This is a genomic window from Thiothrix fructosivorans (assembly GCF_017349355.1).
Taxonomy (GTDB): Bacteria; Pseudomonadota; Gammaproteobacteria; order Thiotrichales; family Thiotrichaceae; genus Thiothrix; species Thiothrix fructosivorans.
On sequence record NZ_JAFMPM010000008.1, the window covers coordinates 864,458 to 922,128 of the forward strand.

Annotated in this window: 52 protein-coding genes (2 of these 52 running past the window's edge); 34 read left to right on the forward strand and 18 right to left on the reverse strand. The window is 51.0% G+C overall.

Translation table 11 applies throughout. From position 1 onward, the window contains the following. Window positions 1-210 carry the 5' portion of a hypothetical protein gene (locus J1836_RS18480; protein ID WP_207252573.1) on the reverse strand. It extends 108 nt beyond the left edge of the window, so only the first 210 of its 318 coding nucleotides appear in the window; its start codon is at window positions 208-210; the stop codon falls past the left edge of the window. Between the two features lie 362 nt (window positions 211-572). On the opposite strand from J1836_RS18480, the gene mqo reads away from it, so the two are divergent. The 3 genes from mqo (at window position 573) to rraA (ending at window position 4,198) form a co-directional block, all read left to right on the forward strand. Beyond that, complete coding sequence (gene mqo, locus J1836_RS18485) at window positions 573-2,075, forward strand: malate dehydrogenase (quinone) (RefSeq protein ID WP_207252574.1); 1,503 nt, start codon at window positions 573-575, stop codon at window positions 2,073-2,075. A 223-nt stretch (window positions 2,076-2,298) separates the two neighbouring features. Further along, window positions 2,299-3,609 carry an isocitrate lyase gene (gene aceA / locus J1836_RS18490; RefSeq protein ID WP_207252575.1) on the forward strand — a complete coding sequence of 437 codons (1,311 nt, stop codon included), beginning with the start codon at window positions 2,299-2,301 and terminating at the stop codon, window positions 3,607-3,609. A 97-nt stretch (window positions 3,610-3,706) separates the two neighbouring features. Continuing rightward, entirely contained in the window at window positions 3,707-4,198 is a 492-nt protein-coding gene (gene rraA, locus J1836_RS18495; protein ID WP_207252576.1) for a ribonuclease E activity regulator RraA, read from the forward strand. 10 nt (window positions 4,199-4,208) lie between these two features. On the opposite strand, the gene J1836_RS18500 is transcribed toward rraA, so the two are convergent. From J1836_RS18500 to J1836_RS18510, 3 genes are all read right to left on the reverse strand, one after another. Continuing rightward, the gene (locus tag J1836_RS18500) at window positions 4,209-5,801 is read right to left on the reverse strand and encodes a TRAP transporter large permease (protein ID WP_207252577.1); all 1,593 of its coding nucleotides are present in this window, start codon (window positions 5,799-5,801) and stop codon (window positions 4,209-4,211) included. Further along, window positions 5,798-6,334 (reverse strand): TRAP transporter small permease subunit, encoded by a 537-nt coding sequence (locus tag J1836_RS18505; protein WP_207252578.1) that lies wholly within the window; start codon window positions 6,332-6,334, stop codon window positions 5,798-5,800. The genes J1836_RS18500 and J1836_RS18505 overlap by 4 nt, the downstream gene beginning before the upstream one ends. A gap of 111 nt (window positions 6,335-6,445) precedes the next feature. After that, window positions 6,446-7,558 (reverse strand): TRAP transporter substrate-binding protein, encoded by a 1,113-nt coding sequence (locus tag J1836_RS18510; protein ID WP_207252579.1) that lies wholly within the window; start codon window positions 7,556-7,558, stop codon window positions 6,446-6,448. 90 nt (window positions 7,559-7,648) lie between these two features. On the opposite strand from J1836_RS18510, the gene J1836_RS18515 reads away from it, so the two are divergent. The 5 genes from J1836_RS18515 (at window position 7,649) to J1836_RS18535 (ending at window position 11,144) form a co-directional block, all read left to right on the forward strand. Next, complete coding sequence (locus J1836_RS18515; protein ID WP_202716357.1) at window positions 7,649-8,869, forward strand: argininosuccinate synthase; 1,221 nt, start codon at window positions 7,649-7,651, stop codon at window positions 8,867-8,869. 5 nt (window positions 8,870-8,874) lie between these two features. Next, window positions 8,875-9,078 carry a SlyX family protein gene (locus J1836_RS18520; RefSeq protein WP_207252580.1) on the forward strand — a complete coding sequence of 68 codons (204 nt, stop codon included), beginning with the start codon at window positions 8,875-8,877 and terminating at the stop codon, window positions 9,076-9,078. Beyond that, on the forward strand, window positions 9,078-9,773 hold the full coding sequence (locus J1836_RS18525; protein WP_207252581.1) for a class I SAM-dependent methyltransferase: 696 nt from the start codon (window positions 9,078-9,080) through the stop codon (window positions 9,771-9,773). The genes J1836_RS18520 and J1836_RS18525 overlap by 1 nt, the downstream gene beginning before the upstream one ends. Window positions 9,774-9,859: 86 nt before the next feature. After that, complete coding sequence (locus J1836_RS18530; RefSeq protein WP_207252582.1) at window positions 9,860-10,249, forward strand: DUF423 domain-containing protein; 390 nt, start codon at window positions 9,860-9,862, stop codon at window positions 10,247-10,249. A 142-nt stretch (window positions 10,250-10,391) separates the two neighbouring features. Then, window positions 10,392-11,144, forward strand: a complete 753-nt coding sequence (locus J1836_RS18535) for a metallophosphoesterase (protein WP_207252583.1) — start codon at window positions 10,392-10,394, stop codon at window positions 11,142-11,144. Window positions 11,145-11,190: 46 nt separating this feature from the next. Here J1836_RS18535 and J1836_RS18540 read toward each other — a convergent pair whose 3' ends face one another. Further along, entirely contained in the window at window positions 11,191-11,697 is a 507-nt protein-coding gene (locus tag J1836_RS18540) for a Fe-S cluster assembly transcription factor (RefSeq protein WP_207252584.1), read from the reverse strand. A gap of 198 nt (window positions 11,698-11,895) precedes the next feature. Beyond that, window positions 11,896-12,345, reverse strand: a complete 450-nt coding sequence (locus J1836_RS18545) for a DUF1249 domain-containing protein (RefSeq protein WP_207252585.1) — start codon at window positions 12,343-12,345, stop codon at window positions 11,896-11,898. Between the two features lie 62 nt (window positions 12,346-12,407). Here J1836_RS18545 and J1836_RS18550 point away from each other — a divergent pair, with 62 nt between their 5' ends. The 6 genes from J1836_RS18550 to J1836_RS18575 all read left to right on the forward strand — a co-directional run bounded on the left by J1836_RS18550 (window position 12,408) and on the right by J1836_RS18575 (window position 20,624). Further along, window positions 12,408-14,045, forward strand: a complete 1,638-nt coding sequence (locus tag J1836_RS18550; protein WP_207252586.1) for an alpha-D-glucose phosphate-specific phosphoglucomutase — start codon at window positions 12,408-12,410, stop codon at window positions 14,043-14,045. A 94-nt stretch (window positions 14,046-14,139) separates the two neighbouring features. Next, on the forward strand, window positions 14,140-15,930 hold the full coding sequence (locus J1836_RS18555) for an Ig-like domain-containing protein (RefSeq protein ID WP_207252587.1): 1,791 nt from the start codon (window positions 14,140-14,142) through the stop codon (window positions 15,928-15,930). Window positions 15,931-15,993: 63 nt separating this feature from the next. Continuing rightward, a complete protein-coding gene (locus J1836_RS18560) occupies window positions 15,994-19,479 on the forward strand; it encodes a tandem-95 repeat protein (RefSeq protein WP_207252588.1) in 3,486 nt (1,161 codons plus the stop codon). A gap of 216 nt (window positions 19,480-19,695) precedes the next feature. Beyond that, window positions 19,696-19,935 (forward strand): BrnT family toxin, encoded by a 240-nt coding sequence (locus J1836_RS18565; protein ID WP_207252589.1) that lies wholly within the window; start codon window positions 19,696-19,698, stop codon window positions 19,933-19,935. Continuing rightward, window positions 19,928-20,203, forward strand: coding sequence for a BrnA antitoxin family protein (locus tag J1836_RS18570; RefSeq protein WP_207252590.1), 276 nt, complete (start codon window positions 19,928-19,930; stop codon window positions 20,201-20,203). Before J1836_RS18565 ends, J1836_RS18570 begins: the two co-directional genes overlap by 8 nt. 67 nt (window positions 20,204-20,270) lie before the next feature. Continuing rightward, on the forward strand, window positions 20,271-20,624 hold the full coding sequence (locus tag J1836_RS18575) for an HVO_A0114 family putative DNA-binding protein (RefSeq protein ID WP_207252591.1): 354 nt from the start codon (window positions 20,271-20,273) through the stop codon (window positions 20,622-20,624). A gap of 38 nt (window positions 20,625-20,662) precedes the next feature. Here the strand turns inward: J1836_RS18575 and mnmH are convergent, their stop codons facing one another. The 6 genes from mnmH to gspD all read right to left on the reverse strand — a co-directional run bounded on the left by mnmH (window position 20,663) and on the right by gspD (window position 28,824). Beyond that, complete coding sequence (mnmH, locus tag J1836_RS18580; protein ID WP_242632918.1) at window positions 20,663-21,793, reverse strand: tRNA 2-selenouridine(34) synthase MnmH; 1,131 nt, start codon at window positions 21,791-21,793, stop codon at window positions 20,663-20,665. A gap of 3 nt (window positions 21,794-21,796) precedes the next feature. Continuing rightward, window positions 21,797-22,837, reverse strand: a complete 1,041-nt coding sequence (gene selD, locus J1836_RS18585) for a selenide, water dikinase SelD (RefSeq protein WP_207252592.1) — start codon at window positions 22,835-22,837, stop codon at window positions 21,797-21,799. A 40-nt stretch (window positions 22,838-22,877) separates the two neighbouring features. After that, window positions 22,878-23,864, reverse strand: coding sequence for a sugar transferase (locus J1836_RS18590; RefSeq protein WP_207252593.1), 987 nt, complete (start codon window positions 23,862-23,864; stop codon window positions 22,878-22,880). Between the two features lie 192 nt (window positions 23,865-24,056). Then, a complete protein-coding gene (gene gspF / locus J1836_RS18595; protein ID WP_207252594.1) occupies window positions 24,057-25,277 on the reverse strand; it encodes a type II secretion system inner membrane protein GspF in 1,221 nt (406 codons plus the stop codon). Window positions 25,278-25,279: 2 nt separating this feature from the next. After that, complete coding sequence (gspE, locus tag J1836_RS18600; RefSeq protein WP_207252595.1) at window positions 25,280-26,803, reverse strand: type II secretion system ATPase GspE; 1,524 nt, start codon at window positions 26,801-26,803, stop codon at window positions 25,280-25,282. Next, window positions 26,800-28,824: a type II secretion system secretin GspD gene (gene gspD, locus J1836_RS18605; RefSeq protein ID WP_207252596.1), complete on the reverse strand. Its 2,025-nt coding sequence runs from the start codon at window positions 28,822-28,824 to the stop codon at window positions 26,800-26,802. Before gspD ends, gspE begins: the two co-directional genes overlap by 4 nt. A gap of 259 nt (window positions 28,825-29,083) precedes the next feature. On the opposite strand from gspD, the gene J1836_RS18610 reads away from it, so the two are divergent. From J1836_RS18610 to J1836_RS18645, 8 genes are read left to right on the forward strand one after another with little or no spacing between them, the layout of a single operon-like run. Beyond that, window positions 29,084-30,322: a DUF1015 domain-containing protein gene (locus J1836_RS18610; protein ID WP_207252597.1), complete on the forward strand. Its 1,239-nt coding sequence runs from the start codon at window positions 29,084-29,086 to the stop codon at window positions 30,320-30,322. Between the two features lie 13 nt (window positions 30,323-30,335). Then, window positions 30,336-31,064: a pimeloyl-ACP methyl ester esterase BioH gene (gene bioH / locus J1836_RS18615; protein ID WP_242632919.1), complete on the forward strand. Its 729-nt coding sequence runs from the start codon at window positions 30,336-30,338 to the stop codon at window positions 31,062-31,064. Then, window positions 31,054-31,926, forward strand: a complete 873-nt coding sequence (gene bioC / locus J1836_RS18620) for a malonyl-ACP O-methyltransferase BioC (protein ID WP_207252598.1) — start codon at window positions 31,054-31,056, stop codon at window positions 31,924-31,926. The genes bioH and bioC overlap by 11 nt, the downstream gene beginning before the upstream one ends. Continuing rightward, the gene (locus tag J1836_RS18625) at window positions 31,923-32,165 is read left to right on the forward strand and encodes a CDGSH iron-sulfur domain-containing protein (protein ID WP_207252599.1); all 243 of its coding nucleotides are present in this window, start codon (window positions 31,923-31,925) and stop codon (window positions 32,163-32,165) included. The genes bioC and J1836_RS18625 overlap by 4 nt, the downstream gene beginning before the upstream one ends. Window positions 32,166-32,222: 57 nt before the next feature. After that, window positions 32,223-32,669, forward strand: coding sequence for a hypothetical protein (locus J1836_RS18630; RefSeq protein ID WP_207252600.1), 447 nt, complete (start codon window positions 32,223-32,225; stop codon window positions 32,667-32,669). After that, complete coding sequence (locus J1836_RS18635) at window positions 32,656-33,507, forward strand: DUF4743 domain-containing protein (protein ID WP_207252601.1); 852 nt, start codon at window positions 32,656-32,658, stop codon at window positions 33,505-33,507. Before J1836_RS18630 ends, J1836_RS18635 begins: the two co-directional genes overlap by 14 nt. A gap of 18 nt (window positions 33,508-33,525) precedes the next feature. Beyond that, window positions 33,526-36,141, forward strand: coding sequence for an aminopeptidase N (gene pepN, locus J1836_RS18640; RefSeq protein WP_207252603.1), 2,616 nt, complete (start codon window positions 33,526-33,528; stop codon window positions 36,139-36,141). A gap of 33 nt (window positions 36,142-36,174) precedes the next feature. Next, window positions 36,175-36,621 (forward strand): hypothetical protein, encoded by a 447-nt coding sequence (locus J1836_RS18645; protein WP_207252605.1) that lies wholly within the window; start codon window positions 36,175-36,177, stop codon window positions 36,619-36,621. A 139-nt stretch (window positions 36,622-36,760) separates the two neighbouring features. Here the strand turns inward: J1836_RS18645 and J1836_RS18650 are convergent, their stop codons facing one another. Continuing rightward, the gene (locus tag J1836_RS18650; RefSeq protein ID WP_207252606.1) at window positions 36,761-37,234 is read right to left on the reverse strand and encodes a hypothetical protein; all 474 of its coding nucleotides are present in this window, start codon (window positions 37,232-37,234) and stop codon (window positions 36,761-36,763) included. A gap of 233 nt (window positions 37,235-37,467) precedes the next feature. Here J1836_RS18650 and pta point away from each other — a divergent pair, with 233 nt between their 5' ends. The 4 genes from pta (at window position 37,468) to J1836_RS18670 (ending at window position 42,795) form a co-directional block, all read left to right on the forward strand. After that, entirely contained in the window at window positions 37,468-39,558 is a 2,091-nt protein-coding gene (gene pta / locus J1836_RS18655; RefSeq protein WP_207252607.1) for a phosphate acetyltransferase, read from the forward strand. Then, complete coding sequence (locus J1836_RS18660; RefSeq protein WP_207252608.1) at window positions 39,555-40,694, forward strand: acetate/propionate family kinase; 1,140 nt, start codon at window positions 39,555-39,557, stop codon at window positions 40,692-40,694. The genes pta and J1836_RS18660 overlap by 4 nt, the downstream gene beginning before the upstream one ends. Further along, window positions 40,651-41,898: an FGGY-family carbohydrate kinase gene (locus J1836_RS18665; protein ID WP_242632920.1), complete on the forward strand. Its 1,248-nt coding sequence runs from the start codon at window positions 40,651-40,653 to the stop codon at window positions 41,896-41,898. Before J1836_RS18660 ends, J1836_RS18665 begins: the two co-directional genes overlap by 44 nt. A gap of 159 nt (window positions 41,899-42,057) precedes the next feature. After that, complete coding sequence (locus J1836_RS18670; protein ID WP_207252610.1) at window positions 42,058-42,795, forward strand: TSUP family transporter; 738 nt, start codon at window positions 42,058-42,060, stop codon at window positions 42,793-42,795. Between the two features lie 2 nt (window positions 42,796-42,797). Here the strand turns inward: J1836_RS18670 and der are convergent, their stop codons facing one another. Next, entirely contained in the window at window positions 42,798-44,216 is a 1,419-nt protein-coding gene (der, locus tag J1836_RS18675) for a ribosome biogenesis GTPase Der (protein ID WP_207252611.1), read from the reverse strand. A 60-nt stretch (window positions 44,217-44,276) separates the two neighbouring features. Between der and J1836_RS18680 the strand changes: the two genes are divergently transcribed. After that, window positions 44,277-44,819 carry an NUDIX hydrolase gene (locus J1836_RS18680; RefSeq protein ID WP_207252612.1) on the forward strand — a complete coding sequence of 181 codons (543 nt, stop codon included), beginning with the start codon at window positions 44,277-44,279 and terminating at the stop codon, window positions 44,817-44,819. On the opposite strand, the gene J1836_RS18685 is transcribed toward J1836_RS18680, so the two are convergent. The 3 genes from J1836_RS18685 to trpE are packed head-to-tail and all read right to left on the reverse strand — an operon-like array spanning window position 44,800 to window position 47,291. Then, window positions 44,800-45,225, reverse strand: a complete 426-nt coding sequence (locus J1836_RS18685) for an RDD family protein (RefSeq protein ID WP_207252613.1) — start codon at window positions 45,223-45,225, stop codon at window positions 44,800-44,802. The two genes, J1836_RS18680 and J1836_RS18685, sit on opposite strands and share 20 nt — an antisense overlap. Then, window positions 45,215-45,799: an anthranilate synthase component II gene (locus J1836_RS18690; RefSeq protein ID WP_207252614.1), complete on the reverse strand. Its 585-nt coding sequence runs from the start codon at window positions 45,797-45,799 to the stop codon at window positions 45,215-45,217. Before J1836_RS18690 ends, J1836_RS18685 begins: the two co-directional genes overlap by 11 nt. 10 nt (window positions 45,800-45,809) lie before the next feature. After that, window positions 45,810-47,291: an anthranilate synthase component I gene (trpE, locus tag J1836_RS18695; RefSeq protein WP_207252616.1), complete on the reverse strand. Its 1,482-nt coding sequence runs from the start codon at window positions 47,289-47,291 to the stop codon at window positions 45,810-45,812. A gap of 188 nt (window positions 47,292-47,479) precedes the next feature. Here trpE and J1836_RS18700 point away from each other — a divergent pair, with 188 nt between their 5' ends. The 4 genes from J1836_RS18700 to pheA all read left to right on the forward strand — a co-directional run bounded on the left by J1836_RS18700 (window position 47,480) and on the right by pheA (window position 52,681). Further along, the gene (locus J1836_RS18700) at window positions 47,480-47,863 is read left to right on the forward strand and encodes a hypothetical protein (RefSeq protein ID WP_207252617.1); all 384 of its coding nucleotides are present in this window, start codon (window positions 47,480-47,482) and stop codon (window positions 47,861-47,863) included. Between the two features lie 71 nt (window positions 47,864-47,934). Continuing rightward, window positions 47,935-50,517: a DNA gyrase subunit A gene (gene gyrA, locus J1836_RS18705; protein WP_207252618.1), complete on the forward strand. Its 2,583-nt coding sequence runs from the start codon at window positions 47,935-47,937 to the stop codon at window positions 50,515-50,517. Window positions 50,518-50,520: 3 nt separating this feature from the next. Then, the gene (serC, locus tag J1836_RS18710; protein WP_207252619.1) at window positions 50,521-51,603 is read left to right on the forward strand and encodes a 3-phosphoserine/phosphohydroxythreonine transaminase; all 1,083 of its coding nucleotides are present in this window, start codon (window positions 50,521-50,523) and stop codon (window positions 51,601-51,603) included. Further along, window positions 51,596-52,681 (forward strand): prephenate dehydratase, encoded by a 1,086-nt coding sequence (gene pheA, locus J1836_RS18715; RefSeq protein ID WP_207252620.1) that lies wholly within the window; start codon window positions 51,596-51,598, stop codon window positions 52,679-52,681. Before serC ends, pheA begins: the two co-directional genes overlap by 8 nt. Before the next feature lie 47 nt (window positions 52,682-52,728). Here the strand turns inward: pheA and J1836_RS18720 are convergent, their stop codons facing one another. After that, entirely contained in the window at window positions 52,729-54,438 is a 1,710-nt protein-coding gene (locus tag J1836_RS18720; protein WP_207253215.1) for a proline--tRNA ligase, read from the reverse strand. Between the two features lie 292 nt (window positions 54,439-54,730). Between J1836_RS18720 and J1836_RS18725 the strand changes: the two genes are divergently transcribed. The 3 genes from J1836_RS18725 to J1836_RS18735 form a co-directional block, all read left to right on the forward strand. After that, a complete protein-coding gene (locus J1836_RS18725; protein ID WP_207252621.1) occupies window positions 54,731-56,002 on the forward strand; it encodes an NAD(P)/FAD-dependent oxidoreductase in 1,272 nt (423 codons plus the stop codon). Between the two features lie 144 nt (window positions 56,003-56,146). After that, window positions 56,147-56,575: a phosphate-starvation-inducible protein PsiE gene (locus J1836_RS18730; protein WP_207252622.1), complete on the forward strand. Its 429-nt coding sequence runs from the start codon at window positions 56,147-56,149 to the stop codon at window positions 56,573-56,575. Between the two features lie 170 nt (window positions 56,576-56,745). Beyond that, window positions 56,746-57,671, forward strand: partial view of a cytochrome ubiquinol oxidase subunit I gene (locus J1836_RS18735; protein ID WP_207252623.1) — the 5' portion only. Its footprint extends 676 nt past the window's final position; 926 of the gene's 1,602 nt are visible here — the first part of the coding sequence; the start codon lies at window positions 56,746-56,748; its stop codon lies off the right edge, out of view.

Genomic DNA, 57,671 nt, shown 5'->3' on the forward strand with positions numbered 1-57,671 from the left:
GACCCCGTGTGGGGTGATAATGTAGGCGGGTACGCCTTTCATGACTTCTTGTTCAGCATCCAGCAGTAGCTGTTCACCGCTATCACCTGCTTCAAATACGGTGAAGTAGGCTTGTTTGTTAATGTTTGCTTGCGTCCGTGCGTAGCGGCAAGCACCCGTGAACGTCTCGTGTGTAGAGTGATAGACGCCATCAAGATATACTTTGAACATGTGGTTTGCTCCCGTTGTGTCATTTCCTGTGAGTGCAGAATAGGTAAAAAACACCCTCCAGAATGTGATAGCGAACACACTTTTGGTTTTTTTGCGGAAAAGTTTTTTATCGGCTATTTTTTTGATTTATTGGCATCAATCGAATCACATCTATAATTTAATTTTATAGTTCCTGATGGGGCTGTGCAAAAAATGTTTAACGCCCTTGAAATGCTGCAATGCCGCATCCCACTTGGCTTTGCGCAGCATTTATCGATAGATTGTCGACAATCTTGTGAAAAATCCTGTCATCATCTGTAGAAATCACCTGACTTCCCGGTCTATTATCCTGCTTTTCCTGTCTTTGGCTGTTGAAGGTGGTTATGGTCGCGAAGAATGTAAACGTGGTACTGGTAGGGGCAGGTACAATGAGTGCCACCCTAGGTGTGTTACTCAAGCAATTGGATCCATTGTTGACAATCAGTATTGTTGAACGATTGGAAGATGTCGCTATGGAAAGTACCAGCGGTTGGAATAACGCTGGTACAGGTCATGCGGCGTATTGCGAGCTGAATTACACCCCTGAGAAATCAGATGGTAGTGTCGATGTCAGCAAGGCATATGCCATTAATGAATCCTTTGAGCGTACCTTGCAGTTTTGGTCTTATTTAGTGCAGCAACAAGCACTGCCTGATCCTGCCTCCTTCATCAACCCGACGCCGCACATGAGTTTTGTGTGGGGTGAAAAGAATGTTAATTTCTTGCGCAATCGTTTTGCCGTCATGAGCCAACATCACATGTTTGCAGGCATGGAATACAGCGAAGACCCCGCCGTATTGAGTGAATGGATGCCGTTAGTGATGAATGGGCGTGACCCTGAACAGCTTGTCGCAGGCACGCGTGTGCTGCACGGTAGCGATATTAATTTCGGTTCACTGACGCGCAGCATGATCGGCTATCTGCAAGCGTTCGATAACGTTGATTTGCTTCTTAAACATGAAGTCAGAAGCTTGCGTAAGCTACCGGATGGCAAATGGAGCATTGTCACGCAGGAAACCGATAGCATTCTGGATACCTTAACCCTCACGGCCGATTTTGTGTTCTTGGGCGCGGGCGGTGGTGCATTGCCGTTGCTGCAAAAATCCGGCATTGATGAGAGCAAAGGCTATGGTGGCTTCCCCGTCAGCGGTCAATGGTTAGTCTGTAAAAAACCGCAAATCGTTGAGCAACACTTTGCCAAGGTTTACGGCAAAGCCTCGATTGGCGCACCGCCGATGTCTGTCCCGCATTTGGATACGCGCATTATTGACGGTGAAAAAGCCTTGCTGTTTGGCCCTTTCGCGGGTTTCACCACCAAGTTCCTCAAGGAAGGCTCGGTTTTTGACCTGATCGAATCGGTTAAACCCAATAATTTGTTACCTATGCTTAAAGTGGGGGCAGGCAGTGTGGACTTGATTCGTTATCTGGTCACTGAAGTGATGCAGAACCACGAAGCACGCATGAACGCCCTGCGCGAATATTTCCCGAATGCACAAGCTGCTGATTGGACGCTTGCCAGTGCGGGGCAACGCGTGCAAATCATCAAGAAAGACCCGGTGAAAGGTGGCAAGCTTGAGTTCGGTACAGAAGTGATTACCGCAGCGGATGGTTCATTAGCCGCGTTGTTGGGTGCATCACCGGGGGCTTCGGTCACGGTGACAGCCATGTTGCAAGTATTGGAGAAGTGTTTCGCTGAAGAAATGGCTTCAGATGCTTGGAAAGGCAAGTTAAAGGAAATGATTCCGTCGTATGGCGAGTCCTTAGTGAATGATGCCGCCTTGCTTCAGCAGATTCGCCCGTCTACATTGTCGACATTGAGATTAGTCAAGACAGACCCTAAGCATTGATTCAGGCAATGGTAAGGATTGAATTAATTTTATTGTCGACAGATTATCGGTTCATTACTATCCAATTCCCGGATAATTTAAATGATTGTCCGGCATTTCATAAAACAGCAAGATTCGCATTAGCGAACTGAGAGAGGAATAAAGGATTGCCCTAGGCAACCAATGGCAGATTGCCGACATTTTACCGGTTTCGTTCACTTTTATTGACTCTGAGGAACACTACATGACAACTCGTGAAGCACAGATTGCAGCTCTGGAAAAAGACTGGGCAGAAAACCCACGTTGGGCAAACGTCAAGCGTACTTACAGCGCTGCTGACGTAGTACGCCTGCGCGGTTCTTTGCAAGTTGATCACACGCTGGCAAAGCGTGGTTCTGCTAAACTGTGGGATCTGGTAAACGGCGGCGCGAAAAAAGGCTACGTTAACGCATTCGGCGCGATCAGTGCTGGTCAAGCGATGCAACAAGCTAAAGCAGGTCTGGAAGCAGTTTACCTGTCCGGCTGGCAGGTTGCTGCTGATGGCAATACCTCAGAAACCATGTACCCTGACCAATCTCTGTACGCTTATGATTCCGTACCAACCATGGTTCGCCGTATCAACAACACCTTCAAGCGTGCTGACGAAATCCAATGGGGTCGTGGCATCAGCCCAACTGACGAAGGCGGTATCGACTACTTCCTGCCTATCGTCGCTGACGCAGAAGCCGGTTTCGGCGGCGTTCTGAACGCATTTGAACTGATGAAGAACATGATCACCGCAGGCGCGGCTGGCGTTCACTTTGAAGACCAATTGGCTGCGGTTAAGAAATGCGGTCACATGGGCGGCAAAGTATTGGTGCCAACTTCTGAAGCGGTTGAGAAGCTGATTTCTGCACGTTTCGCGGCTGACGTTATGGGCGTTCCTACCGTTATCTTGGCGCGTACTGACGCTGAAGCAGCTAACCTGATCACGTCTGACCACGACGCAAACGACAAGCCGTTCCTGACGGGCGAGCGTACTGCTGAAGGTTTCTACCGCGTTAAGAACGGTCTGGAACAGTCCATCAGCCGTGGCGTTGCTTACGCGCCTTACGCTGACATGGTGTGGTGTGAAACGGGCAAGCCTGACCTTGGCTTTGCGCGTGAATTCGCCCAAGCGGTACAAGCAGCTTGCCCAGGCCAATTGTTGTCTTACAACTGCTCACCGTCGTTCAACTGGAAGAAAAACCTGTCTGACACGCAAATCGCTTCTTTCCAAGAAGATTTGGCAGCAATGGGTTACAAATACCAGTTCATCACTTTGGCGGGTATCCACGTCAACTGGTACAACAGCTTCCAGTTTGCACACGCTTACGCACGCGGCGAAGGCATGAAGCACTACGTCAATATGGTTCAAGAACCTGAATTTGCTGCGCGTGAAAAAGGTTACACCTTCGTTTCTCACCAGCAAGAAGTGGGCGTTGGTTACTTCGATGACGTTACTACCGTTATCCAAGGTGGTTCTTCATCCGTAACTGCGTTGACTGGCTCTACTGAAGAAGAGCAATTCCATTAAGATTTAACGTTCAGACCGCACGGTTTGAATAAGTAATCTGGAAAAGCCCGGCGCTAACACGTCGGGCTTTTTAATTTCAGCCATTGCAAGGAGATTCATGATGACATTCAAAACAGCCGATCTGCTCGACGACAACGAAGACAAACCACTGCAAGTGGTGCAACCGGGTTTTAACAACTACGGTGGTCGTTCTAAATTTGCAGGCGAAATCGTCACGATCAAAATTTACGAAGATAATTCATTGGTACGTGAGCTGGTTGCCGAAGATGGTAAGGGCAAAGTACTGGTGGTGGATGGCGGCGGTTCTACCCGTTGCGCCCTGCTGGGCGATATGCTCGCTGAAAAAGCCGTGAAAAACGGCTGGAACGGCATTGTCGTTTACGGTTTGATCCGCGATTCCGTGGATATTGGGCAGATGGACATCGGTGTGAAAGCTCTCGGTACTTTGCCGCTGAAGAGCGTCAAGCGTGGCGTAGGTTTGCGTAACGAAGTGGTGCGTTTCCACGACGTGGCGTTTACGCCCGGTGAATACCTGTATTCGGATGAGGACGGGATGATTGTGTCTCCCGTCCCTTTGCTCGGCGAATAAGCGGAATAAACTACTTATCCAACTGGAAATTTAGCTCATTACTGTCTTTTTTGGCTGGCTCTGGTGGTTTTGCCGGAGCTTGCCCATCCAGATTAAACTGCAATTCATTACTGCCTGAACTCGCTGCGGGTTTGTTACTGCTTTCCATCTGGAAGTTGATTTCCTGACCCTGTGGTGCAGGTGCATGACCCTTATCCAGCAAGGTTGTCACCAACCCCGGTGAGAACATCACGATCAACGTCATGATCATTTGCAGCCCCACCCACGGCAATGCGCCCCAGTAAATATCGCTGCTTTTCACCTCTTTCGGCGCAACCCCGCGCAAATAGAACAGTGCAAACCCAAACGGCGGGTGCATGAATGAGGTTTGAATATTCACGCTCAAGGTAATCCCGAACCAGATCAATGCGCCGGTTGCCGCAGCTTGTTCATTGCCGCCAAAACTCGCCAGTAACACGGGGGTGAGAATCTTCTGCGCAACAGGTGCAAGCAACGGCACGAGAATGAACACGATCTCAAAAAAGTCGAGGAAGAACGCTAGAAAGAAAATAAACAGGTTGACGATCAACATAAAGCTGATCCAGCCACCGGGCAAATCCGAAAACAGGCTTTCCACCCAATGTCCGCCATCGACGCCCTGGAACACCACCGAAAACGTGGTTGCGCCGATCAGGATGAAGATGACCATTGAGGTAATCCGTGCAGTATTTTTGTAGGCTTGGGTGATTAAGCTCCACCATTCTGCCGTGCCGCCGAGTTGTTTACGCCGCAAATATGCCAGCAACACCGCGCCCATCGCACCCATTGCGCCCGATTCGGTCGGCGTGGCAATGCCCAGCATGATCGTGCCCAATACCAAGAAAATCAGCACAGCGGTAGGAATAATGCCACGCAAGGCTTTCTTCCACAGGGCTGAACCTTTCAGCGTAATCTCATTTTCAGGAATGCCGGGTAGCCATTCGGGTTTGATGCGGGTCAGGAAAAACGTGTACAGCATGAACAAGCCGATTTGCATGGCTGCCGGAATCCACGCGCCCAGATACATGCTGCCCACGTCGGCACTCGCGGTCGGTGTTTTCAACTGGTCAGCCAGAATAATCAGCACCAACGAAGGCGGAACAATCTGCGCAATTGTGCCCGAAGCAGCCAATACGCCCGTGGTGTAGCGCATGTTATAGCCATAACGCATCATCACAGGGAGTGAAATCATCGCCATAGCAATCACTTGCGCCGCAACCGTGCCAGTAATTGCACCCAGCACAAAGCTCACCAAAATCACCGAATAACCCAAACCGCCGCGTACCCGCCCAAACAATTGCCCCATTGAATCGAGCATGTCTTCGGCAAGACGGCTGCGTTCCAGCACCGCACCCATAAACGTGAAAAACGGTATCGCCAGCAATAATTCGTTGGCAATGACACTGCCAAAAATCCGCTGCGGAATCGCTTGCAAAAAGGACAGGGTGAAAAAGCCCATTTCAATCGAAATAAAGCCAAAAAACAGCCCGACCGCCATCAAGGAAAAGGCGACAGGGAAGCCGACTAGCATGAATAGCACCAGCCCTGCAAACATCAGCAGGGGCATCATTTCCAATGTAATCATTGTTCTGGCCTCTCGTAGTGGGTATCAAGCTGGATTTCGCCTTTGAGCGCGGCGAAGCGTTTCACCAGTTCCGATAAGCCTTGCAGGACTAGCAAACCGAAGCCGAGCGGCAGCATGAATTTGATGGGGTAGCGCGGTAATCCGCCGGAATTGCTGGAGTGTTCCATGATGTCCCACGAGGGCAAAAACAGTGTTTTCCATGACAGCCACGCGAACAGGGTGCAGGCGGGGAGCAGGAATAGCAGTAGGCCGAAAATGTCGATCCATAGGCGGGCGCGGTCGGAAACGTTGCCGTAAATGATGTCTACGCGCACATGCCCGTTTTGCGCGAGTGTGTAGGATGCGCCTAGCATGACGGCTGCACCGAACAAGTACCACTGCAATTCCAGTGGCCAGTTGTCGCTGATGTCGAGGCTGTAGCGGAGTAGGGCGTTGCCTGCACTGACGACGCAGGCGAGCAGTATTAGGACGTTGGCGAGTTGCCCGAACTTGTCGTTCATGGCATCAACGGCGCGAGAAAAGGCTAGTAGCATGGTGAAGATACCCCCGCTTGTGGTGATGTAGGTCGGGCTTCAGCCCGACAACGATACAGCGTTTGCACAACGTCGGACTAAAGTCCGACCTACACACCGACCTACATCTGATTAGAGTTTTTTGGCGAACGCGAACTTGGCGTAGGATTGTTCTGCCACGCTAAACCATTGCGCTTGGTTGTTGCGGAACACTTTCCAATCGTCGTAGATCTTTTTGAACTTGGGGTTGGCTTTGGATTCTTCGTCGTAAGTTTCCAGCGTGGCTTTGAAGCAGGCCTCCATGATTTCGTCGCTGAATTGGCGCAATTTCACATCACCTTGCAGCAAGTTGGCGAGGGCTTGCGGGTTATTTGCGTCGTATTTCGCCTGCATGTCGTTGTGAGCGAGTTGGCAAGCGGCTTCCCACGCGGCTTTGTAAGCATCCGGCAGCTTTTCCCACTGTTCTTTGTTGACGTAGAACGATAGTTGCGGGCCTGCTTCCCACCAGCCGGGTGTGTAGTAGTTTTTGACGATTTTGGCGAAACCGAGTTTCTCGTCGTCGTAAGGGCCTACCCATTCGGCAGCGTCAATCGTGCCTTTTTCGAGTGCCGGGTAAATTTCGCCGCCGGGTAATTGCTGTGGCACTACGCCGAGCTTGCTCAAGACGCGCCCTGCAAAACCACCGACGCGGAATTTCAAACCTTCCAAGTCTTTGACCGTGTTGATTTCTTTGTTGAACCAGCCGCCCATTTGTACGCCGGTATTGCCGCCCATGAAATTGACGACGTTGTATTCGGCGAACAGTTCGCGCATCAGTTTCATGCCATTGCCGTGCAACATCCACGCAGTTTGCTGGCGCGAGGTCAGGCCGAAGGGTACGGCGCAATCGAAGGCAAGGGCGGGATTTTTGCCAAAGTAGTAGTAAGAGGCGGTGTGTCCCGCTTCGACGGTGCCGTTTTGGATCGCGTCCAGCACTTGCAGGCCGGGCACGATTTCGCCCGCTGCAAACACTTTGATGGTGAATTTACCGCCAGTGATTTTATCCAGTGCCGCCGCGAGTACGTCGGATGCGCCGAAAATAGTGTCAAGTGATTTTGGGAAGCTGGAGGTTAAGCGCCAACTGATGGTGGGTAAATCAGCCGTTACCGCTTTAGCCGCTTCATCAGCAGCCAAGGCAGCACCCGAAGCCGTCACCAGTGCGGCAGCACCCGCAGCAGTTTGTTTCAGAAATGAACGACGTTCCATAGTTACTCCTCTCTCTCGTTTGTAGTGCAAGCGATGAGTGTAGCGCATATAATGCGCGGTTTCGATTACCACAACGGGAACACTTAAAACATGGCACAGTCTGTCAACAAAGTCGTGTTAGCCTACTCCGGCGGCTTGGATACTTCCATCATCGTGCGGTGGCTGCAAGAAAATTACGGGTGCGAAATCGTCACCTTCACGGCTGACATCGGTCAGGGCGAAGAAGTTGAACCTGCGCGTTCCAAGGCCTTGGCAATGGGCATTAAACCGGAAGAAATCTTCATCGAAGACCTGCGCGAAGAATTCGTGCGTGACTACGTGTTCCCGATGTTCCGCGCTAACACCATTTACGAAGGCGAATACCTGCTGGGCACATCCATCGCTCGTCCGTTGATCGCTAAGCGTTTGATTGAAATCGCTAACGACACAGGTGCGGATGCCATTTCCCACGGCGCAACCGGCAAAGGTAACGACCAAGTGCGCTTTGAACTCGGTGCTTACGCGTTGAAACCGGGCGTGAAAGTGATTGCCCCGTGGCGCGAATGGGACATGAATTCCCGCGCTGATTTGATGGCGTATGCTGAAAAGCACAATATTCCAGTCGACTTCAAGAAAGCGGGCAAGAAATCCCCGTACTCAATGGATGCCAACCTGTTGCACATTTCTTATGAAGGCGGCCCATTGGAAGATCCGTGGTTTGAAGCCGAAGAAGACATGTGGCGTTGGAGCGTTTCCCCGGAAACTGCGCCAGACAAGCCAACCTACGTCGAAATCACCTTCAAAGGCGGTGATGCAGTAGCGTTAGACGGTCAAGAAATGTCAGCCTCTGCCATCCTCGAAACCCTCAACAAACTGGGTGGTGCAAACGGTATCGGGCGTTTGGACTTGGTGGAAAACCGCTACGTCGGCATGAAATCTCGCGGCTGCTACGAAACCCCCGGCGGCACAATCTTGTTGCCTGCGCACCGTGCGATTGAATCCCTCACCCTCGACCGTGAAGTCGCGCATTTGAAAGACAGCCTGATGCCGAAGTACGCCGAGCTGGTTTACAACGGTTACTGGTGGAGCCCTGAGCGCAAGATGATGCAAACCATGATCGACGCATCGCAAGCCTTCGTCAACGGCACAGTGCGCATGAAGTTGTACAAAGGTGCGGTAACGGTTGCCGGTCGTAAATCCGACGACAGCCTGTTCGACGCACGCATTGCCACGTTTGACGATGACGGCGGCGCGTACAACCAAAAAGACGCGGAAGGTTTCATCAAACTGAATGCGCTGCGGATGCGGATTGCTGCGGTAAAAGGTCGCTAATCCGAGTGGAAGCACGCATAGAAAAACTGGAGCTCCTGTTCATGGAACAGGAGCAGATGCTAGAAACGTTGAGCCATCAGCTTTACCTGCAACAAAAAGACATTACCTCGGCGTTGCTGGAAATCGAACGGCTTAATGAAAAGCTCAAATCCATCACCCCGTCTGCCGTCGGTAGTCAGGCGGACGAAACCCCACCCCCGCATTATTGATGTCCGATCGTTATCAATTGGTGCAAACCCCTGCACGACTGGAACTGCACGACACCCACGATCCCAAAGTGGGTGCTGTGTATGTCGATTTCGTGGATGGCAAGGCTCAACACCGCCGTAAATTCGGGGGTGGCAAAGGGCAAGATATTGCCAAAGCGATTGGTTTACATAAATTCAAACACCCGCATGTGATTGACGCAACCGCAGGTTTAGGGCGCGAATCGTTCGTGCTCGCGACCTTGGGTTGCACCGTGACCTTGCTGGAACGTTCCCCGATAATTCACGCCTTGTTAGCCGATGGGCTGATACGCGCTCTGCGTAGCGATGATGGTGAGGCGGTGGAAATTGCTTCACGCATGACCTTGCATCAGACGGATGCACTCGTGTGGCTGAAAACAATCACCGCTGATAGCTTGCCTGATGTAGTTTACCTCGACCCTATGTTCCCAGAGCGGCAAAAATCTGCGTTGGTACAAAAAGAGATGCGCTTTTTCCATGAAGTGGTGGGAGCGGATGAGGATGGCGATGCTTTGCTCGAACTGGCGATTCAACAGGCAAAACGCCGCGTGGTGGTGAAACGCCCGCGTCATGCCCCAGCGTTGCAAGGCGTTAAGCCCGCTTTCGTCATTGCCGGGAAAGCGGTGCGTTACGATGTGTATTTAGGCAAAGCAGCTCCGCAAGAGCGTGCCGAGTAGGAATAAAATACCGACCCATGCCATGACTCTGAGAATGACTCGGTATAATTGGCGTCTTTCGTGTGTATTCATAAGTTAAATTAATCATGAAAAGAAACTATTTTCTGCTGATTGCCAGTGTGTCGGGAATGCTCGCAGTGATACTAGGGGCATTTGGTGCTCATGGGTTGGAAAATCACCTAGATGCGAAGATGTTGCAACGTTTTCATACGGGTGTCGAGTACCAGTTTTACCATTCGTTAGGATTATTAATGATAAGTATTTTATATAAACTCATTAGTAGTAAATATTTGCACTATGCTGGTTATGCCTTTCTTTTGGGTATTATTTTGTTTTCAGGAAGTCTTTATCTTTATGTTTTAACAGGAAATAAGAGCTTTGCCATGGTCACGCCACTGGGTGGGCTTAGCTTCATTGTTGGCTGGGCGTTCTTGGCTTTTTCAGCGCGAAACTTTACGCATTCAGAGAAAATATAGGATAAAGTTATTTCTTATTGAGGGTGGTTGAGTTAAGCTTTTTTAAAGCGAATGCTGGTTCAATGGGTGTCATAACAAAATACAAAAGCAAACCCTGCGTCGACTGGCTACTATTGGTTAAGTTACCCTCGGGATTGTGACCATGAGTTATACACCTTTTAAATTTTTCGGTAAAAATTCATCTGGGCGTGATTTTGTCGTGGGCGATATTCATGGCTCTTTCTCCGCACTGGAAAAACTGTTGCAACGCGTGCATTTTGATCCTGAGTGTGATCGTGTCTTTGCCGTCGGTGATTTGATTGACCGTGGCTCTGAATCGCATCGGGTGATCGAATTTCTAAACTACCCGTGGTTTCATTCGATTATGGGCAACCATGAAAGGATGTTGCTGGATGCTGAGTTCAGTTCCGCGATTTTGGATAATTGGACGCGCTATAACGGTGGGGCATGGTGGAAAAGAGTGCCAGAGCATATCCAACCCCGTATCCGCAAAGTGGTAGAAAAACTACCGTTAGCGTTTGAAGTGTCCACCGCTATCGGGCATGTGGGTGTTGTTCATGCGGATATTCCGACAGGCACACCGTGGCATCAGTTTATCCGTTCGTTGGATGCTGACTCCGACATGGAAGAATATGCGCTGTGGTCACGCAACCGTTACAAGCATTTTAAAATGCTGGGGCGGACAGTGCCCGTAGAGGGAATTGATTTAGTGGTGTTTGGGCATACGCCAGTGGGTAAGCCGCTGCATACCGCCAATTTCTATTACATCGACACGGGTGCATCGTTGTTAGACGATAAAGCCTTGGGAACGTTGACGATGCTGCAAATCCATCCGGTGATGGAATTACATCAGTTTGATGTACGCACACAAAAGCGGGAAAAAATGATCGCTTAAAACCCAGTTAGGGGGAGTATCATGCAGATGACTCACCCCTAACTCATTAGCAACTTGCACTGATATTTGCGCCGACCCGCGCTGGACGTGGTGGGAACATGGTAGCGATGCGGCTGGCAATGGTATCTTGACGACGTGACACTTCCCGAATCTCTGGGCGATTAATGAAACTTGCCAGTGTCAAATCATCCAAAAACGCATACAAGCGCGAGCTAAGGTCTTCCCATAATTGATGGGTTAAGCACTTCTCGCCACCTTGGCAATCTTTGTTACCCAAGCAACGGGTTACATCAATGTTTTCATCGACTGAATTGATGATTTCTGCAATGCTAATCTGGCTGGCAGGGCGACCTAAACGGTAGCCGCCACCAGGGCCGCGCACGCCCTCGACTAACCCTTCTTTACGGAGCTTGGCAAATAACTGTTCCAGATAAGACAGGGAAATGCCTTGGCATTGCGAAATATCTGCCAGCGTCACCGGGCCTTCATGGTCATGAATCGCCAGATCCAGCATGGCAGTGACCGCGTATCGACCTTTTGTGGACAATTTCATGAGTGTACTCCTTGGCAGTGTGTGGCTGCGTATTAATTCCCGACTGAATTACTCAGTATATTAGAGAAACCTAGTGTATCAGTCAAGAATATTTACACTTTTATCTTGTACAAGATGTGGGCATTTTCCACTTTTCTTAGCGGTATTGCGAGGATTAATGTTTCAATAGTTGTACAAGACATCTGCTTGATACTTCCTTTAAGTAAAGCAATGCCCTTGGCGACGTAAATAATTCGTCCATTTGTACAAAAAACGGTTCATGCGCCAGCGGCAAAGCAGCATGGTGTCGAGTTCTTTACCCCAATACTGTACAACATCGTCCGTTAAGCGGCAGCGGTGGCTGATCACCTCAGCTTGGCGCGAATCGTGGTAGACCCGCACTAACATATCCGGGCGATTATCTTTGTTACCGCTGCGTTCGTGGAATAGGTACGTCAGCATCAACGTGGTGGTATGGCGGGAATTTTCAATCAGGCTTAAAGCTACCGGAATACCACCCGTGATCCGCGAAACGGTTTCGTCCGGTAAGCTACGGATGTCGCCGCACAATAGACGCAGTTTGATATAATTTATTTCATACATTTCCATCAGCGCAGCGAAAGATTGTGGCTGTGGGGTGAAGCTCGCGGGTTGTTCTTTAACTAACATAAATTCATAATGGGCTGGTAACAATTTCATCCTAACAAAAACCAACGGGTAAGCGTACTGCTATGACTATCCAGATCATCAAGACCACGCCTTTCGATGACCAAAAACCGGGGACATCCGGTTTACGTAAAAGCGTCAAACACTTCAAAAAGCCAGACTACCTGCAAACCTTTGTACAAGCGATTTTTAATACGCTTGACACTATACAAGGTAGCACCCTGATTCTTGGCGGTGATGGGCGTTACTTTAACCGCGAAGCGATTCAGATTATTTTGCGCATGGCGGCTGCCGCCGGTTTCGGGCGCGTTATTGTCGGGCAGGGCGGGATACTTTCCACGCCTGCCGCGTCCAACCTGATTCGCCAATACCAAGCACTGGGCGGGATTATCCTCTCGGCAAGCCATAATGCGGGCGGCCCCGAAGGTGATTTCGGCATCAAGTTCAATGGCGCAAACGGTGGCCCCGCGCCTGAAAGCATGACCGAAGCCATGTTTGCTGCCGCGAAACAGATTCACGAATATCACATCGTGCCGCTCAACCCAATTCCAGTGGATAAGCTGGGTACGTATCAGCTCTCAGGAATGCAGGTGGAAGTGGTGGATTCGGTCAGTGCTTACCTTGCGCTGATGGAAACGCTGTTCGACTTCGACAAAATTGCCGCGTTGCTGACCTCCGACCATTTCAAGATGCGCTTTGATGCCATGCACGCGGTGACGGGCCCTTACGGTCATCGGATTTTGGAAGAGCGCTTGGGTGCACCTGTCGATACGGTGATTCAAGGCGAACCGCTGGCAGACTTTGGCGGCGGGCATCCTGACCCGAATCAAACGCACGCGCATGAACTCATGGCAATGCTGTATGCGCGGAATTCCGATATTGATTTTGGCGCAGCTTCCGACGGCGACGGCGACCGCAATATGATTCTGGGCAAGCGTTTTTTTGTAACCCCTAGCGATAGTCTCGCGATTTTGGCAGCAAATGCTCGCCTGATTCCGGGTTATAAAGAGGGCATTGCGGGCATTGCGCGTTCCATGCCGACCAGCCAAGCACCGGATCGGGTCGCAGCAAAACTGGGTATCCCGTGTTTTGAAACGCCGACCGGCTGGAAGTTTTTCGGCAATTTGTTGGACGCTGGCAAGATCACGCTGTGCGGTGAAGAGAGCTTTGGTACAGGTTCTGATCATGTACGCGAAAAAGACGGTTTGTGGGCGGTGTTGTTCTGGCTGAACTTGCTGGCGGAAAAGCAGGATTCGGTGGAAAATATTGTGCGCAAGCATTGGGCGGAATACGGGCGCAATTACTATTCACGCCACGACTACGAAGCGATTGACATGCAAGACGCGAATGCACTGGTTGATGCGTTGCAAGCGCAGTTGTCGGGCTTGGCAGGCAAGTCCTTCGGTGCGTTAAGCGTGCGTGCGGCGGATAATTTCACCTACACCGATCCGGTCGATGGTTCAGTGAGCAAAAATCAAGGGATTCGCATCCTGTTTACTGACGGTTCGCGCATTATCTTCCGCTTATCGGGTACAGGGACGCAGGGTGCAACCTTGCGTGTTTACCTCGAAAAGTACGAAGCGGATGTCAGCAAGCACGATCAGGATGTGCAAGATGCGTTGGCTGATCTCCTCGCCATCGTGCAAACAGTTGCCAGAATCGAGCACTTTACTGGGCGCGAAGCGGCGGATGTTGTGACGTAATAATAAATTTTATCTATGTAATTCATTGATTACAGCTTGCCCATTATGCTATAAAATATACTAATTCAGTGTATTTTATAGCAGGGGCTTATCCATGACTTCCTTATTTAAAGGTAATGGCGATTTTTCGATGCCGTGGCTGGCTGTATTGCTGGTGTTTGTCTGGTTAGGCATTTTCGATACAGTCATGGCGGCTGGAAATCAGCCCCCTAGCGCTACTGGGCAGGCGCTATCCACAAAAGAAGACACCAAGAAGAGCATCACGCTGAGTGGCAAAGACCCAGAGAAGAAAAAGCTCACGTATGCGATTGTCAGTCAGCCTGCACATGGCACGTTGACGCTGAAGGCGAACAAAGCGACTTATACACCAACCAAAGATTATTTCAGTTCGGTAGGATCACCCGATAGCTTTACCTTTAAGGTGAATGATGGTCAGTTGGATTCAGCACCAGTGCAAGTAATCATGATGGTAACGGCTGTTAATGATCCGCCAGTTGCGCAAGTTGGCAGTGTAATCTCAGTCAAAGATAAACCGCTGGATATTACCCTGACTGGAACAGACCCAGAGGGAGATGATTTAACCTATACGCCTGCTAAAACTAGCAAGAAAGGCGGAATCCTGAAGCTAAAAGCGGGCAATGTTGTTACCTATACTCCCAAGAAAGGTTTTGTGGGGGCGGACAGTTTCACGTTTGTAGTCGCCGATAGCAAAAAAGCCAAGTCCAAAACGGCAACGATTAGCGTGAATGTTCTCAATAACCTTGCTCCTGTAGCCAATGCTGGCGCAGACCAAACAGTGAACGCTGGTGGTGGTGGGGTGGTGCTTAGTGGCATTGGCAGTCATGATCCTGATGGCACTATTGCGAGTTATTTTTGGCGGCAAATGTCCGGCACGCCAGTAACATTATTTGCGGAGAATACTGCGACACCTAGTTTTATTGCTCCGGCTCTGGAGGCTGAAGAAATCCTTACTTTTGAGCTGAAGGTTACAGACAATAGCGGCGCAACGAGCGTTGACTATGTGGATGTTATCGTAACTGTACAAGGCCACGGTGGTTTGTCTTTGAATGGTGTTGTAGGTGGCAGGGTGACATTTTTTGACAATCTCCAAAACGTAACGACTATTCCTGACGATGCATGGGTGAGGATTGTCCCTTCTCGTTTCCAAAATGACGACAGTCATTGGCACGGGGTGCACTGCAAAATGGGGAGTGACGGTAGTTTTGGTAGTGACAACTGCTATACCGAAGACGAAACAGCCAATCTTGCAATGGCGCTTCTTGATGATACGGAAACATTCCAGATTGCTATTTATAAAAACCACATTGATAGCACAGATTACCATTGGAATTGTGGGGAGGATGTCTATAAATTTGTAGGAAATAATTCCCCTAAAAGTCAGTGGGAAAGCGTTACTGTTACCCCTAATGATTACCAGGATCGCAGCGGTGAACAATGTGGGGAGAATAATGGGGTTCTGCCATTGAATGGTATTGTCAGCGGTAACGTGGCATTTGTGGATGGTAGCCAGAACGCAATCGCTATTCCTGCTGATGCTTGGGTGAGAATTGTTCCTTCCCGTTTCCAAAACAACGTTAGTCATTGGCATGGATTGCAGTGCAAACTGGGGAGTGATGGTAGTTTCGGTAGTAGCAATTGCTATACCCAAGACGAAACAGAAAATCTTGCGCAAGCGCTTGCTGATGATGCAGAAACATTCCAGATTGTTGTTTACAAAAATCACATTGATAGTACTGGGTATCATTGGAATTGTGGGGAAGATGCGTACAAATATGTGGATGGTAGTGCCGCTAAAAATGGGTGGGAGAGCATTACCGTTATCCCTGATGATTATCAAGATCGCAGTGGGGAGCAATGCAATTAATCAAAGAGTGAAGAGATGCGCATTATTTTCCATTTAACGTATTGTTATCGCAGGGGCTTATCCATGACTTCCTTATCTAAAGGTAATGGCGATTATTCGATGCCGTGGCTGGCTGTATTGCTGGTGTTTGTCTGGTTAGGCGTTTTCAATACAGTCATGGCGGCTGAAAATCAGCCCCCTAGCGCTACTGGGCAGGCGCTATCCACAAAAGAAGATACCAAGAAGAGCATCACGCTTAGTGGCAAAGACCCAGAGAAGAAAAAACTCACGTATGCGATTGTTAGTCAGCCATCGCATGGTACGTTGACGCTCAGTGGCAACAAGGCGACGTATGTGCCAACTAAAGATTATTTTAGCCCCGCAGGTTTGCCCGATAGTTTTACCTTCAAAGTAAATGATGGTTTGCTGGATTCTGCACCTGCGACAGTGGCGCTTAATGTAACGCCAGTGAATGACAAGCCTATTGCATTGGGCAGTAGTGCTATTGCTGTCAAAAACACTGTACAAGAAATTGTTCTATCAGCTACGGATGTTGAGAATGATGTGCTGTCTTATATTCCCGCGCCAAAAAGCAAAAAAGGGGGAGTAGTAGTGTTGAAAGCCAATAATCTTGTCAGTTATACCCCGAAGAAAGATTATCTAGGTGTAGACAGTTTTACATTTACTGTTAAAGATAGCCAAAAAGCGGTATCTACGGCAGCGACAATTACAGTTAATGTGGAAGAGGTCAAATGTTCATTGCCTGATCCGAAAGATGAAAATAACAATGTCATCAGAAATCTTACATGCGAAGACAAAGCACGATTGAATTATTTCGGTGTCAGGGTTGATCCGTGGTTACACCATCAAATGAATGCAGATTTTGATCAAACGGGTATCATTCTTGAGGAATATAGTGAGGAAGGAGTAAAGCGTGCTATTGATATTAATCCGATTATTTCTCAACTTCAGGCGTTTGATTCATTAATAAATGCTAAGGAAGCAGATGATGATGGTAAGTCTTTCGAAAAATATGGAAAATTAACCATGGCTTTTTTGAAAGAAGCACAAACGGTCATTAATAATAGTATTTATTTTGAGGGTGTTGGTGATGCGAAAGAAGCAGCTACTAGACTTAATATAACGGTCAGTTTCGTAGAGGCTATGATTGATACAGCTATAAAAGACTCAGCTTGTGTGGATTTTTTAGAAAAGAGAATCACAAAAGTTGGTTCATGTGTGACTGCTTTGTCATCCGCATTAAAATTGCTTCAGAAAACCCCCGGAATGGAAGCTGTTAAGTTTGTAGATTCCCAGAAAATGAGTACCTCTATTGAGACGTTTGTGAATCTTATGGGAGTGATGGGTGCGCTTTATGATTATAAAGAGGCATTTTCATCAAAAGAAAGACGAGAAGCTACGTGGGGACTTGCTGGCAGCATTGTAGCAGTTTTGCGAAATTCTATTAGTTTGTCGTATGCAGGTTCTGAAAGAACGGAAGGAATTCCTGCTAATGAAGCAGGTTATTGGATGGCATCAGCTTTAGATAATGTGGCAACCCCATTCATAACTATTGCTAAAAGTTGTGATGGTGTTTCTATAGAAACGGAAGAACTGCCGAAGTGTTTCTCCACGATGGCACAAGAAGTTGGTAAGCAAGCGCTTCGTACCACGATTGCCATTATGGGTAATGTCCAAATGATAAGAGCTATCAGCGACATGAATGAATCACTTGTTACTGCCGCAGTATTAAAAGAGTTTTTGTTGGCAGGTGCCGCGAATCATAAAGCCGTCTATGATAAGTATGGGATTTCATATGGTAATCGTTCTACGTTTCGTAGTAAGACTATAATGGAATATATTCAATTTGGTTTTTTAATAAAAGCTATCGGCAAGAAAGAATTTGGAGCTGAAGGAATGAGTTTTTATACACCTGCGTTATTTTGGGTGGTAAATAAACAAGCGTTTTCAATAGAGGATGTGCGTTCTTCGGTTGACTATTACTATTCTAGAATTGTTAACGAAACACCCGTGAGTTTTAATTCACCCGATATTTTCTTATTTTCGTCGAATGATGTACGTGGTGAAGCGGCTATTACCGTAGAGTTTAATGCAGCGGATATACGAGTAAAAAGAAGTTCTTTGGTTTGCTTTAACGAGGACAGTGATCATCCATCAGAAAATCCGTTGAAGCATCTATTGTACTTTGGTGATACACCCACGCGTGAATTCACCTTGAAATTTGCTCGTACTTCATCGTCTTGGTTAAGATGTAATCTTTATAGTGCAACAGGGATTTACCTTGGTAGTAAGTCTATGCCTATCAATATTGAGGGATACGATAACGACGGTGACGAAATGTTGGATCAATGGGAAATAGATAAGGGTTTTGATCCTAATAATCCTGCGGATGCAACCGAAGATAAGGATAACGATGGTTTGACTAATCTTGAGGAATTTCAGCACAACACCAATCCTAAAGAGTCGGATAGCGACGGTGATAATTTCACCGATAAGCAGGAATTGGATGCAGGTACTGATCCATTGGATGGAACGAAATACCCTAGCACGTTAACCGCGCCGAAAAATATCCGTGCGACTTCGGGTGACGGTAGTGTGACCTTATCATGGGATGCTGTTCCCAATGCTGAGAGTTATCGGATTTGCCTTGCTGGACAACATTCGGGTTCTGAAGGAACAATTAAAGTTTGTCGACCTAACGTACCGTGGGGCGATTATTCCAACTGGTGGGATGCGGTTTCATCGACTACGGCAACATTAAAAACATTACCTGATGGTAGTACGCCATTGGTAAATGGAACTACCTATACATTCCAAGTACTGGCTCAAGCCGCCGATGGCAGTAAAAGTCCTTTCAGCTCTGAAGTTAGTGCTACACCAGATGAAGGTGTTCCATCAGTTGTTCCGAGTCTCAAAATTCGCTTTGATCAAGCGTCATTGGATGAGTTAGGTGCTGACTTCTATGGTATGCACGAACTTATTAATGGACGTGATGGAGGGGCAGCCGTTAAGTTTTATGGAGTTAATAATCGCGGACATATTCGTATTCCCAATCGCCCTGAAATGAAATTCACTGATGCTGCTACCTTCGATATGTGGGTAAGAATAGATTCAAGAATTGGGATGGATGGATGGGGGCGCACTACTGAGCCCAGTTCAATGTCCTTACTTGCTAAGTCTCATGATAGGGATGGTGTAGCTATGTTAACGAGTATGACACCATCTATTGTCAATTCATGGTTTCAGACATTTGATCAATCTTGGAGTAATTCAAATTGTCAAATGGTGAAAGATGGTTCTAATGTGCCTCTTAATACTTGGTTCAGGATCACGATGGTTGCCTCATCTACAGAAGGTACTGCTAATTATATTAATAAAGAGCTAATGTACACTTGTCCTAATGCTAGACCAAGTTTTGCACGGTCGAACCAACAAGACTTGTATATTGGTAAGTTCAGGGATTATTGGTATCCCTTGGATGGCGCTATGCAGGATGTGAATATCTACCAGCAAGCCTTGACGACAGAGCAGGTGCAAGCATTACCTTGATGGTAAATCAAAGTGGATCAAACTCGATTTGATTGGAACAAATCAAAGGGTCGGACTGGATTGATTTTCCTTGCAACGGCTGTGCTGTACTGTCGATAAGCTGGTCTTGCCAGCAGGTAGCTACTTGCCCAGCAACGAAAAAGCCGGACGTGTTCCGACTTTTTCTTGCTGTGTTGAGTTGTTTCAATATCTGTATGTTGTATGTATAGTTGAAGCATGAGAATCGAATACGACCCACGCAAAGCCGCTTCTAACCTGAAAAAGCACAAAGTCAGTTTTGAGGAGGCAGTTGAAAGCCTGCACGACCCATTGGCGTGGGTAATTTCCGATCCCGATTGCGAAGCAGAGGAGCGTTATATCCTGATCGGAATGAGCAACAGCCGCCGGATTTTGTTGGTGATCTATGCGTATCGTGACGAAAAAGCCACCGCACGCGAGGCAGCACTTTATGCGTAACGAATACGATTTTAGCCAATCCAAACCCGCCAGCGAAATTCCCCACTTGGCAAAACTTCAGGCACAAGGCGGCAAAACCCGCATCACCATGTACGTGGACGACGACGTGCTGGCAGCCTTCCGCACCCAAGCAGAAGAGCAAGGCATCGGCTACCAGACTGCCATTAATCAGGTTTTGCGTGATTACCTACACCAAGGTGAATCGGCATTGGAAAGCCTGCTACGCAAAGTTATCCGTGAAGAGATGCAAACAAGGAGCGGGGTTTGAGAGCGAATAGTTGCGCCCTGTCTGTAAATTGGTCGTGCCAATCGGCGGTTGCTTGCTGGAGGGAATCATGAAAGCAATCATTGAAGTAGCGAAACGCGGTTCTGCTCTCCAAACGGTACGGCGACAACTCGCCGCCTCCCGCCAAGGGCAAACGCCTGATTTTTGGCTTTCATTTGAATCAGCCAGAACCCTGTTTACGGAACTGACTCCTGCACGGCTCGATCTGCTGGATACGCTCAGTAAACTGGGTTCATGCAGCGTTTACGCACTTGCCAAAGCCGCTGCCCGCAATTACTCCAACGTACACACTGATATTGTGCGGCTTGAAGAAATTGGGCTAGTTGAGCGCGGGGAGGATGGCACTATCCTAGTGCCTTTCACAGCGGTAGAGATACGGATGCCATTGGCTAAAGCTGCCTGACAGAAATCGTATTGGCGATGGACAAGATGTCATTACTATTAGCTGATGCCTTGAGCACGCAAATATTCACGCACCTCGGCTGGTGAACCCGTAAACACCAGCCGATCCTGTTTCTTGCTGATTTGGTAATCGTACATCGGGTCATAATAATCCAACAAAATGAAACGCACCCAATCGTAATGCGCGGTAGTCGACTGATCCCGCGCTTGCTGTTGCAAAGCACGCTCCATCATTTCCCGCGCTTGTTGGTAGCGAACGCCACCCAAACGGCGTTGCACCTTCGCCAAACTGCCGAGCAAATATGCACTGAATGCTGCAAAACCCGCTTCCACATCCCCGCCATTGACCGCGATAAAGGCCGCAGTATTTTCCACGACGTATTCCTGATAGCTAATTTCAACGCGCTCTTCATTAGGGACTTGCATCAAAATTAACGGTGCGCTGCTTAATGCTGCAAAGAATGTATCCGGCAGATGCACCGAGCCAATGGTACGGCTTTCATCTTCAAACACCAGTGTGGTTTGCCCTTGATGAAACTTGCGCAGTAATTGAATGGCAAGATCATTCTCAAAGCCAATTTGTGGTGGTTGTGGGGTCGGTTGTGTGCCGAATGCCGAACCACGGTGATTGGCGCAGGCTTCTAAGTCAATTTGCTGCTGAACGTCACGTAGAAAGCGTGTTTTACCCGAACCGGTACGTCCACTCAAAATCAGTGGGCGAATCAGGCTGGGCAAGCTTTCCAACTGCTCCCGCAAAAAACCGCGCATCGCTTTGTAGCCACCGTGAACACGCGGATAACGAATGCCCGTTTGCTCATACAACCATTGTTGCGACGTGCGTGAACGCAACCCGCCACGAAAACAATACAGCACGCCGTTTGGATTCTGTTCGGCAAAGCCTTGCCATGCGGCGACTCGTGCCGCTTTAATCTCCCCGCTCACCCGCTGCAAACCCAATTCAATGGCGGCATCTTGCCCTTGTTGCTTATAACGTGTGCCAATTTCGACACGATCGTCATCATCCATTAACGGCAGGTTGGTGCTGCACGGGAATGCACCCTCAAAGAATTCCACGGGGGCGCGGACATCTAATAGCGGCACGTCTTGCAAAAACAAGTTCAATAAATCGTCGATGACAGGTAAGTCTTTACCAGCGTTAAGCAGTGACATGGGTTATTCCATCGTAATGAGGGGGCTATCGGCAACGGGTTCGCGCAGGTAGCCAATCGGTTGTAAATCCAAGCCTGCTTGCTGGCACACGGCTAAGAATTCCGCTTCGCCTTCGGGAGCGAGTGCCACCAGCAAGCCACCGCTGGTTTGGGGATCACAAATGATTTGCTGCTGGCGTTCTGTCATTGCACCCAGTGCATAGCCGTAACTGTCGAAATTGCGTTTTGCCCCACCCGGTGAGCAATCCAGTTCCAGATATTGCGGGATGTGCGGTAACACTGGCACTTGATCGAACTGAATGACCGCTTGCAAGCCGCTGCCTTCGCACATTTCACGCAAATGCCCACCCAGTCCGAAGCCCGTGACGTCGGTGAGTGCGGTGATGGCTGGCATTTCGCCAAATTGTGCGCCGATGGTATTCATCTGGCACATAGTATCAATCGCAAGATTGCTGTGTTCTGGCAACAAAACTTTGCGTTTTTGCGCGGTGGTGAGGATGCCGATACCCAACGGTTTGGTCAGATACAGTTTGCATCCGGCTTGCGCGGTGCTGTTTTGCTTGAGGTGGCGGGTTTGCACAATACCCGTGACCGCCAAGCCGAAAATGGGTTCGGGTGCGTCGATACTGTGACCACCTGCCAGCGGAATGCCCGCATCTTGACAAGCTTTGCGCCCGCCTTCGACCACTTCACGCCCAACTTCCGGTGGCAATTTGTCGAGCGGCCAGCCGAAAATCGCAATCGCCATAATGGGTTTACCGCCCATGGCGTAGACATCGCTGATGGCATTGGTGGCGGCAATGCGCCCAAACGTGAACGGATCATCCACAATCGGCATGAAAAAATCGGTGGTGCTGATAACCGCTGTGCCATTGCCTAGATCGTAAACGGCAGCATCATCGCGGGAACTGTTGCCGACCAGCAAGGCATCGCAGACATCGGGCGGCAGTTGGCTGTGTAAGATGACATCAAGTACAGCGGGGGCAATTTTACAGCCACAGCCGGAGCCGTGGCTGTATTCGGTCATGCGGATGGGGGTTTCCATGTGCGGCAATCCTTGGCAAAGCAAAGGATGCGATGATACGTCAAACCCCTTGACCCGTCAGCACAACCCGCACGGTATCCAACAGAATCCGTAAATCCATCCACACACTTTGGTGTTTAATGTAGTAAATGTCATGGCGGTGCTTGTGCATCGCGTCTTCCACGGATGCGCCGTAGGTGTAGCGCACTTGCGCCAAACCCGTCACACCCGGTTTAACCGTATGGCGGAAGCGGTAAAACGGAATGTGTTGTTCCAAGTCGTGAATAAACACTTCGCGTTCAGGACGTGGGCCGACGATGGACATTTCACCCTTCAATACATTAAGCAGTTGTGGCAGTTCATCAATGCGGGTTTTGCGGATGAAATTCCCCACACGGGTAATGCGGCTGTCATTTTTAGATGCCCAGCGTGCGCCATCTTTTTCCGCATCCTGACACATTGAGCGAAATTTCAGGATATTGAACTCTTGGTTGAATAATCCAGTGCGGCGTTGTTGGAAGAAAATCGCGCCCGGTGATTCCAGTTTAATCGCCAACGCAGTTAATAACCAGATGGGTAAGGTCAGTGCTAATAATACTAAGGATACGCCCACGTCCAATAAACGTTTCTGCCATTGTTGTTGAGGGGACGCGCACTGGCGTTGTCGGTTATCGAGTAAGTAACCCGCATTGAGCAGCTCAATTTCGACAAAATTCAGGCGCTTATCTAAATGATCCAGCAAAGCTTCAACATGTGCGCCCACACTAGCAGCATTCACCAAAAAGTTGAGTTGGTGGTCACTGAGATCCGACAGTTTACAAAAGCACAGGGTTTTATTGCTGTAATCACGAATACCGTAGTGGTTCATGACGTGCGCAATATGATGGCGATTTAATACCTCAGTGATGGCTTTCACGTTTTGTGCGGAGGAATAGACGTATAAAAGTGTGGATAGCGTGGCGCTGTCTTTATTGACTGTATCGCGGTTTGTGTCCGTGAAAAACGACGTATCTGCCACCCGAAACGTGAGGTTGCTTGTATCTGACATGTTGTTTGCTCCACAAAAACCTTGCATGGGGACACTGCACTTCCCATGGGGTATTATTTTTAATATTGGACAGAAAATAATTCTGTGCTTGGTGTGGATACTATGCGACGGGCGTGCGCGTGCCTCAACGCCATAGCCTACGACCGAGGCTATTTAGCTGACGAAATGCTTAATCAGAAAAAATAATAGTGATCAGTGCATGATCTGCGACATGCCGCCCATGACGGGTAGCATGATAGAAAGGACAATTAACGTCACAATACCGCCCATCACCAAAATCAAGCCCGGTTCGAGTAGGCTTAGCATGGTGGCAATTTTGGCTTGGACTTCGCGCTCTTGCTGCACAGCAGCACGTTCCAGCATATCCGGCAATTTGCCGCTGCCTTCACCGCTGGCAATTAAGTAAACCATCATCGGCGGGAAATAGCCGGAACGTTCCAGTGCTTTGTGGATGGGCATTCCTTCGCGCACTTTTTCCGCTGCTTCCAGCACCGATTGGCGCATGGGGATATTGATGACGACTTCGGCAGAAATTTTCATCGCATCCAATACCGTCACGCCGCTGCTGCTGAGAATGCTGAAAGTGCGGGCAAAGTTTTCAGTATTAACACCACGGGTGATGCGTCCAATGACTGGTAGACGCAATACCAAACGGTGGAAGCGATGTTTCCATGTCGGGCGTTGCAGTAGCCAAACAATCCCGACAATCAGCAGGATAATGCTGATCAGCAATGCTAGCCCGTGGTTTTGCAGGAATTCACTGGCGGAAATCAGCATCCGCGTCAACAACGGCAATTCGATGTCGAGCGTGGCAAACGCTTCCACGACTTTGGGCACGACGAAGCGTAACAATGCCGACACTACGCCAATGGCAACCAGCAAGAGAATCATGGGGTAAGCGAGGGCCGTGGTAACTTTTTGCTGATTATGTTGGCGGTTTTCGGTGTAATCCGCGAGGCGTTCCAGTACTTCGGATAAATGCCCCGACTGTTCACCCGCGCCGACGGTGGCGCGATACAGCACGGGAAACGCACTAGGAAATTGCCCCAATGAACCCGCTAACGTGTGACCTTCCATCACGCGTGAGCGAATCGCGGAAAAAATGCGCCGCGAGGAATTGCGTTCGGTTTGACGTACCACCGCGCCCAAGGCTTCTTCAATCGGTGAACCAGCACGAATCAGCGTTGCCAATTGCCGCGTCATTAAGGCAAGGTCGGCAGGGTTTAAGCGTCCGCCACCAAACAACGAGCGACCTTCGGTCTTTTTCTGTTTTTGGGCAACTTCGTTGACTTCGAGCGGAATCAGGTCGCGGTTACGCAACAATTGCCGAACTTGCCGCGAGGTATCGGCTTCCAGAATGCCGCGTTCTTCTTTACCGGCAACATTGAGGGCGAGGTATTCAAAGGCTGGCACGGTTACGCATCCTCGCGGGTCACGCGCAGCACTTCATCCAAGGAGGTGCGCCCTTCCAGTACGAGGCGGATACCGTCTTCGCGGATGCTGGGGCTGTGTTGGCGGGCGTAGGCTTCGAGCTGCATCTCGCTTTTGCGGTCGTGAATCATTTGGCGCAAGCCGTCATCCAGTGCCACCAGTTCGTAGATACCGAGTCGCCCGACAAAGCCGCGATGGTTGCACGTAGGGCAGCCGACGGGTTTGTATAAAATTGGGCGCGGGGAACGGGTATCAGCGCGGAGGATAGTCATTTCGCCATCGTCCGCCGCTGCGGGTTGCTTGCATTCGGGGCAGAGGACACGCACCAGCCGTTGCGCAATGACCCCCAGCAAACTGGAGGCGAGCAAATACGGTTCGACACCCATGTCTTGCAAACGCGTGACCGCGCCGACGGCGGTATTGGTGTGCAGGGTGGAAAATACCAAATGCCCTGTCAAACTGGCTTGCACCGCGATTTCGGCGGTTTCCAAGTCGCGGATTTCACCGACCATGACCACATCTGGGTCTTGGCGCAAAATGGCGCGTAAGCCGCGTGCAAACGTCATATCCACTTTGGCGTTAACTTGGGTTTGCCCGATGCCGTCGATGTAGTATTCGATCGGGTCTTCCACCGTCAAAATATTACGGCGTTGGTCATTGAGGTGGGTAAGCCCCGCATACAGCGTGGTGGTTTTTCCCGAACCAGTGGGACCCGTGACCAGAATAATGCCGTGCGGCTTTTCGATCAGCAATTGCAGACGGTCGTAAATCTTCGGATCCATACCCAGATGCGACAGGTTCAAACGTCCGGCTTGCTTGTCGAGTAAGCGCAATACCACGCGTTCGGTGTGACCTGAAGGCAGGGTGGAAACGCGCACGTCCACACCGCGCCCCGCGACACGTAAGGAAATACGCCCGTCTTGCGGCAAGCGTTTTTCGGCAATGTCCAGCCGCGCCATGACTTTGATCCGCGAAATGATCACGGGGGCGAGTTTGCGCGGTGGTTCGATGATTTCGCGCAGAATGCCATCAACACGCATTCGCACCGACATACGCGTTTCAAACGTTTCGATGTGGATGTCGGATGCGCCTTCTTTAACCGCTTGCGTCAACAATGCGTTGATGAGGCGGATAATCGGCGCGTCGTCTTCGGATTCTAGCAAGTCTTCCGGTTCCGGCAGTGACCCTGCAATGTCTTGCAAATCGGCATCGTCGCCGATGTCCTGCATCATGGATGCGCCGACTTGGCTGCGGTCGTAATGCGCCGCGAGTAAGCGGTCGAAGGTGGCGTTATCGACGGATTGGAAGTGCAGGGCAGCATTGCTGAGGCGTTGCACTTCGGCAAGCGCTAGCGGCGTTACCCCCTGACGGCATAAGACTTGTGGGGGCTGACCGTTTTGCCCGTGACTTTGCAGCAAAATACCGTGACGCTTGGCAAAGCTATACGGCAAATTCAGCGGCGCAGCAACGGGTTCTTCGGTGAGGGCAATGGCGTTTTTCGCGCTCATAATGCCCCGTTACAGAAGGGGTCGGATTTATTGCACGCGTCTTTGGCGACTTTCTTCACCGCTGGTGCGGGTGGTGGTGGCGGCGGATTGTGCAAGCTGTCCGCCGTGCCATTGGTGACGCGGTTCATGTCGGGTGGCAGGGTAGAAGCACCACCATCCAAACGGTCGCGTTGCAACACTTTGCTGCGTTGCTGTTGCTGCTGCATGGTGTGGTATTTCATGCGGGTGTAGGCATCTGCGGATTGCCCGTCCGGCATAATGATGGGGTGGATGAACACCATCAGGTTGTTTTTGGTTTTGTTGGTGGTATTGCTGCGGAAGGCATTGCCTAACACGGGCAGATCACCCAAAAACGGTACTTTGCTTTCAGAATCGCGGTAGTTGTCTTCGATCAAGCCACCCAACACCAAAATCTGTCCATCTTCCACCATGACATTGGTGGTAATGCGGCGTTTGTTGGTGATCAAGTCGGAAGCACCCGCGCTGCTAGAAGCCACATTGGAAGTTTCTTGATCAATTTTGAGGTTGACCGTTTCACCCCGATTGATTTGCGGGGTGATTTTGAATTTCAAGCCGACATCTTTGCGTTCGATGGTGGTGAACGGGTTGGTAGTATCGTTGGCGGCATTGGTGGATTTGCCGGTAATGAACGGCACTTCCTGACCGACGGTGATTTCGGCTTCTTCATTATCCATCGTCACTAAGGTCGGGGTGGAGAGGATATTGGTGGCTGCATCGCCTTTGAGGGCCTCGACAATCGCGCCAAAGCTGTCGTTGCCGCCACCCAGCAATAAGCCATTGGCGATGTTGGGAATCGTGCTGGTTTTAATACCGCTGTAGAGTCCGGCAATCGTGCCCAAACCGCCAAAGTTGCTGTAGCCCACGCCATTGCTGCCGTTGGATACCAGTGATGCGCCGATTTTGTTGGAAAGGTCGGTGGACACTTCCGCAATCACGGCTTCGACCATGACTTGCGCCCGACGGCGGTCGAGTTGGTTAATCACCGACATCATGTTTTTTTGCAAGGTCGGCGGGCCGCTGATAATGATGGAATTGCTGCTTTTGTCCGCCAGCACTTTGACACCTGCTGAGGTTGCACTCGGTGCAGCGCCCGTGCCATCGGGTGATGCACCAGCACCACCTGCGGCAGCATTCATACTGGCATAGTCGTAATAGCTGCCTGCGCCGTAACGTTGCAGGTTGGGGGAAACGCCATTGAGGACATTCACCACATCTTCTGCTTTGGCATAGCGGAGTTGAATGACGCGGGTATCGCCTTCCTCGGCGCGTTTGACGTCCAATTTGACGATGGCTTTTTTCATGCGTTCGCGGGTTTGTTTGTCGCCGGAAATCAGCACGCTGTTGGTGCGTTCGTCCGCTGAGACTTTGCCGCCGGGTGGCATAATGCCTCCGCCACCGGCTGCGGCTGCGCCATTGCCACCCATCAGGGTTTGCAAGGTTTGCGCGACTTGGGAAGCCACCGCGTAATCAAGGGGTACTAGCTCAAAGTCTTCATTATTAGGCTTATCGACGCTGGCGATGACATCGAGCAAGCGTTCAATATTTTGCGCTTTGCCTTTGAGGACTAGAGAGTTGCTGGCTTGATTGGGGAGAATACTGGTTTCGCCTTGACCACTCAGCGGCATTAACGTTTGGATGGCGGTGGTGACGGGGATGTACTCAAGGTTGACGACTTGGGTAATGGTTTCATCCGCATCGCTTTCAGCGGCATTAGCAACCAAGGGTGCTACGTTAGAACGGGCTTTGCCGACGGGGACGATTTTGATCAAGTCACCGGACTCGACGGCTTCATAACCGTGGACTTGCAACACGGAAAGGAAGGCTTCATACAAGCCGTCTGGATCTAAGCCACGCCCAGAAACGAAGGTCACTTTGCCGCGCACTTGTTGGTCAACGATGAAATTTTTACCGGTTGATTTAGCGACAATGCCGATTAATTCGTGGATGTCGGTGTCCCGTAAATCAATGCTCGATGCAGCTTCTACCTGAAAGCTAGGCACGGCTGTCAATAACCATAATGAACAAGCAAGTGTGCTAGTCGAGAGAAGCGCTGTGAATCTGTTATGCGATTTCATTAAGAACCTGTTATCGGCGTTGGTATTTGCCCGTAGTGCTCAGACCGTTATGGTTTGCGATGATGCAATAGATAAACGGGAATATCCAGCTCATTATAGAGTGTTGCGCAAGCCTTATGTTCCCCAAGTTGACCTCGATGATTATACTACGCGCACTTTTTAGTTTTGTGGAAAGGTTTCCTGCATGAATCTGATTGCGCCGTTTAAAGGGCTACGCCCTGCCCCTAATCGTGGTAGCGAGGTAATCGCGCCGCCCTATGACGTGCTGAACTCTGCCGAAGCTCGCGAGCGTGCTGACGGTAAGCCGTGGAGTTTCCTGCATATTTCCAAGCCAGAAATTGATTTGCCAGAAGATACCGACCCGTATAGCGCAGACGTTTATGCCAAGGCAGCGGAGAATCTGCATCGCATTGTGGACGCGGGTTTATTGATACGCGATGAACAGCCGTGTTACTACGTTTACCGTTTAATCATGGATGGGCATTCGCAAACGGGGCTGGTCGCGGGTGCATCGGTGGCGGATTACGACACGAATCGAATTCGCAAACATGAATTTACCCGCCCTGTGAAGGAGGATGATCGGGTACGCCAGATTGATGCGGTCAATGCGCAAACTGGCCCCGTGTTGCTCGCTTATCCTGCTGCGCCTGCGGTGGATGCGATTTTGGCGGCGGCATCACAAGGTGAACCCGCGCTGGATGTGACGGCGGATGATGGTATTCAACATACGCTGTGGGTGATTGACGATGCGGCAAGCATTGCCGCATTGACGGCGGCGTTTAATGCGATGCACGCTTTGTATATTGCGGATGGGCATCACCGTTCGGCAGCGGCTTCACGCATTGCGAAGATGCGCCATGAGCAAAACGGTAGTAGCGGGGTTGCGCCATGGGATTTCTTTTTGTCGGTGATTTTTCCTGCGCATCAGATGAAAATCTTTGACTACAACCGCGTGGTGAAGGATTTGCATGGCTTGGAAACGACGCAATTCCTTGCGGCAGTGGAAGAGCATTTTGCGTTAGAGCCTTCCGCTACGCCCGTGAAACCGACTGAGCCGGGTACGTTTGGGATGTATTTGGATAAGCAGTGGTTCAAATTGACCTTAAACGCTGCGCTAATGCCGCATGATGACCCGGTGGCACGCTTGGATGTGAGCCGTTTGGCGCGTTACTTGATTGAGCCGGTGTTGGGCATTAGTGATCCGCGTCGCGATGATCGTATTGATTTCGTGGGCGGCATTCGCGGCTTGGCTGGCTTGGAAAAGCGCGTGGATAGCGGCGAAATGGCGGTGGCGTTTTCACTGTTTGCGACCAGTATGCAGGATCTGATGTCGGTCGCTGATAATAATGATGTGATGCCGCCGAAGTCGACGTGGTTTGAACCCAAGTTGGCGGATGGTGTGGTGTCGTATTTGTTGGATTGAGTAGGAGTAATGTTTGTCTAGACCCCTCGTCCTCCTCCACGGCTGGGGAATGAACAGCCACGTCTGGCAGCCACTGCTGCCTACGTTGGCGCAACATGCCCAAGTTACCTGCATCGACCTAGCCGGACATGGCGCAAACAGCCATTTACCGCTGGGAACATTGGCGGAGGCAGTGGAGCAACTTGCGCCCCTCATTCCGCAAGATGCCATTATTATGGGCTGGTCACTCGGTGGTTTAATCGCGCAGGGTTTGGCGCACGCCTTGCCTGACCGCGTTGCCGCGCTGGTCTTGATTGCCAGCACGCCCAAATTTGTGGCTGAAGGTGATTGGGCGCACGGCGTATCCCCCGATCTATTGGCACTGTTCGGTAGAAGCCTGCAAACCGATTATCTCGGAACGGTGAAACGCTTTTTTGCGCTGCAATTCCTCAGCACCAAAACCGATACCCGCGTGGTGAATGCGTTGCGCGACCGCATTATGGAACATCCCGCCAGCATTGCCGCGTTGGAACAAGGCTTAACCATTCTGCAAACCGCCGATTTTTCGCAAACCCCTGTGACCCAACCTGCGCTGTGGCTATTGGGCAGGCTCGACAAGCTGATTCCCGCATCCTTAGCTGACGCACTGCCCGAAATGGGGTATAAGCACATCGCGCTGTTGGAGAGTGCCGCGCATGTACCCTTCGTTACCCACCCGGAGCTTTTCATGGAACATATCGAGACATTTCTGGATGCGCTCTGACACTGCTAACCCCTACCTGCTGGATAAGCGCAAAACCCGCCAAGGCTTTGAACGCGCCGCGCATACTTACGATGCCAACGCGGTATTGCAGCGTGAAATCGGCGAGCGTCTGCTGGAACGCTTGGATTTCATCAAGATGCAGCCCGAAACCGTGCTCGACCTCGGTTGCGGCACGGGTGCAATCAGCGCACATTTGCTGAAGCGGTACAAAAAAGCCCGCGTCATTGGTGTCGATCTTGCCGTTAATATGGTGCAAAAAACGCGGCAACGCGGCGGTTGGTTTCGTAAGCCACAAGGCGTGTGCGCCGATGCCAATCACCTGCCATTTCAGCCGCAATGCGCGGACATGCTGATGTCCAACCTAATGCTGCAATGGTGCAATGATTTGCCCGCCGTGTTTGGCGAATGGGTGCGCGTATTGAAGCCGAACGGTTTGCTGATGTTTGCCACCTTCGGCCCCGATACGCTCAAGGAATTGCGGGCAAGCTGGAGTCAGGTGGATGGCTTTACCCACACCAGCCGCTTTGCCGATATGCACGATGTGGGCGATGCGCTGTTGCAAGCCGGTTTTCGCGATCCGGTGGTGGATATGGAAACCATTACGCTGACCTACGCCGATGTGCGCGGCTTGTTGCGTGATCTGAAAGGCATCGGCGCAAACAACGCCACACACGGGCGCAATCACGGCTTGACCGGCAAAGCACACCTACAGGCTTTTTTGCAGGCTTACGAATACTTTCGTCAAGAAGATGGGCTTTATCCCGCCACCTACGAAGTGGTGTATGGTCACGCTTGGGCACCGACCTTGTTGCCCAGCAAATTGCCTGAAAAATTCATTCCGATTATGAGGAGTAAGTCATGAGTGACCCCGTTATTGCGCAGAAAAAACCGTGTGTAGTGGAACTGGAAGCCGCTCAAAGCTATTGGTGGTGTACCTGCGGTCGTTCTGCCAATCAGCCGTTTTGCGACGGTTCACACAAGGGGACGGATTTTACTCCGCTGGAATTCACCGTAACGGAAAGTAAAAAATACGGCTTGTGCGCCTGTAAACACACTAAAAATGCGCCGTTTTGTGATGCAGCTCATCGTGATCTAAGATAAGCTTTGTCTTAGGTATGCTAAAGTTAGGCCAATTCTTTGGGTAGTTGGCTCATAACAATGCAAAAAACATATACCATTCAATCCCTTGTTTGCACCGAAATGTCGCCCGGTAAAGGCTCAATGGTCTGGCAATTGCGTGATGTGGCGGATGACCGCGTGCGTAAAGTCAACGGTCTGAGCACTTTGGATAAACAGGGGGTGATTGAATCCGTGCGCTCGATCTATACCCGCGAAGCTCCGTTGGTCGAAGAACTTTTGCTGCATCAGGAAGGTGATACTTTCACCATCGACTTTAGCGGTTTTAACAAAGTGCAGGGCTATATTGACCGTGAGATGTACGCCGATCTGCAAAAATCCGAACGTTTGTCGTGTATGGTCGGTAAATTATGGCGGACACTTGCTGTGGTGGGAATTCTGGTTGTACTCTCGCTGGGGTGGATGCTGAATACCAGCATGACCAAGTTTTCCCAGCAACAACCGTTGATACATCATGAGCTACCTTGACCGCATTTATGCTTGCAATAATTTTGAACCCACTCACTACCGTGCATTATTGATCGACGGCAAAGTCTACGGGCAAATCAAACCCGACTTCTCCGCACACTTGGCACAGTGGGCAGATATTTTTACCGTAACGGATACGACGGTGGTGTTAAATCCCGCACTGGGTGATTACGCCACACGAACGGCAGCGGTTGCGCCTGTGTTCCGGGCGTTGTACGAACAAGGCGTGATTGATAGCTGGGTGGCAGAAGCCTATCCAATCACCCACAGTTTCGGTGGTCACGCTGAATTAGAAATCGAACGGGCGGCGACCAATTTCATGGGGGTGAAAACCTTCGGCATCCACGTTAACGGTTTGGTGCAAACGGCTAACGGCGTTGAGGTCTGGGTAGGCACGCGCTCGTTGGATAAACCTTTCTGGCCGGGCAAGCTCGATCAGATGGTGGCAGGCGGTCAGCCCGTCGGCTTAGGTTTGCTGGAAAATGTCATTAAAGAGTCGCAAGAAGAAGCGAATATCCCACTAGCATTGGCACAACAAGCACAAGCGATTGGTACGATTCCTTACCAGCAAGCAGGCTGGCGCGGTTTGGATAATTCCACCATTTACGTGTATGACTTGTGGTTGCCAGAAGATTTTGTGCCGGAAAATACTGATGGTGAAGTCATTGCATTTGAGCGAATTCCTTTAGCAGAAATAGCGCATCTGACGGAAACCACGGAAGCATTCAAGGACAATTGCACCTTGGTCAATATTGATCTTTTATTGCGCATGGGATTAATTACGCCGCAACATCCTGATCATGCTGCTATTCTCAAAGCCTTATACATTGCTGGTTAATACAAAAGAGATAAAAAAATGAAACAAGGTGAACCTAAAACCATTTATTTGCAGGACTACACCGCACCTGCTTATCGCGTGGATGCGGTATCGTTGGTGTTTGAATTGGGCGAAGATGCTACCCGCGTGACTAGTGTGGCAAATTACCGCCGCGCTTCAGGTGTTGCTGCTGATGCGCCGTTGGAACTCTTCGGCGAAAACCTCGAATTGTTGGAAATCCGCCTGAACGGTTTGCCGCTAACGGCTACCGATTACAGCGTGAGCGACACGGGGATGAGCATCCCGAACGTATCCGCATTGTGTACGTTGGAAATCGTGACGCGCATTTACCCGCAGAAAAATACCTCGTTGGAAGGTTTGTACCAAACCAGTGGCAATTTCTGCACGCAATGCGAGGCGCAAGGTTTCCGCAAAATTACCTATTACCCCGACCGCCCCGATGTCATGACCGTATTTACTACGCAGATTCTGGCGGATAAGCAGAAATACCCCGTGCTGCTTTCCAACGGCAATTTGACGGGTAGCGGCGATTTGGCGGATGGCAGACATTGGGCGCGTTGGGAAGATCCGTTTCAGAAACCAGCGTATTTATTCGCGCTGGTGGCGGGAAATTTGCAGCACGTAGAAGACCATTACACCACGCTGTCCGGTCGTGATGTGACCTTACGCATCTACACCGAAGCGCACAATATCGACAAGTGTGACCACGCCATGCAGTCGCTCAAGCGTGCCATGCACTGGGATGAACAGCGCTTTGGGCTGGAATACGACCTCGATATTTACATGATTGTGGCGGTCGACGACTTTAATATGGGGGCGATGGAAAACAAGGGGCTGAACGTATTCAACTCCAAGTTGGTATTCGCCAGCCCCGCCACGGCGACGGATATGGATTACGTCAGCATTGAAGCGGTGATCGGGCATGAGTATTTCCACAACTGGACGGGCAACCGCGTGACCTGCCGCGATTGGTTTCAGTTATCGTTGAAGGAAGGCTTGACGGTATTTCGCGATCAAGAATTTACCTCTGATCTGCATTCACGCTCGGTGAAGCGCATTGAAGATGTGCGGATGTTGCGTACCCATCAGTTTGCGGAAGATGCCAGCCCGATGGCGCATCCGATTCGCCCGTCGTCTTATATGGAAATCAATAACTTCTACACCGTGACGGTTTATGAGAAGGGGGCGGAAGTGGTGCGTATGTACCAAACCTTGTTGGGGCGTGACGGTTTCCGCAAGGGCATGGATTTGTATTTCCAGCGGCATGACGGACACGCGGTTTCCACCGAAAATTTTCTGGCAGCAATGGCGGATGCTAACGCAGCCGATTTAAGCCAGTTCCAGCGTTGGTATGATCAAGCGGGTACGCCGGACGTGGCAGTGCGCATGGCTTACGACGCGGCGGCGCAAACGTGTACGCTGCATTTCACCCAAACCTGCCCTGCAACGCCAGAAGCAGCGGTGAAATCGCCGTTCTTGATTCCAATCGAAGTGGGTTTGTTGAATAGCCACGGGCAAGACATGCTCGGTACGCAAGTATTGCGCCTCACCGAAGCCGAGCAAACGTTCAGCTTTAGCGATGTGCCGGAACAACCTGTGCCGTCGTTGCTGCGCGGGTTTTCTGCGCCGGTCAAACTGAGCTACCCGTATACCGCCGCCGATTTGGTGTTTCTGATGAAGCATGACAGCGATGCGTTTAATCGCTGGGATGCGGGGCAACGCTTGGCGATGCAAACTATCCTTAGCTTGCTGGCAGCGCATCAGCAACAGGAAGCCTTCGGATTGGAACACGATTTTATCAGTGCGTATCAGGCGATTCTTACCGATGCCACCTTGGATCATGCTTTACGTGCTGAAGCCTTGACGCTGCCATCCGAGGCCGATATTGCGGAACGGGCGCGACCGTCTGACCCTGAAGCGATTCACACGGTACGCGAATTCATCCACGCGACGTTGGCGAAAGCCTTGCGCTTGGATTTGGAAACGTTGTACGCCGACTTGCACGCGCAAGGGCAGGGCGACTATTCACCGGATGCGGCAAGCATTGGGCGGCGTAGTTTGAAAAATGTTTGTCTGGCGTATTTGGGGCGGATTCAGGATGACAGTATCCACGAAACGTGTCTGCAACAGTACATGACCGCAGGCAATATGACCGATGCAATGGCGGCATTGTCGGTATTGAGCCGCATTGAATGTCCGCAACGGGAAGTCGCTTTGCAACATTTCCACGACCGTTGGCAGCACGATGCGTTGGTGATGGATAAATGGTTTGCCCTGCAAGCCACCTCGTCATTGCCGGATACGCTGCAACAAGTGCAAGGATTGATGCAACACCCGCTGTTCGATTTGCGCAATCCGAATAAAGTACGGGCATTGGTGGGTAGTTTTGCGATGCGTAACCCATTGCATTTCCACGCGCCAGACGGCAGCGGTTACGCGTTCCTCACCGACCGCGTGCTGGAATTGGATGCAATGAACCCACAAATTGCCTCACGCATGGTGCGCCCATTGATGAACTGGCGGCAGTACGAAACGATTCGTAGCGGTTTGATGAAAGCCCAACTGGAGCGCATTCAAACGCACGCGGGTTTGTCGGGGGATGTGTATGAAATCGTGAGCAAGAGTCTGGTATAATCCGCCGACATTCACTTGAGAAGAGGGCATCTGATGAAAATGACGAGTTTGAAAGCGCTAGGGCTGGCAGCCTTGTTGATGGTTGGCGGTAACGCAATTGCTGATGAAGTATGGAACAGCAACGTTGGGCGTATTGTGTACGCTGATGAAATCGGCCCAACGTCGGTATTTGCTTATGGCTCTGCGGAAGATCCGGGTGTGGTCTACATTTTGGGTTTGGCTAAAGTCTACCAAAACCGTGGTACGTATGATGGTTACTGGGCAAAAAACAAGGCTAAAGTGGAATGCACCACCGAGCGTCCCGGCATTTACGGCAATATGACGAAGTTCTGGGGGCGTTACCAGATCAAGTTCCTCGACAAAGGTTTCCCAGCACGTTGGGAAGCGACGTGGAGCTACTGTGATGGCGCAGCAGAAAAAGTGAAAATTGAAGCAACCCCAGCGGTCGCCGAAGCGGCTACCACAGCGCCAGCAAAATAAGCGACGCTTTCGCCCATAAAAAAGGGTCAACCCGCCCACGTTGGTTGACCCTTTGCCCCTAATCCCAATCCTTGGTTATCTTAATCCCCAGCCCTGTTTAGCCCTTTATCAAACAGCCCCCTATTTGTTCACCGTACACTTATTTAGCGTGTTGTGCGTATGGCATTGGTGGTGCTTTGTCGTGACCTCTGCCTTGATCAAACTGCCCGTGTTGCATCTTGTCTGATTTAACCGGCGCAGGTTGATGTTGATCACGTTGATCACGTTTGCCATCGTGGCGCTCATCTTTCTTCACTACCACTTTATTGTTGGACAGCTTGGTAATCAGTTTGTTCAATGCGACTTCTTGATCGGCTACGTTAGCGCGTTCACGCTTGGTAACTTTATGATCTTTCAACGCGGCTTTGACGGATGTACCTAATGTACGCAGTTCTTTGCGTACTTGGCGTTCTTCGCTTTGAGTCAGCTTGCCGCTTTTAACGCCCGCATCAATACGCATATCCAATTGGGCGATATTCACATCCAAACGTTGGTGTTGTGCGTGTGGTGCTGCCATTGCCACAGACGATGTGAACAGTGCGCCAGCGATCAGTGCGCTTGAGAATAACGTCATCTTTTTCAATTTGTTTCCCCAGTTAGTGTGTGTGAAGCGAAAGTGTTTTGCCTTTCGATGGGTAACAATACGTGCCAATCAAGCAAGAAATAGGATTGAATTGTGTAAAAACAAAGGATGTATATGTACTGCTTAACCATTTCGACATAAAACCTCATTGGCAGTTACCCCCGTATTGCTTTATTATGATTGCTGCAACGCACAAAATTACTGGAATTCTAAGGGGTACAAGCGTGTTTCATAGCATTTACATAGCAGGGGCAGAACCCCACAGTGGCAAATCCATTATTGTGTTGGGCATGATGGAAATGCTCCGCGCCATGACACCCAAGGTCGGTTTCTTCCGCCCCGTTATTCTCGAAAATAACGGACGCGACCCGCTGATTCACCTGATTTCCAAGCGTTATGACTTGGATATGAGTGGCAGTGAACTGTACGGCGTGACCCAAGATGTTGCCCGCAAAATGGTGGCAGAAGGTAACCACGATGAACTCCTCAAACTGATCCTCGCCAAATACCGCGCTGTACAAGAAAAAATGGACATCGTGGTGTGCGCTGGCACGGATTTCACGGGCGCAAGCTCGGCGCTGGAACTCGATTTCAATGCCAGCCTTGCGAATCACTTCGGGTGCTTGTTCCTGCCTGTCATCAAAGGACATGGGCGCACGGCGGGTGAAATTGCCGATGCAGTCCGCATGTTGGAAGAGCATTTGGATGCGGGGCAACATTGCGAATTGCTCGCTGCCTTTGCTAATCGCGTGCCGCCACATGAAGTGGATGAGCTGTCAGCATTGTTGCAAGGTTCACGCTTCCCGTTTTACGTGTTGCCTGAAAAGAGTGCGTTGGAACGCCCCACCGTGGGGGAAATTGCCCGCGCCTTGCATTTCGATTGCCTCTATGGCACGCCCCAGTCGATGAACCATGAGGTATCGCGCTACAAGGTGGCGGCGATGCAGGTGCAAGATTTCCTTGATCATTTGGAAAATTGCACGCTGATTATTACCCCCGGCGACCGTTCCGACATTATTCTCGGCAGTTTGGCAGCGGATGCTTCCAGCAATTACCCGTTGATTGCAGGGCTAGTGCTGACGGGTGGGCAAAAACCTGCGCCGCAAGTCAGCAAATTGCTGGAAGGCATGAATCCGTTGCGTTTGCCGATTCTGTCTTCGCCGCTGGATACTTTCGAGACGGCGCTGAAAGTGAATGAAGTCGAGGGTAGCATTTTGCCCTCCGACGAGCGCAAGATTGCGGTGGCATTGGGGTTGATGGAATCGCATGTGGATATGCACCAGTTGCGTCAGTTGATTATCCAGAACGTGGGGCAGCGCATGACCCCGCTGATGTTTGAATACGAGCTGATTCAACGTGCTAAGTCGCAGCGTAAGCACATTGTGTTGCCGGAAAGTAACGATGAGCGCGTGTTGCGGGCAGCAGAAATTCTTTCCTTACGTGAAGTGGTGCAAGTGACCTTGCTGGGTGTGGATGCGGAGGTTCGTGCTAGAGCGTCGCACTTAGGCTTGAAGTTGCGTGATGTGGCGATTATTGACCCGCGCACGTCGCCGTTACGTCAGGAATTTGCGGATGCGTATTACAAGCTGCGCGAGCATAAGTGTAGTGCGTTTTCGTATGCGTGGGATTCGATGGCGGATGTTAGCTACTTCGGCACGATGATGGTGCATCTGGGCTATGCCGACGGCATGGTATCCGGTGCGGCGCATACGACTCAACACACCATTCGCCCTGCGTTTGAAATCATTAAAACCAAGCCAAATTGCTCACTGGTTTCCAGCGTATTTTTCATGTGTTTGGAAGATCGGGTGTTGGTGTACGGCGATTGCGCGGTCAACCCTAATCCGAATGCGGAACAATTGGCTGACATCGCGGTAACGTCTTCCGACACGGCACGGATGTTTGGAATTGAGCCACGCACGGCGTTGCTGTCGTATTCGTCGGGTGAATCCGGCAAAGGTGATGACGTGGAAACCGTGCGTAGCGCGGTGCAACTGGCTCATGCACGTCGCCCTGATCTGAAACTCGACGGCCCGATTCAATACGATGCTGCTGTGGATGCGGAAGTCGGTAGCTCTAAAATGCCGAATAGCGAAGTCGCAGGTAAAGCCACGGTCTTTATTTTCCCCGACCTCAATACAGGGAATAACACGTACAAAGCGGTGCAACGTTCGGCGAATGCCGTTGCCATTGGTCCGGTGTTGCAAGGCTTGAACAAGCCGGTTAACGACCTCAGCCGTGGTTGCACGGTGACAGACATTGTGAATACCGTGGTTATTACCGCGATTCAGGCACAACAGGAGATGGCAGCATGAAAATTTTGGTGCTGAATGCAGGCAGTTCGTCTATCAAATACCAAGTGTTCGGCATGGAGGCGCAACAAGTGCTGGTCGGTGGGCTGATTGATCGGATTGGCGAAGCAGGCAGTGAGATGGCGTCGCATCAGGATGCACTGGCGCGGATTATTCGGCATTTGCAAGCGGCAGGTATTACCGACATTCAGGCGATTGGTCATCGCGTCGTGCATGGCGGTGAACATTTCAAGCAGCCTGCACTGATTGATGCGGAAGTCATCGCGACGATTCGGGCGATGATTCCGCTCGCCCCGTTGCACAATCCGGCGAATTTGCAGGGGATTGAAGTGGCGCAACGGCTGTTTCCGGGTGTGCCGCAAGTGGCGGTGTTTGATACAGCATTTCACCAAACCATGCCGCCCGTGGCGTTTCGTTATGCGCTGCCAGCGGAGCTGTATACGGAATATCGGGTGCGCCGTTATGGCTTTCACGGCACGTCCCACCATTATGTAGCGCAACAAGCGGCGGCGTATTTGCAACGCGATTTAGCGGATCTCAATTTGATTACGTTGCACCTCGGCAATGGCTGTAGTGCTGCTGCGATTGCCAAGGGTCATAGCGTCGATACGTCGATGGGCATGACCCCGCTGGAAGGTTTGGTGATGGGGACACGTTGCGGTGATATTGACCCCGCGCTGCATTTTTATTTGCAACGCGAAACGGGGCTGTCCCCTAATGATGTGGAAACACTCCTCAATAAAAAAAGCGGTCTGAAAGGTTTGTGCGGTGTTGGTGATATGCGCGAAGTGCAAACACTGGCGGATACGGGCGATACCGATGCGCAATTGGCAGAAGCGATGTTTGCTTATCGGGTGAAAAAATATGTCGGTGCGTATATTGCGGTCCTGGGTCGGGTGGATGCGGTGATTTTCACCGGCGGTATCGGCGAACATTCTGCGCGTATTCGGGCGCAAGTGTGCGCGAATTTGCAGGTATTCGGCATATACCCTGACCCTGCCAAAAATGCCCCGCATGGTACTGGCATTCTGGAATTCCAACAGGAAGCTGCTACCCTCAAGCTTTTGGTCATTCCGACCAATGAGGAGCTTGAAATTGCCCGCAGTACCGAACAACAGTTGTTATTACGCCGGAATTGATCTCGGCACATCGGGTTGCCGTCTGATCGTTATTGATGGTAATCAGGTGGTGCGGGCAGAAGCGCGGGTGATTTATCCGGCGAATATCGCGCAAACGCCAGACCTATGGTGGGCAGCGGTGCAACAGGTATTAGCGGAACTGCCTGCGGCTATTCGCGAGCATTTGCGGGGAATTGCAGTCGATGGCACGTCTGGCACGCTCTTGCTGGCAGATGCGGCGGGTAATCCTACTACGCCTGCCTTGATGTATAACGATGCGCGAGCGCTGCTACAAGCACAACGGATTGCCGCGCTTGCGCCGAGAGAGAGTGGGGCGCATGGCGTAACTAGCAGCCTAGCCAAACTGCTCTGGTTGTTGGAAGCGTACCCTGATCAACCGCACGCTTATGCCCTGCATCAAGCGGATTGGATTGCGGGCAAATTGGCGGGGCATTTCGGTTTTAGTGATGAGAATAATTGCCTGAAGTTGGGTTATGACCCGGTGAAACGTGAATGGTCTGCATGGGTGAAAGCGTTAGTGCCGGAAGCGTTGTTACCCAAGGTCTATGCACCGGGGGATAGAATTGTGGAAAGCCTTGTACACGCTGGTACGACCGATAGCATCGCCGCTTTCATCGCGACTGGGGCGAGCGAGTTAGGCGATGCAGTGACTTCGCTCGGCAGCACGATTGCCCTCAAAATCATCAGCGACAAACCTATCTTTGCGCCAGAATTCGGCATTTACAGCCATCGTTTAGGCGATAAGTGGTTAGCAGGGGGCGCATCTAATAGCGGTGGGGCGGTGTTGTTGCAGTATTTTTCCCGCGATGATTTGCAGCGTTTGACTCCGCAACTCAGACCTGAAATCCCGACGGGATTGGATTATTACCCGCTGACGAAAACAGGGGAACGTTTTCCTCATGCGAATCCGCAGTGGCTACCCCGCTTAACCCCACGCCCTGCCGACGATGTACAATTCCTGCAAGCGCTGTTGGAAGGGATGAGCCGGATTGAGCAGGAAGGTTGGCAACGCTTGCATGAACTGGGTGCGCCTTACCCTAAAACGCTGCGTACTGTCGGTGGTGGCAGCCGCAACCCTGCATGGATGCAGATGCGGGCAAAATTGATCGGTGTGTCGCTTGTGCCGTCTAAACACGACGAAGCAGCGTTTGGAGCGGCATTATTGGCTTGTGGTACTATGCAACGATCATTTCAATGTGCTTAATCCGCGTAAAGAATCAACCAACTGGTGAATTTTGATGGATGGATTGACTCTGGTCTGCATCGACCTACCCCACCAATAACCTGCTATAATTTCCACCATGGTGGGACTGATCAATAAACTTTATAGAATCTGAATTAACAAAAAATAGGCAAAATTTTCATGGAATTACTCTTAGCCCTATTCGTCATCGCCATTATCGCAGGTTGGGTTGATTCCATCGGCGGCGGCGGCGGGCTGATCTGCATCCCTGCCTTACTGTGGGCAGGTTTTAGTCCGCTGGAAACACTGGCGACCAACAAATTGCAAGCCAGTTTCGGCTCATCCACCGCCGCGCTCAACTACACCCGTCACGGCTTGATCGATGTGAAAGGGCAAAAACTGGCAATCATGCTCACCTTTCTCGGCTCCGTCGGCGGTACATTGTTGGTGCAGCAAATCGACTCCAGCTTGCTGGAAAAAGCGATTCCGGTATTGCTGATCTTGTTCGCGCTGTATTTCTTATTCTCACCGAAAATCAGCGATGCGGATAAACACCAAGTCATTTCACCCAAAACGTTTGCGATGACCGTCGGCATTGGGGCAGGTTTCTACGACGGTTTTTTTGGACCCGGTGCAGGCACATTTTTCACAATGGGCTACGTGGCGTTGCTGGGGTTTGGTTTGCCAAAAGCGACGGGTAATACCAAACTGCTGAATTTCACCAGCAATATTGCATCGCTGCTGTTCTTCGCGCTTTCAGGGCATATCGTCTGGTTGGCAGGTTTGGTGATGGGGGTAGGGCAGGTGATCGGCAGTTACCTCGGTTCGCACATGGCGGTCAAGCACGGCACGCGCCTGATCCGCCCTGTCCTAGTAACCGTGTCGTTACTGGTTTCGCTCAAACTGTTGTTAGATTAAGCTTACTTCTTTTTCTTCTCACTCTTCTTAATCTTGTGAATACGCGCATCCTGCCGTTTCTTGGTGTGTTCCTGACGCGGTGTCAGCGTATTGCGCTTGCCTTCATACGGATTTTCGCCGCCTTTGTATTCAATCCGCACCTGACTACCGACTAATTTTAGGGTTTTGTGGAAATAGTTGGTCAGGTAGCGCGTATACATATCCGGCACGTAATCGGTACGATTGCCGTGAATAATGACGCGGAATGGGTTGCTGCCGCCTTGGTGGGCGTAGCGCAATTTGATGCGTTGCCCACGGGTCAGTGGCGGCTGATGCTGTTGCACCGCCATTTCCAGAATGCGCGTCAAACGCGGGGTTGGCACTTTGAGCATGGCGGAATCGTAAGCGCGTTTCACCGCCGTATACAGCAAGCCGACGTTAGAGCCATGCAGTGCGGAGATGAAATACTTTTCGGCGAAATCGAGGAACGGCAGTTTGATTTCAAGCTGTTGCTTGATCCACTCGCGGTCGTCGGATTCCATGCCATCCCATTTGTTGACCGCCAGCACCAAGGCTTTGCCCGCGTCCAAAATCAGCCCCAGTAAGTGCGCATCTTGGTCGGTGATGCTGTCGTGTGCATCCACCAGCATAATGACGACATGGCAACGTTGAATCGCATCCAGCGTTTTGATAATGCTGAACTTTTCAATGGTTTCATCCACGCGGCTGCGGCGGCGTACCCCAGCGGTATCGATCAGGGTGTAGGTTTGCCCATCGCGTTCAAACGGAATGAAAATACTGTCACGGGTCGTGCCCGGTTGGTCGAACGCAATCACGCGCTCTTCGCCCATAATGCGGTTGATCAGGGTCGATTTGCCCACGTTCGGGCGACCTACGAAGGCAATGCGGATGCTGCCGTCGTCTTCCTCTTCTTCCTCGACATCGAAATCCGCGCCGAGGCTATCGAGTACCGCCGTCATGAGCACGGTGACGCCGCGCCCTTGCACCGCTGCAATCTGGAAGACTTCAGTGAAGCCGAGCGCGTAAAATTCGGCGGAGGCTTGATCCGCATCCACGCCGTCGATTTTATTGACGAGCAGGTAAACTGGCTTGCCCATCACGCGGATGTCTTGCGCAATCTGTTGGTCGGCGGCAGTCAGCCCTTGCTTGCCATCGACGATGAACAGGATGGCATCGGCTTCCTGCATCGCGGCGCGGGTTTGTTTCGCCATGTGTTCGTCGATACCGGCTTCTTCACCGCTCAAACCGCCAGTGTCGATCAGCATGTAGCTGCGTCCGTTGAGGTCGCCAGTGCCGTATTTGCGGTCACGCGTTAGGCCAGGGAAGTCCGCCACCAGCGCATCACGCGAGCGGGTCAGGCGGTTGAATAGGGTGGATTTACCGACATTGGGGCGGCCAATCAGTGCGAGGACGGGTTTCATGGTATAAACAGCACAACAGAAAACGAAGCCGGGTAGGATACCATTATTTCAGGAGAAAACATGAATTATTGCAGCGACTGTGGCGCAACGGTGAGTTTGAAGATTCCCGAAAACGATGAACGGATGCGTTTCGTGTGTGATACGTGTGGGATGATTCATTACCAAAATCCGAAGATTGTGGCGGGCGTATTGTCGGTGCGGGGTGAACAGGTGTTGCTGTGCCGTCGGGCAATTGCGCCGCGTTATGGTTTGTGGACGTTGCCTGCGGGCTTCATGGAAAACGGCGAAACCACCGATCAGGCGGCGGCGCGTGAGGCGCATGAAGAGGCAAATGCTACCTTGCGTGATTTACGGCTGTATACGGTGATTAGTGTGCCGCATGTCAGCCACGTCCATGTGATTTACCGCTGCGAATTGGTGTCGGATGATTTTGCGCCGGGGGTGGAAAGTTTGGAAACGCGCTTGTTCCATGAGCATGAGATTCCGTGGGATGAGTTGGCATTCCACACGGTGCGCAAGACGCTGGAATGCTTTTTTCATGACCGCAAGCAAGGGGTGTTTCCAGTGCACAATTTGGCGTTTACTATAGCCTTACCAACCTAGTATGAGAAAAACGGTCGTGCCACGTCAGCCTGTTTGGGTCGAACAGCGAAATCAGGAATCCCACGCCTAGCGCTGCCCAACTGAGGATTGCCCACCCAAAGCGGGATCTGGCTTGCTGCCAGTTGAGGGCTTGCCCCGCCTCAGTTACCACGCGCACTTTCCATGCTCGCATTCCCAATGTTTGCCCGCCGTGCGTCCAGAACCAGCCGAAGAAGCCGTAGGTCATGGCTGCGTATACCAGAATCATGATGACATCAGGCACTTTTGCCCCTGTTAATGCAGTGAAAGCGTAAGCGGGAATGGCGGCGATAATCACTACGCTGAAACCAGCGAGTACGGTGTCATAAATGATTGCGCCGAGGCGACGGAGTAGGGTGGCGGGTTCAGCCGTTTTGTTATTTCCCATCCAAGAAATTCCTCAACATATCATGCCCATATTGGGTCAGGATGGATTCGGGGTGGAATTGCACACCTTCCACGGGCAGCGTTTTGTGGCGCACACCCATGATTTCATCCAGCTTGCCATCCGCCGTTTCTGTCCACGCGGTAATTTCCAGACAGTCGGGGATGGTTTCCTGTTCGATTACTAGCGAATGGTAGCGGGTGGCTTCAAATGGGCTGGGTAAGCCAGTGAAAACGCCCGTGCCGTTGTGATGTACCAAGGAAATTTTGCCGTGCATGATTTCTTTGGCGCGGATGATTTTGCCGCCGAAGGCTTGCCCGATGGATTGATGCCCAAGGCATACGCCCAAAATGGGAATCTTGCCTGCAAAACGCAGCAACGTTGGGATGGAAATGCCCGCTTCCGTCGGTGTGCAAGGCCCCGGCGACAGCACGATTTTGTCCGGTGCAATGTCGTCAATCGCTTCGACGGGGATTTCGTCGTTGCGCACTACCTGCACGTCCGCACCGAGTTCGCCGAAGTATTGCACGAGGTTGTAGGTAAAGCTGTCGTAATTGTCGACCATGAGCAGTTTCATCTTCATCCCCTTACTTATGTTTGCCGTTTAAGCCAGACAACGCCGCACTAGCCGCACGGAATACCGCCCGCCCTTTGTTCATGGTCTCATCCCATTCCGATTGCGGCACGGAGTCGTAAACCACGCCCGCACCCGCCTGAATATACAGCACGTCATCCTTGATCACGGCGGTACGAATCGCAATCGCGGTATCCATATTGCCATTCCACGCCAGATAGCCGACTGCGCCCGAATACACGCCGCGCTTCACAGGTTCGAGTTCGTCAATAATTTCCATCGCACGGATTTTCGGCGCACCGCTGACGGTTCCGGCGGGGAATGTAGCGCGTAGTACGTCCATCGCATCCAGACCGGGCAGTAGTTTGCCAGTGACGTTGGAAACGATGTGCATGACGTGCGAATAGCGTTCCACGATCATTTTGTCGGTGAGTTTGACCGAGCCGATTTCGCTGACGCGCCCGGCATCGTTGCGCCCAAGGTCGATCAACATCAGGTGTTCAGCCAGTTCTTTGGGGTCGTTGAGGAGTTCGGTTTCGAGTTCCTTGTCGCGTTGTTCGGTGTCACCTCGGCGGCGCGTTCCGGCAATCGGGCGCACGGTAATCACGTCATCTTCGAGGCGCACCAGAATTTCTGGCGAGGAACCGACGATGTGGAAATCGCCCAGATTGAGGAAATACATGTACGGCGACGGGTTGAGGCGGCGCAAGGCACGGTACAAATCCAGCGGTGGCGCGGCAAACGGAATGCTCATGCGCTGTGACAGCACCACTTGCATAATGTCGCCTGCTTTGATGTATTCCTTGGCATCCAGCACCGCTTGCTTGAAACCGTCTTCGGTGAAGCCGGAAATGAAGTCGCTTTCTTCCACCTGTGTCGCTTTGGGGGCGGGTTGGTAGAGGCGGCGGGCTTCTTGCAACTGGCGTTCGAGCGCGTCGAGGCGTTGCTGGGCTTGCTGGTAGCCGTTGGCTTCCGCCAAAACGATTAAGTGCAATTCACCGCGCAAATTGTCGAAGACCACGACTTCATCCGACACCATTAGCACGATGTCGGGCGTACCAAGCGGGTCGGGCTTGTCGCGTCCGTTGGCGAGCTTTTTCTCGATGTAGCGGATGGTTTCGTAGCCGAAATAGCCGACCAGCCCGCCGTTGAAGCGCGGCAGGTCTTCGATGTCGGGTACGTTGTATTGCTGCTGGAATGCGGTAATCCACGCCAGCGGGTCAGCTACGTCGACACTTTCCATGGGCTGATGGGCGCGATGCAGTTCCACCCGCAGCCCAAACACCTTGATGATGGTTTGTGCTGGCAAGCCGAGCATGGAATAACGTCCCCATTTTTCCCCGCCCTGCACGGACTCGAACAGGTAGGAATAGGGCGCGTCAGCGAGTTTGAGGTAGGCACTTAACGGGGTATCAAGGTCTGCCAGAATGGTACGGCGGACAGGAACGCGGTTGTAGCCTTGGGCAATATAGGTATCAAAGATGTCCTGATTCATGAGAACTTCCAAATAAAACGGTCAACGAAACACTTCCAGCGGAGGGTATCAGCAGGAACGCCATCGCCACGTTGTACTTGGAAAGTGTTGCATCATGCGCAGTTGATCAGGTTGAATAATGGCGGAGAGTCTATCATAGGCTTTCTGGAACTGTTACGGAAAAATGGTGGTCAACAGGAGACGCAGAAATGCCAACAACGGAAAAATTGCTACTAAGTGTCGTTGAACGCGGTGGCTACCCCGATTTTACGCCGCTCTACCAGCGTTTGGGCTACAACGTGGCGCGGGAAACCAATATGCGCAAAGTATTGCAATTCCTAAAGAAAAACACGCCAGCGGTGATCGTGGCTGAGTTTAATTTCCAATCGGATTTTCGTGATCGCACCAGCAGCCTCGAATCCATGATGGCGGTGGTGCAGCGGATGCCGGAGACACGAGTCGTGGTATTTTATGACCGCGAATATGCCCACCAGTTGGCACGCTTGACGGAGCGCTTCCCGTTGCTGCTAACGCTGCGTTTTCCACTTGCCGAAGCCGATATAGAACGCGCCTTAGCCAATCCAAGCGGTTAACGCAAATGCGCACATCCATACTTTTTCTGGTATAATCGTGCACTTCATGATTTAGGTGATCGAACAATAATATGGCCACATTTGCCAAGGAAATTATCCCGGTTAATCTCGAAGATGAAATGCGTCAGTCCTATCTGGACTACGCTATGAGTGTCATCGTCGGGCGTGCTTTACCAGACGTGCGCGACGGTTTGAAACCCGTCCACCGCCGCGTGTTGTTTGCCATGAGCGAACTCGGCAACGAATGGAACAAGCCCTACAAAAAATCCGCCCGTATCGTCGGTGACGTGATCGGTAAATACCACCCGCACGGTGATACCGCCGTGTACGACACGATGGTACGCATGGCGCAACCGTTCTCGCTGCGTTACATGCTGGTGGATGGGCAAGGTAACTTTGGTTCTGTGGATGGCGATTCGCCTGCGGCGATGCGTTACACCGAAGTGCGCATGTCCAAAATTGCCCATGAATTGCAAATGGACATCGACAAAGAAACCGTCGATTTCGTCCCCAACTACGACGGCAATGAAAAAGAACCCAGCGTGTTCCCCACGCGCTTACCCAACCTGCTGATCAACGGTTCATCCGGTATTGCGGTTGGGATGGCGACGAATATTCCCCCGCACAACCTCACCGAAACCGTGAATGCGTGCCTCGCGCTGCTGGCTGATCCCGATATGGACATCAGCGATTTGATGGAATACCTGCCGGGGCCTGATTTCCCCACCGCCGGTATTATCAATGGCGCACGCGGTATCCGCGATGCTTACCACACCGGCAAAGGGCGCATCTACGTCCGCGCCCGTGCCAATGTTGAAGTCGATGAACGCACGCACCGTGAAACCATCATCGTTACCGAGTTGCCGTATCAGGTGAACAAGGCGCGTTTGCTGGAAAAAATTGCTGATCTGGTCAAAGAGAAAAAGCTCGAAGGCATCTCCGAATTGCGCGACGAATCCGACAAAGATGGGATGCGCATGGTGATTGAACTCAAGCGCGGCGAATCCGGCGAAGTCATCATCAATAATCTCTACAAGCAAACCCAGATGCAGAGCGTATTCGGCATCAATATGGTGGCGTTGATCGACGGTCAACCGCGTTTGCTGAACTTGAAAGACATACTGGCAGCCTTCCTGCGTCACCGCCGCGAAATCGTCACGCGCCGCACCATTTTTGAAGTACGCAAAGCTCGCGAACGCGCCCATATCCTCGAAGGTTTGGCGGTGGCGCTCTCCAATATCGACGACATTATTACGCTGATTAAATCCGCGCCTAGCCCTGCCGATGCCAAACTCGGTTTGGTGGCACGCGCTTGGAATGCAGGTATTGTCAGCGACATGCTCAGCCGTTCGGGTGCGGATACTTGTCGCCCGGACGATTTGCCTGAGCAATACGGTTTGCGTCCTGACGGCTATTGGCTCTCCGAAGTACAAGCCCAAGCGATTTTGGATTTACGCCTGCATCGCCTGACGGGTTTGGAAAAAGACAAGATCATTGCCGAATACCGCGAATTGCTGGAAAAGATTGCGGATTTGCTGGAAATTCTCGCCAATCCTGATCGTTTGCTGCAAGTAATCCGCGATGAATTGCTGCTGGTACGCGATACCTACGGCGATGCACGCCGCACCGAAATCAACGTGGTCGGCGAAGATCTGTGCATGGAAGACCTGATTGCTGACGAAGAAGTGATGGTCACGTTCTCGCACGCGGGTTACGCCAAAGCACAAACGCTGGATACTTACCGTGCGCAAAAACGCGGCGGGCGTGGCAAAGCAGCGACGGCGATGAAAGACGAAGATTTCATCGAAAAGCTCTTCGTCGCGAGTATGCACGACACCTTGCTGTGCTTCTCCAGCCGTGGGCGCATGTATTGGCTGAAAGTTTACCAGTTGCCCATGGGCGGACGTGGTGCTCGCGGCAAGCCAATGGTCAACTTGCTGCCATTGGAAGAAGGCGAACGCATTAATGCGGTGCTGCCGATTCGCGAATACGCCGAAGACAAATACATTTTCATGGCAACTTCGGAAGGCACGGTGAAAAAGACCTCGCTGGCGGATTTCTCGCGTCCACGCACGGCGGGGATTATTGCGGTGGATCTGCGTGACGGCGACCAATTGGTTGATGTAGCCGTGACCAATGGCGATAACGAAGTTATGTTGTTCAGCACGTCCGGCAAAGCGATTCGTTTCCACGAATCGGATGTGCGGGCGATGGGACGGACAGCGGCAGGCGTGCGTGGTATCCGCATGGACGAGGGGCAGGAAGTCAACGCGCTAATCATTTTGGGCGAAGGCGAATTGCTGATTGCCACTGAAAATGGTTACGGCAAACGCACGCGTGCGGAAGAATTCTCGCAGCAAGGGCGCGGCGGACAAGGTGTGATTGCAATCCAAACCTCTGACCGTAACGGTAACGCTGTGGGTGCGGTGCAAGTGCGCGAAGATTGCCAAATCATGCTCATCACTGACGGTGGTACATTGGTGCGCACCCCGGTCGCTGACGTTTCCATTGTCGGGCGCAATACGCAGGGTGTGACCCTGATTCGCCTCAATGATGGGGAAAAATTAGTGCAAATTGCGCCGATTTTGACCGATGCTAGCGATATAGCCGACGACGATGACACGGCGACCGATGTAAGCGACGATCAGGAATAAGTCATGAGTAGAGTATTCAATTTCAGCGCAGGCCCTGCGGTATTGCCCGAAGCGGTTTTGGCGCAAGCGCAAGCGGAGATGTTGGACTGGAATGGTTGTGGGATGTCGGTGCTGGAAATGAGCCACCGCGAGAAACATTTTGCGTCGATTGCCGCGCAAGCCGAAGCGGATTTACGTGAATTGCTGGATATTCCGAGTCATTACAAAGTGTTGTTTTTGCAAGGCGGCGCATACAGCCAGTTTTCGATGATTCCAATGAATTTATTGCGCGGCAAAGCCCGCATGGATTACGTCGACACGGGTGACTGGTCATCGAAAGCGATTGATGAAGCACGACGTTATGGCGATGTGAATGTGGTTGCGTCGAGCAGTGCGGGCAATTACACCAGCATTCCTGATCAGGCGAGCTGGCAATGTGACCCGAATGCGGCGTATTTGCACTACACGCCGAATGAAACCATTCGCGGTGTTGAGTTTGGTTTTGTGCCGGATGCAGGCGATGTGCCGTTAGTGGCAGATTTCTCGTCCACGATTTTGTCGCGTCCGATTGATGTGAGTCGGTTTGGCTTGATCTACGCGGGGGCGCAAAAGAACATTGGCCCCGCCGGGTTAACCATCGTGATTGTGCGTGAGGATTTGCTGGGGCAAACCGTGCCGTGTACGCCGGTCATGTTTGATTACAAAGTGCAGGCGGATAACGGTTCGATGTACAACACGCCGCCCACTTACGCATGGTATTTGGCAGGTTTGGTGTTTAAGTGGTTGAAAGCGCAAGGTGGCTTGTCAGCAATGGCAGCGATTAACGAGCGCAAAGCCAGCAAGTTATACACAGCCATCGACGGTTCAGATTTTTATCACTGCCCCGTTGACCTGATGTGCCGTTCATGGATGAATATACCGTTTACGCTGGCAAAGCCCGCCTTGGATAAGGCATTTGCTGCCGAAGCCGAACAAGCTGGATTGGTTTCCTTAAAAGGACACCGTTCTGTCGGTGGGATGCGTGCCAGTCTTTACAACGCCATGCCGGAAGCCGGTGTGGATGCTTTGATTCATTTCATGCAGGACTTCGCCCAACGCAATGGCTGATACATTCGATTTGCAAGCAATCCGCGTGCGCATTGATGCGCTGGATACCCAAATTCTTGCGTTGCTGAACGAACGCGCTAGCTGTGCAGAACAAGTGGCGCACGCGAAGTTGGCGGAAGACCCGAACGCGACGTTTTACCGCCCCGAACGCGAGGCGCAAATCCTCACGCGAATGCAGTCGCTGAATACGGGACCCTTGCGCGATGAACAGGTGACGCACTTGTTCCGCGAAGTGATTGCCTCGTGTTTGGCGCTGGAAGAATCCATGCGCATTGCGTATTTGGGGCCAGCGGGTACGTTTACGCAAGAAGCGACCTTCAAGCATTTCGGGATGAATGTCGGTACATTGCCGGTGGATTCCATTGCGCAAGTGTTCCGCGAAGTCGAAGCGGGCAGGGTGCGCTACGGCGTGGTGCCGATTGAAAATTCTACCGAAGGCGTGATTACGCACACGCTGGATATGTTTATGCAGTCCAGTTTGCGGATTTGCGGGGAAATATCCTTGCGTATTCACCAAAACTTGATGTGCCGCCATGGGGAGTGGCAAGGTGTGCAGAAGGTGTATGCACACGCACAATCGTTGGCGCAATGCCGCTATTGGCTGGATAAGCATTTGCCTCATGCCGAGCGCATTCCGGTGAGCAGCAATGCGGAAGCGGCGCGGTTGGTATCCAATGATGATAGCGCAGCGGCGTTGGGGAGTCGGCAAGCTGCGCCGATTTATGGCTTGCACATTGTGCAGGACAGCATCGAAGATAATCCGAACAACACCACGCGCTTTTTGGTGATTGGTGATCAAGTGGTCACGCCGAGCGGTAATGACCGCACCTCCTTACTGGTTTCCACCCGCAATCGCCCCGGTTCGCTGTATCATTTACTGAAACCGTTGGCGGAAAATGGCGTGGATATGACGCGCATCGAATCACGTCCGGCACGCACGACTAATTGGGAATACTTTTTCTTTTTGGATGTGCGTGGGCATGAGCAGGATGCGGATATTAGCGGTGCATTAGCGGCGCTGCGTGACGAAGCGGAAGTGGTGCGCGTCCTAGGATCTTACCCCGTCGCTATCATCTAAAACGTTTTGGAAATAGGGGCGAAAAATGCTTCGCCCCTACCGACTGCTTACAAGCCTTTAATAAACGCCAGAATATCCGCAACGGGTACTTTCACTGCATCGCCGCCACTCCGCGCTTTATATTCCAATTCACCCGCTTGCAAACCGCGTTCTGAGATAATGACACGGTGGGGAATGCCCAGCAATTCATGGTCAGCAAACATCACGCCGGGGCGCAAGGCACGGTCATCCAGCAACACATCCACGCCTGCTGTTTGCAATTGCGCGTACAGTTCTTCTGCTTTCGCTGCCACATCCGGGGATTTCTGCATATTCAGTGGCGCAAGCACCACAGTGAACGGTGCAATCGCCGCAGGCCAGCGAATTCCAAATTCATCGTTATTCTGCTCAATCGCTGAAGCGACCACGCGGGAAACACCGATGCCGTAGCAACCCATGGTCATCACCTGTGCCTTACCGTTTTCATCCAACACGGTGGCGTTAAGTTTCGATGAATACGTTTTGCCCAATTGGAAGATATGACCGACTTCGATACCGCGCACGATGGAGAGTGTGCCGCAACCGTCGGGACTAGGGTCACCTTCGAGGACGTTGCGCAGATCGGCAACTTGCGCTAGGGCAACGTCGCGTTCCCAGTTGATGCCAAAAAGGTGCTTGCCGTCAACATTCGCGCCTGCACCGAAGTCGGACATATTCGCTACGGTACGGTCAGCCACTACCGGAATGGTCAAACCGACAGGGCCTAATGAGCCAGGGCCTGCACCGATCAAGGCGCGAATCTCATCTTCACGCGCAAACTGCAACGGTACGGCAATACCCGGAATTTTTTCCGCTTTAATTTCGTTGAGGGTATGGTCGCCACGTATCAGCAAAGCAATGAACGCGTGCTCTGACTCTTCCGCCGCCGCGACGATCAGGGTTTTCACCGTTTTCTCAATCGGCAAGCCGAATTGTGCTACCAACTCTTCGATGGTTTTGGCGTTGGGTGTGTCGACTTCGCGCATTGCTTCAGTTGGTGCAGCGCGTTCGGCAATCAAGCACACCGCTTCCGCTAGCTCGATATTGGCGGCGTAGTTGCTGCCACTGGCGAAAGCAATCGCGTCTTCACCGGAATCTGCTAACACGTGGAATTCGTGAGAGGCATTGCCACCAATCGAGCCGGTATCGGCTTGCACGGGGCGGAAATTCAGCCCCAACCGTTGGAAGATACGTGAGTAAGCCGCATACATCGCGTCATAGGTTTCTTGCAGCGATTCTTGGGTGAGGTGGAAGGAATACGCATCCTTCATCAAGAATTCACGCGCTCGCATCACACCGAAACGGGGGCGCACTTCGTCACGGAATTTGGTTTGAATTTGGTAGAAGTTGATCGGCAACTGTTTGTAGCTGCTCAATTCTTTGCGAGCGTAATCGGTAATGATTTCTTCGTGCGTGGGGCCATAGCAGAAGTCACGGCTGTGACGGTCACGAATGCGTAGCAATTCCGCCCCGTATTTTTCCCAACGACCCGATTCTTGCCAGAGTTCAGCAGGTTGGATGGAGGGCATGAGTACTTCAAGCGCACCTGCGTTGTTCATTTCTTCACGCACGATGGCTTCGACTTTGCGCAACACGCGCAAGCCATACGGCATCCACGTATACAAACCGGAGGCGAGGCGGCGAATCATACCGGCGCGTAACATTAATTGGTGGCTGATGACTTCGGCATCGGCGGGCGTTTCGCGCAGGGTGGTGAGAGGGAATCGGGAAACTCGCATGGTGTTGTCTTCTATCCGGTATGGGAAACGACCAATTATAGATTTCATGGCGCATTTGCGAAACCCCTGCGTGTTGATTGCGGGTTTTTCTATTGATTTAAGGATTGTAAGGATTTTGCATTGATATTTATCAAGAAAAACCAGTTTTTCCGCCATCTTTATAAGCAAGTTATTATATGCTTATGGTATAACATATTGAATTTAAAGGGATATATGTCTTGATATTTTTACTCGGGTATGTTTTCATCGGTGTTACAAACACAAATTGATGTAATCGGTAGGAGTCTTTTTTATGGCACATATTGTTGTTCTTGGTGCTGGTACAGGCGGGATGCCTGCTGCGTATGAATTGCGCGAAATTTTGGGTAAGGGACATGAAGTCACGGTAATTAATGAACGTGATTATTTTCAGTTTATTCCGTCCAACCCGTGGATTGCAGTGGGTTGGCGTACCCGTGATGACATCACCTTTCCGATTGAAAAGTACCTGAGTCGCAAAAACATCAAGTTCATCGCCAGCCGCTGCAACAAAATTGATGCAGATGGCAGCAAGCTGCATTTGGATAATGGCGAAGTGGTCAGTTACGACTACCTGATTATTGCGACCGGTCCCAAATTATTCTTTGATGAAGTGGAAGGTGCGGGGCCACACGGCGGTCATACTCAATCGGTGTGTGATGTGAATCATGCTGTTGCGGCGTATGAGGAATACCAAAAGTTGTTGGAAAAAGGCAGTGGCCATATCGTTGTCGGTGCAATGCCAGCGGCAAGTTGCTTTGGCCCTGCTTACGAATTCGCGTTCATCCTTGATGCCGATATGCGTAAACGTAAAATTCGTCACAAATTCAAGATGACTTATGTCTCGTCTGAACCGTATGTGGGGCATTTAGGTTTAGGCGGAGTAGGTGACTCTAAAGGGATGCTCGAATCCGAATTGCGTAACCACCACATCAGTTGGTTAGTGAATGCTAAAACCCATAAAGTCGAAGCAGGCAAAATGCACGTCACTGAAATGACTGCGAAAGGTGACGTGGAAAAAGAACACGTCATTGATTTCGACTTCGCGATGATGTTGCCTGCGTTCAAAGGCGTGGATGCCGTTGCTGCGGTTGAAGGTTTGTGCAATCCGCGTGGTTTTGTCATTGTTGATGAATTGCACCGTAGTCCGAAATACAAAAATATTTATTCCGCAGGCGTATGTATCGCCATTCCACCACTCGAAGCAACGCCCGTTGCGACAGGTATGCCTAAAACTGGCTACATGATCGAATCAATGGTGACCTCCGCTGTTCACAATATTGCTGATGAAATTGCAGGTAAAGAACCACATACCACTGGTACGTGGAGCACGATCTGTTTGGCGGACTTTGGTGATAGCGGTGCTGCTTTCGTTGCCATTCCACAAATCCCGCCGCGTAATATGGTGTGGGCGAAGAAAGGTAAGTGGGTGCACCTTGCTAAGATTGCCTTTGAAAAATACTTCATCCGCAAAATGAAGAAAGGCAGTTCCGAGCCATTTTATGAAAAATCCATCATGAAAATGTTGGGTATTACCCGTATTTAATGATTCCGTTTGTTTTACCCTGTATTCCTAACACAGGGATTTGTCGACTCCGTATGGAAGTTATTCAATCATTAGCGTGTTTGTCTTTCATATGGAGTCACATTTTTACAGCGTTTGATTTTTGCTACCTCTAGAGGTATAGCGATGCTAAAAGGAAAACAAATTGCTGCCATCATAGAGCAGATTGGGAATTTTGCGGTTGAAGCCTTCCATGTGTTGGGCTTATTTGTTATCGGTGGCACTATTGTATGGACATCCGTGCATTCTTATATCTATGACATAATGCCTAAGCCGTATGCGACTTTGGATGATATTTTATTGTTATTCATCTATTTGGAACTTGGCGCAATGGTTGGTATCTTTTTTCGTACACATCGATTGCCAGTTATTTTTCTCCTGTTTATTTCTATGACGGCATTGACCCGTTATCTTGCGATCGATCTTAAAGCTTTCGACAATATGAAAATTTTAACGATTGTCGCAGCTATTTTAATTCTCTCATTATCAGCACTTATATTACGCTTTGCTGAAAGTCATTTTGCTGCATCTGAAGAAGGTTTGCCGAAAGAATAAAATACAGGTAAACATTCCTTTTTATTTTGATGGAAATCAATGTTGCTGCACTGCGGTGAGTAGTATATTTCCGAGTTGCTAGGTAGGATTTCGCTTTTAAAAAAATAACAGGCAGCATTAGGTAGGGTGCTGTTCTGTTGTGTCATCACAGTGCTAGGAGGTAGCGTCCCATGATTTCGGAAGAAGTCGTCGATCTCTCGCGGCTGCAATTTGCAGTCACCGCCCTTTACCATTTCTTGTTTGTACCCCTGACGTTAGGCATGACGTTCATGCTGGCGATTATGGAGTCGGTCTATGTCATGACTGGCAAACAAATCTATAAAGATATGGTGAAATTCTGGGGCAAGTTGTTCGGTATTAACTTTGCTCTTGGTGTGACAACGGGTTTGACCATGGAGTTTCAGTTCGGCACGAACTGGGCTTATTATTCACATTACGTTGGTGACGTGTTCGGCGCACCGCTGGCTATTGAAGGTTTGATGGCCTTCTTCCTCGAATCGACGTTCGTCGGCTTGTTCTTCTTCGGTTGGGATCGCTTGAGCAAAGTGCAACATTTGTCCGTCACTTGGCTGATGGCGATTGGTACCAATTTTTCCGCGCTGTGGATTTTGATTGCGAATGGCTGGATGCAAAACCCGATCGGGGCGGAATTCAGCTACGAAACTATGCGCATGGAAATGGTGGATTTTGCCGCTGTCTTGCTGAATCCAGTGGCACAGGTGAAGTTCATTCACACCGTGGCGGCGGGTTATGTGACGGGCGCAATGTTCGTGCTGTCGATCAGTGCGTGGTACATTCTCAAAGGGCGTGATCTTGGGTTTGCCAAGCGTTCGTTTGCAGTAGCCGCAGGCTTCGGCATGGCCTCCATCCTTTCCGTTATCTTGCTGGGTGACGAAAGTGGTTACGAAGCGGGCGAAGTGCAGAAAATGAAGCTGGCGGCGATTGAGGCAGAATGGCACACCGAACCTGCTCCGGCTGGTTTTAATGTGATTGCTTGGCCTGATCAGGAAAAGGGTGAAAACAGTTTCTCTATCAAGATTCCTTACGCGCTCGGTTTAATTGCGACCCGTTCCCTGACAGGGGAAGTGATGGGGAT

Coding starts and splice junctions, on each gene's coding strand:
- mqo (WP_207252574.1), top strand. CDS start 573: ATGGTCGCGAAGAATGTAAACGTGGTACTGGTAGGGGCAGGTACAATG.
- aceA (WP_207252575.1), top strand. CDS start 2,299: ATGACAACTCGTGAAGCACAGATTGCAGCTCTGGAAAAAGACTGGGCA.
- rraA (WP_207252576.1), top strand. CDS start 3,707: ATGATGACATTCAAAACAGCCGATCTGCTCGACGACAACGAAGACAAA.
- J1836_RS18500 (WP_207252577.1), bottom strand. CDS start 5,801: ATGATTACATTGGAAATGATGCCCCTGCTGATGTTTGCAGGGCTGGTG.
- J1836_RS18505 (WP_207252578.1), bottom strand. CDS start 6,334: ATGCTACTAGCCTTTTCTCGCGCCGTTGATGCCATGAACGACAAGTTC.
- J1836_RS18510 (WP_207252579.1), bottom strand. CDS start 7,558: ATGGAACGTCGTTCATTTCTGAAACAAACTGCTGCGGGTGCTGCCGCA.
- J1836_RS18515 (WP_202716357.1), top strand. CDS start 7,649: ATGGCACAGTCTGTCAACAAAGTCGTGTTAGCCTACTCCGGCGGCTTG.
- J1836_RS18525 (WP_207252581.1), top strand. CDS start 9,078: ATGTCCGATCGTTATCAATTGGTGCAAACCCCTGCACGACTGGAACTG.
- J1836_RS18530 (WP_207252582.1), top strand. CDS start 9,860: ATGAAAAGAAACTATTTTCTGCTGATTGCCAGTGTGTCGGGAATGCTC.
- J1836_RS18535 (WP_207252583.1), top strand. CDS start 10,392: ATGAGTTATACACCTTTTAAATTTTTCGGTAAAAATTCATCTGGGCGT.
- J1836_RS18540 (WP_207252584.1), bottom strand. CDS start 11,697: ATGAAATTGTCCACAAAAGGTCGATACGCGGTCACTGCCATGCTGGAT.
- J1836_RS18545 (WP_207252585.1), bottom strand. CDS start 12,345: ATGTTAGTTAAAGAACAACCCGCGAGCTTCACCCCACAGCCACAATCT.
- J1836_RS18550 (WP_207252586.1), top strand. CDS start 12,408: ATGACTATCCAGATCATCAAGACCACGCCTTTCGATGACCAAAAACCG.
- J1836_RS18555 (WP_207252587.1), top strand. CDS start 14,140: ATGACTTCCTTATTTAAAGGTAATGGCGATTTTTCGATGCCGTGGCTG.
- J1836_RS18560 (WP_207252588.1), top strand. CDS start 15,994: ATGACTTCCTTATCTAAAGGTAATGGCGATTATTCGATGCCGTGGCTG.
- J1836_RS18565 (WP_207252589.1), top strand. CDS start 19,696: ATGAGAATCGAATACGACCCACGCAAAGCCGCTTCTAACCTGAAAAAG.
- J1836_RS18570 (WP_207252590.1), top strand. CDS start 19,928: ATGCGTAACGAATACGATTTTAGCCAATCCAAACCCGCCAGCGAAATT.
- J1836_RS18575 (WP_207252591.1), top strand. CDS start 20,271: ATGAAAGCAATCATTGAAGTAGCGAAACGCGGTTCTGCTCTCCAAACG.
- mnmH (WP_242632918.1), bottom strand. CDS start 21,793: ATGTCACTGCTTAACGCTGGTAAAGACTTACCTGTCATCGACGATTTA.
- selD (WP_207252592.1), bottom strand. CDS start 22,837: ATGGAAACCCCCATCCGCATGACCGAATACAGCCACGGCTCCGGCTGT.
- J1836_RS18590 (WP_207252593.1), bottom strand. CDS start 23,864: ATGTCAGATACAAGCAACCTCACGTTTCGGGTGGCAGATACGTCGTTT.
- gspE (WP_207252595.1), bottom strand. CDS start 26,803: ATGAGCGCGAAAAACGCCATTGCCCTCACCGAAGAACCCGTTGCTGCG.
- J1836_RS18610 (WP_207252597.1), top strand. CDS start 29,084: ATGAATCTGATTGCGCCGTTTAAAGGGCTACGCCCTGCCCCTAATCGT.
- bioC (WP_207252598.1), top strand. CDS start 31,054: ATGCGCTCTGACACTGCTAACCCCTACCTGCTGGATAAGCGCAAAACC.
- J1836_RS18625 (WP_207252599.1), top strand. CDS start 31,923: ATGAGTGACCCCGTTATTGCGCAGAAAAAACCGTGTGTAGTGGAACTG.
- J1836_RS18630 (WP_207252600.1), top strand. CDS start 32,223: ATGCAAAAAACATATACCATTCAATCCCTTGTTTGCACCGAAATGTCG.
- J1836_RS18635 (WP_207252601.1), top strand. CDS start 32,656: ATGAGCTACCTTGACCGCATTTATGCTTGCAATAATTTTGAACCCACT.
- pepN (WP_207252603.1), top strand. CDS start 33,526: ATGAAACAAGGTGAACCTAAAACCATTTATTTGCAGGACTACACCGCA.
- J1836_RS18645 (WP_207252605.1), top strand. CDS start 36,175: ATGAAAATGACGAGTTTGAAAGCGCTAGGGCTGGCAGCCTTGTTGATG.
- J1836_RS18650 (WP_207252606.1), bottom strand. CDS start 37,234: ATGACGTTATTCTCAAGCGCACTGATCGCTGGCGCACTGTTCACATCG.
- J1836_RS18660 (WP_207252608.1), top strand. CDS start 39,555: ATGAAAATTTTGGTGCTGAATGCAGGCAGTTCGTCTATCAAATACCAA.
- J1836_RS18670 (WP_207252610.1), top strand. CDS start 42,058: ATGGAATTACTCTTAGCCCTATTCGTCATCGCCATTATCGCAGGTTGG.
- der (WP_207252611.1), bottom strand. CDS start 44,216: ATGAAACCCGTCCTCGCACTGATTGGCCGCCCCAATGTCGGTAAATCC.
- J1836_RS18680 (WP_207252612.1), top strand. CDS start 44,277: ATGAATTATTGCAGCGACTGTGGCGCAACGGTGAGTTTGAAGATTCCC.
- J1836_RS18685 (WP_207252613.1), bottom strand. CDS start 45,225: ATGGGAAATAACAAAACGGCTGAACCCGCCACCCTACTCCGTCGCCTC.
- J1836_RS18690 (WP_207252614.1), bottom strand. CDS start 45,799: ATGAAACTGCTCATGGTCGACAATTACGACAGCTTTACCTACAACCTC.
- trpE (WP_207252616.1), bottom strand. CDS start 47,291: ATGAATCAGGACATCTTTGATACCTATATTGCCCAAGGCTACAACCGC.
- J1836_RS18700 (WP_207252617.1), top strand. CDS start 47,480: ATGCCAACAACGGAAAAATTGCTACTAAGTGTCGTTGAACGCGGTGGC.
- gyrA (WP_207252618.1), top strand. CDS start 47,935: ATGGCCACATTTGCCAAGGAAATTATCCCGGTTAATCTCGAAGATGAA.
- serC (WP_207252619.1), top strand. CDS start 50,521: ATGAGTAGAGTATTCAATTTCAGCGCAGGCCCTGCGGTATTGCCCGAA.
- pheA (WP_207252620.1), top strand. CDS start 51,596: ATGGCTGATACATTCGATTTGCAAGCAATCCGCGTGCGCATTGATGCG.
- J1836_RS18720 (WP_207253215.1), bottom strand. CDS start 54,438: ATGCGAGTTTCCCGATTCCCTCTCACCACCCTGCGCGAAACGCCCGCC.
- J1836_RS18725 (WP_207252621.1), top strand. CDS start 54,731: ATGGCACATATTGTTGTTCTTGGTGCTGGTACAGGCGGGATGCCTGCT.
- J1836_RS18730 (WP_207252622.1), top strand. CDS start 56,147: ATGCTAAAAGGAAAACAAATTGCTGCCATCATAGAGCAGATTGGGAAT.